Source organism: Spirabiliibacterium mucosae, from assembly GCF_014884965.1.
Lineage (GTDB): Bacteria > Pseudomonadota > Gammaproteobacteria > Enterobacterales > Pasteurellaceae > Spirabiliibacterium > Spirabiliibacterium mucosae.
The window spans coordinates 1-57,671 of the sequence record NZ_JABTBO010000009.1 but is presented as its reverse complement, the minus strand read 5'-3'; the positions used below and the strand labels follow the sequence as shown (position 1 = coordinate 57,671).

The 57,671-nt window shown below is 51.3% G+C and carries 39 protein-coding genes, 3 tRNA genes and 4 pseudogenes; 34 read left to right on the top strand and 12 right to left on the bottom strand.

Going from position 1 to position 57,671, the window contains the following annotated elements:
- Positions 1-190: 190 nt before the first annotated feature.
- The 4 genes and pseudogenes from HPC37_RS04885 to torD all read left to right on the top strand — a co-directional run bounded on the left by HPC37_RS04885 (position 191) and on the right by torD (position 4,583).
- Positions 191-328 (top strand): nitrate/trimethylamine N-oxide reductase NapE/TorE, encoded by a 138-nt coding sequence (locus tag HPC37_RS04885; RefSeq protein WP_345790010.1) that lies wholly within the window; start codon positions 191-193, stop codon positions 326-328.
- 9 nt (positions 329-337) lie between these two features.
- Entirely contained in the window at positions 338-1,513 is a 1,176-nt protein-coding gene (gene torC, locus HPC37_RS04880) for a pentaheme c-type cytochrome TorC (RefSeq protein ID WP_208122069.1), read from the top strand.
- Between the two features lie 9 nt (positions 1,514-1,522).
- Positions 1,523-3,990: pseudogene (gene torA, locus HPC37_RS04875) on the top strand (trimethylamine-N-oxide reductase TorA).
- Entirely contained in the window at positions 3,990-4,583 is a 594-nt protein-coding gene (gene torD / locus HPC37_RS04870; RefSeq protein WP_208122068.1) for a molecular chaperone TorD, read from the top strand. The pseudogene torA and the gene torD overlap by 1 nt, the downstream one beginning before the upstream one ends.
- 380 nt (positions 4,584-4,963) lie before the next feature.
- Here torD and argA read toward each other — a convergent pair whose 3' ends face one another.
- Complete coding sequence (argA, locus tag HPC37_RS04865) at positions 4,964-6,283, bottom strand: amino-acid N-acetyltransferase (protein ID WP_208122067.1); 1,320 nt, start codon at positions 6,281-6,283, stop codon at positions 4,964-4,966.
- A gap of 44 nt (positions 6,284-6,327) precedes the next feature.
- Entirely contained in the window at positions 6,328-9,249 is a 2,922-nt protein-coding gene (glnE, locus tag HPC37_RS04860; RefSeq protein WP_208122066.1) for a bifunctional [glutamate--ammonia ligase]-adenylyl-L-tyrosine phosphorylase/[glutamate--ammonia-ligase] adenylyltransferase, read from the bottom strand.
- A gap of 147 nt (positions 9,250-9,396) precedes the next feature.
- Between glnE and HPC37_RS04855 the strand changes: the two genes are divergently transcribed.
- The 8 genes and pseudogenes from HPC37_RS04855 to recD all read left to right on the top strand — a co-directional run bounded on the left by HPC37_RS04855 (position 9,397) and on the right by recD (position 19,232).
- The gene (locus tag HPC37_RS04855) at positions 9,397-9,723 is read left to right on the top strand and encodes a cupin domain-containing protein (protein ID WP_208122065.1); all 327 of its coding nucleotides are present in this window, start codon (positions 9,397-9,399) and stop codon (positions 9,721-9,723) included.
- A 193-nt stretch (positions 9,724-9,916) separates the two neighbouring features.
- Positions 9,917-10,906 (top strand): TRAP transporter substrate-binding protein, encoded by a 990-nt coding sequence (locus HPC37_RS04850; protein ID WP_208122064.1) that lies wholly within the window; start codon positions 9,917-9,919, stop codon positions 10,904-10,906.
- Between the two features lie 91 nt (positions 10,907-10,997).
- A complete protein-coding gene (locus tag HPC37_RS04845) occupies positions 10,998-11,420 on the top strand; it encodes a TRAP transporter small permease (protein WP_345790007.1) in 423 nt (140 codons plus the stop codon).
- Positions 11,421-11,422: 2 nt separating this feature from the next.
- Positions 11,423-12,741, top strand: a pseudogene (locus HPC37_RS04840) (TRAP transporter large permease).
- 63 nt (positions 12,742-12,804) lie between these two features.
- Positions 12,805-13,341, top strand: a complete 537-nt coding sequence (locus HPC37_RS04835) for a YgjV family protein (RefSeq protein ID WP_208122063.1) — start codon at positions 12,805-12,807, stop codon at positions 13,339-13,341.
- Between the two features lie 51 nt (positions 13,342-13,392).
- Positions 13,393-13,749, top strand: a complete 357-nt coding sequence (locus tag HPC37_RS04830; RefSeq protein WP_208122062.1) for a DsrE/DsrF/TusD sulfur relay family protein — start codon at positions 13,393-13,395, stop codon at positions 13,747-13,749.
- Between the two features lie 3 nt (positions 13,750-13,752).
- The gene (recB, locus tag HPC37_RS04825) at positions 13,753-17,334 is read left to right on the top strand and encodes an exodeoxyribonuclease V subunit beta (RefSeq protein ID WP_208122061.1); all 3,582 of its coding nucleotides are present in this window, start codon (positions 13,753-13,755) and stop codon (positions 17,332-17,334) included.
- A complete protein-coding gene (gene recD / locus HPC37_RS04820; protein WP_208122060.1) occupies positions 17,334-19,232 on the top strand; it encodes an exodeoxyribonuclease V subunit alpha in 1,899 nt (632 codons plus the stop codon). The genes recB and recD overlap by 1 nt, the downstream gene beginning before the upstream one ends.
- Here recD and rluC read toward each other — a convergent pair.
- Positions 19,229-20,184, bottom strand: a pseudogene (gene rluC / locus HPC37_RS04815) (23S rRNA pseudouridine(955/2504/2580) synthase RluC). The gene recD and the pseudogene rluC sit on opposite strands and share 4 nt — an antisense overlap.
- Positions 20,185-20,586: 402 nt before the next feature.
- On the opposite strand from rluC, the gene rne reads away from it, so the two are divergent.
- The 4 genes from rne to pgi all read left to right on the top strand — a co-directional run bounded on the left by rne (position 20,587) and on the right by pgi (position 27,866).
- Positions 20,587-23,598: a ribonuclease E gene (gene rne, locus HPC37_RS04810; RefSeq protein ID WP_208122059.1), complete on the top strand. Its 3,012-nt coding sequence runs from the start codon at positions 20,587-20,589 to the stop codon at positions 23,596-23,598.
- Positions 23,599-23,703: 105 nt separating this feature from the next.
- Positions 23,704-25,119: a replicative DNA helicase gene (locus HPC37_RS04805; RefSeq protein ID WP_208122058.1), complete on the top strand. Its 1,416-nt coding sequence runs from the start codon at positions 23,704-23,706 to the stop codon at positions 25,117-25,119.
- Between the two features lie 2 nt (positions 25,120-25,121).
- On the top strand, positions 25,122-26,204 hold the full coding sequence (alr, locus tag HPC37_RS04800) for an alanine racemase (RefSeq protein WP_208122057.1): 1,083 nt from the start codon (positions 25,122-25,124) through the stop codon (positions 26,202-26,204).
- 15 nt (positions 26,205-26,219) lie between these two features.
- A complete protein-coding gene (gene pgi / locus HPC37_RS04795) occupies positions 26,220-27,866 on the top strand; it encodes a glucose-6-phosphate isomerase (protein WP_208122056.1) in 1,647 nt (548 codons plus the stop codon).
- 64 nt (positions 27,867-27,930) lie between these two features.
- Here the strand turns inward: pgi and HPC37_RS04790 are convergent, their stop codons facing one another.
- Positions 27,931-28,458 (bottom strand): hypothetical protein, encoded by a 528-nt coding sequence (locus HPC37_RS04790; RefSeq protein WP_208122055.1) that lies wholly within the window; start codon positions 28,456-28,458, stop codon positions 27,931-27,933.
- Positions 28,459-28,547: 89 nt separating this feature from the next.
- Positions 28,548-29,552, bottom strand: a complete 1,005-nt coding sequence (gene fbp / locus HPC37_RS04785) for a class 1 fructose-bisphosphatase (RefSeq protein ID WP_208122054.1) — start codon at positions 29,550-29,552, stop codon at positions 28,548-28,550.
- 145 nt (positions 29,553-29,697) lie between these two features.
- Here fbp and mpl point away from each other — a divergent pair, with 145 nt between their 5' ends.
- On the top strand, positions 29,698-31,062 hold the full coding sequence (mpl, locus tag HPC37_RS04780; RefSeq protein ID WP_208122053.1) for a UDP-N-acetylmuramate:L-alanyl-gamma-D-glutamyl-meso-diaminopimelate ligase: 1,365 nt from the start codon (positions 29,698-29,700) through the stop codon (positions 31,060-31,062).
- Positions 31,063-31,264: 202 nt separating this feature from the next.
- Positions 31,265-31,471 carry a cold-shock protein gene (locus HPC37_RS04775; RefSeq protein WP_208119120.1) on the top strand — a complete coding sequence of 69 codons (207 nt, stop codon included), beginning with the start codon at positions 31,265-31,267 and terminating at the stop codon, positions 31,469-31,471.
- A gap of 137 nt (positions 31,472-31,608) precedes the next feature.
- Here HPC37_RS04775 and HPC37_RS04770 read toward each other — a convergent pair.
- Positions 31,609-31,685, bottom strand: a tRNA-Met gene (locus tag HPC37_RS04770).
- A gap of 244 nt (positions 31,686-31,929) precedes the next feature.
- Between HPC37_RS04770 and mltA the strand changes: the two genes are divergently transcribed.
- The 10 genes from mltA (at position 31,930) to HPC37_RS04720 (ending at position 40,892) form a co-directional block, all read left to right on the top strand.
- A complete protein-coding gene (gene mltA / locus HPC37_RS04765) occupies positions 31,930-33,024 on the top strand; it encodes a murein transglycosylase A (RefSeq protein ID WP_208122052.1) in 1,095 nt (364 codons plus the stop codon).
- Entirely contained in the window at positions 33,024-33,809 is a 786-nt protein-coding gene (gene tcdA, locus HPC37_RS04760) for a tRNA cyclic N6-threonylcarbamoyladenosine(37) synthase TcdA (RefSeq protein WP_208122051.1), read from the top strand. Before mltA ends, tcdA begins: the two co-directional genes overlap by 1 nt.
- The gene (gene znuA, locus HPC37_RS04755; RefSeq protein ID WP_208122050.1) at positions 33,796-34,875 is read left to right on the top strand and encodes a zinc ABC transporter substrate-binding protein ZnuA; all 1,080 of its coding nucleotides are present in this window, start codon (positions 33,796-33,798) and stop codon (positions 34,873-34,875) included. Before tcdA ends, znuA begins: the two co-directional genes overlap by 14 nt.
- Positions 34,876-34,943: 68 nt before the next feature.
- A complete protein-coding gene (locus HPC37_RS04750) occupies positions 34,944-36,941 on the top strand; it encodes a transglycosylase SLT domain-containing protein (protein ID WP_208122049.1) in 1,998 nt (665 codons plus the stop codon).
- A gap of 28 nt (positions 36,942-36,969) precedes the next feature.
- Entirely contained in the window at positions 36,970-37,257 is a 288-nt protein-coding gene (gene trpR / locus HPC37_RS04745; protein WP_208122048.1) for a trp operon repressor, read from the top strand.
- Entirely contained in the window at positions 37,247-37,975 is a 729-nt protein-coding gene (gene mtgA / locus HPC37_RS04740) for a monofunctional biosynthetic peptidoglycan transglycosylase (protein WP_208122047.1), read from the top strand. Before trpR ends, mtgA begins: the two co-directional genes overlap by 11 nt.
- Position 37,976: 1 nt before the next feature.
- Complete coding sequence (locus HPC37_RS04735; protein WP_208122046.1) at positions 37,977-39,896, top strand: DNA topoisomerase III; 1,920 nt, start codon at positions 37,977-37,979, stop codon at positions 39,894-39,896.
- Positions 39,897-39,992: 96 nt separating this feature from the next.
- Positions 39,993-40,337: a preprotein translocase subunit SecG gene (secG, locus tag HPC37_RS04730; protein ID WP_208121041.1), complete on the top strand. Its 345-nt coding sequence runs from the start codon at positions 39,993-39,995 to the stop codon at positions 40,335-40,337.
- A 5-nt stretch (positions 40,338-40,342) separates the two neighbouring features.
- Positions 40,343-40,428, top strand: a tRNA-Leu gene (locus tag HPC37_RS04725).
- A gap of 230 nt (positions 40,429-40,658) precedes the next feature.
- Positions 40,659-40,892 carry a helix-turn-helix transcriptional regulator gene (locus tag HPC37_RS04720; RefSeq protein WP_235961416.1) on the top strand — a complete coding sequence of 78 codons (234 nt, stop codon included), beginning with the start codon at positions 40,659-40,661 and terminating at the stop codon, positions 40,890-40,892.
- Between the two features lie 70 nt (positions 40,893-40,962).
- Here the strand turns inward: HPC37_RS04720 and hemH are convergent, their stop codons facing one another.
- From hemH to ydiJ, 3 genes are read right to left on the bottom strand one after another with little or no spacing between them, the layout of a single operon-like run.
- Positions 40,963-41,922, bottom strand: a complete 960-nt coding sequence (gene hemH / locus HPC37_RS04715) for a ferrochelatase (RefSeq protein WP_208122045.1) — start codon at positions 41,920-41,922, stop codon at positions 40,963-40,965.
- Between the two features lie 9 nt (positions 41,923-41,931).
- The gene (locus HPC37_RS04710) at positions 41,932-42,357 is read right to left on the bottom strand and encodes a PaaI family thioesterase (protein ID WP_208122044.1); all 426 of its coding nucleotides are present in this window, start codon (positions 42,355-42,357) and stop codon (positions 41,932-41,934) included.
- The gene (gene ydiJ, locus HPC37_RS04705; RefSeq protein WP_208122043.1) at positions 42,357-45,413 is read right to left on the bottom strand and encodes a D-2-hydroxyglutarate dehydrogenase YdiJ; all 3,057 of its coding nucleotides are present in this window, start codon (positions 45,411-45,413) and stop codon (positions 42,357-42,359) included. Before ydiJ ends, HPC37_RS04710 begins: the two co-directional genes overlap by 1 nt.
- Before the next feature lie 377 nt (positions 45,414-45,790).
- On the opposite strand from ydiJ, the gene ompA reads away from it, so the two are divergent.
- The 4 genes from ompA (at position 45,791) to HPC37_RS04685 (ending at position 49,880) form a co-directional block, all read left to right on the top strand.
- Positions 45,791-46,855: a porin OmpA gene (ompA, locus tag HPC37_RS04700; protein ID WP_208122042.1), complete on the top strand. Its 1,065-nt coding sequence runs from the start codon at positions 45,791-45,793 to the stop codon at positions 46,853-46,855.
- A 121-nt stretch (positions 46,856-46,976) separates the two neighbouring features.
- Positions 46,977-48,059 (top strand): AI-2E family transporter, encoded by a 1,083-nt coding sequence (locus HPC37_RS04695; protein WP_208122041.1) that lies wholly within the window; start codon positions 46,977-46,979, stop codon positions 48,057-48,059.
- Between the two features lie 111 nt (positions 48,060-48,170).
- Positions 48,171-49,058: a methylenetetrahydrofolate reductase gene (metF, locus tag HPC37_RS04690; RefSeq protein WP_208122040.1), complete on the top strand. Its 888-nt coding sequence runs from the start codon at positions 48,171-48,173 to the stop codon at positions 49,056-49,058.
- Between the two features lie 57 nt (positions 49,059-49,115).
- Positions 49,116-49,880, top strand: coding sequence for a YdcF family protein (locus HPC37_RS04685; RefSeq protein ID WP_208122039.1), 765 nt, complete (start codon positions 49,116-49,118; stop codon positions 49,878-49,880).
- Between the two features lie 31 nt (positions 49,881-49,911).
- On the opposite strand, the pseudogene ettA reads toward HPC37_RS04685, so the two are convergent.
- The 3 genes and pseudogenes from ettA to HPC37_RS04670 form a co-directional block, all read right to left on the bottom strand.
- A pseudogene (ettA, locus tag HPC37_RS04680) lies at positions 49,912-51,580 on the bottom strand (energy-dependent translational throttle protein EttA).
- A gap of 68 nt (positions 51,581-51,648) precedes the next feature.
- Complete coding sequence (locus HPC37_RS04675; RefSeq protein ID WP_208122038.1) at positions 51,649-52,614, bottom strand: calcium/sodium antiporter; 966 nt, start codon at positions 52,612-52,614, stop codon at positions 51,649-51,651.
- Between the two features lie 136 nt (positions 52,615-52,750).
- A tRNA-Asn gene (locus tag HPC37_RS04670) sits at positions 52,751-52,826 on the bottom strand.
- 465 nt (positions 52,827-53,291) lie between these two features.
- Here HPC37_RS04670 and uvrB point away from each other — a divergent pair.
- Both uvrB and hrpA read left to right on the top strand, forming a co-directional pair.
- On the top strand, positions 53,292-55,334 hold the full coding sequence (uvrB, locus tag HPC37_RS04665; protein ID WP_208122037.1) for an excinuclease ABC subunit UvrB: 2,043 nt from the start codon (positions 53,292-53,294) through the stop codon (positions 55,332-55,334).
- A gap of 9 nt (positions 55,335-55,343) precedes the next feature.
- Positions 55,344-57,671: ATP-dependent RNA helicase HrpA (gene hrpA, locus HPC37_RS04660; protein ID WP_208122036.1), on the top strand; the 2,328-nt coding region annotated here is incomplete at its 3' end.

The window sequence follows — 57,671 nt, the reverse complement described above, 5'->3', positions numbered from 1 at the left end:
CGATTAATATTTCGTCAGCAATTGTCATCTTTTTTATTCGAGTGATTAAAATAAAGCATAATTTGGTGATTAAGTAACTATATGCTTTTTGTATTTGATTTGCGTCAATGGTCTGAGAATTGCCTTTGCTGTACACTCATGCCTCTTTATTTAACGATTCAAGAAAATACGATGAGTGATATAACAATAAATTTTTAAAAATGAAGTAGTAACTATGTTGCTACTCGCATTTGTGATTTTTCCTTTCATGATGGCGATATGTGTTGGGGCATTTGGTCTTGTTGTGTGGCTGCTACAACTGTTTGTGATTGGTTTGCCAAGCGCATAAGGTGATGAGATGAAAAAGCTTTTTATAATTATAAAACAGGTATTCTCTCGGCCGCCTGCCAAAATTGGCTTAGGCGTTTTGGTGCTAGTTGGTTTTATTGCTGGTGCGATAAGCTGGCAGCTTTTCAACGACGTGATGGATAAAACAAGTACTGAAGAGTTTTGCGTGAGCTGTCACTCCATGCAGAAACCACTTGCTGAGTTGAAAGAAACTGCGCACTGGTCTAATGCCAAGGGGGTAACTGCTACGTGTTCAAGCTGCCATTTGCCGCATGATAAAACCGCAAAATATGCAAGAAAAGTGCAAGCAAGCCGTGAAGTGTTTGCCGAGTTAACAGGGAAATTTGATGACCCTGAAGCCTTTGAAAAACACCGCCTAGAGATGGCTGAACGTGAATGGGCTCGTTTTAAAGCCAATGGTTCAAAAGAGTGTAAAGCGTGTCATCAATATGCGCGAATGGATTTCGATAAAATGTCGCCAGCTGCGCAAAAAGCGATGAAAGGAGCTGCTGAGCGTGATCAAAGTTGTGTTGATTGCCACAAAGGTGTTGCTCACCACTTACCGCAAAAAACAACCGCACAGGTGGATAATAGCAGTAAATTTGATGATTTGGTTGTTCATTCACTGAGTGAAGGTAATGTTTACTACACCAAATCTTCATTACCACTTTTTGCTTCATCTGCTTTAGAGCAACGCATTGGTGATATTGAAAGTGCGGTGCCAGTCAAATTAGTGAAAATTGAAAAGAACGCTTATCTCATTGAGTTAGATATGTGGCGTAAAAATAAAGGGTTTGGACGAGTTTGGTACCATCAATTTGGGGTAAATATCACTGACGCTGTGCTTGATAAAGACTTCATGCAAAGCAAACCGCACTTTGATGTAGTGTCTAGCAAAGGCGACCCCTTAACAGGGCTTGATTGGCAGCAAGTTCAAATGCAGGTATGGATTAAAGAAAATAGCCTTATCTCTGATATTGATGCGATCTGGAAGGATGCGGAATCTGTGTATAAAACACAATGTAGTACTTGCCACCGTCAGCCAGATATCGCGCATTTTGATGCCAATAGCTGGATCGGCTTATTCAACGGTATGGTTGGCTTCACCAATATGGATGAGCAAACCAGTAAGGAAGTGTTACGCTATTTACAACTTCATTCATCTGATTTTCAAGAACATAAATAAGGATAAAGAATGAATCAGACTAGACGTCAATTTATCACTCAAACCTCAGCGATGCTGGCAGCACTTTCATTACCGCAATTTGTTGTGGCAAGTCAACATGGCTTGAGCGCTGATCCACTCGAAACATGGAAAATGACAGGATCACACTGGGGAGCGGTGCGTGCTAAGGTAAAAAATGGTCGAGTAGTTGAAATTAAGCCTTTTGAATATGATAAACATCCAACAGAGATGATCAATGGTATCATCGATCTCATCTATAGTGAAAGTCGTATTCGTTATCCAATGGTGCGTTTGGCATGGTTGAAAGATAAAAAAAATCATGGCGCTGAATCACGTGGTGATAATCGTTTTGTTCGTGTGACTTGGGATCAAGCGCTAGATCTTTTCTATGCCGAACTAGAACGAATTCAGCAACACTATGGCCCTTGGGCACTGCACACAGGTAACGTTGGGTGGCGTGCAACAGGACAATTTCACAGTTGTGGTAATCACATGATTCGTGCAATCAGTATGCATGGTAATAGTGTGACCACCGCTGGAGATTATTCCACAGGGGCTGGGCAGGTGATTTTGCCTTATGTGCTAGGGTCAACGGAGGTCTACTCTCAAGGTACATCTTGGGAGGTGATTCTTAAAGAGAGTGAAAATATTATTTTTGGGCGAGTGACCCTGTGAAAAACTTACAAGTGGGTTGGAACTGTGAAACTCATGAAAGCTATGTGTACTTGGAAAAGCTCAAGCAAAAAATTAATGATAAGCAAGTTAATGTGATTTGTGTTGATCCTGTCAAGAGTAAAACACAGCAATATTTAGATTGTGAACAGTGGTACGTTAATCCTCAATCTGACGTTGCATTTATGCTCGCCATTGCGCATACACTCTACACAGAGAACCTTTATGATAAAAATTTTATCGACATTTATACTGTTGGATTTGAAAAATTTGTCCCTTATTTATTGGGGGAAACAGAAGATAAAGTGGCCAAAACGCCTGAATGGGCAACTTCGATTTGTGGCATAACGCCTGAGAAAATTCGTGAATTTGCTCATCTTCTAGCTGGCAAACGAACTCAGCTAATCTTTGGCTGGGCAATTCAGCGCCAACAGCATGGTGAACAACCATACTGGATGGGTGCTATTTTAGCGGCTATGCTTGGGCAGATTGGCCTGCCTGGTGGGGGTATTAGTTATGCGCATCACTATAGCTCTATTGGTATTCCAAGCTCAGGCGCAGCTATGCCAGGGGCTTTTCCTTTGAATTTAGATGAAGGTCAAAAACCGAAGTATGATAACCAAGATTATCAAGGCTACAGTGCGGTGATTCCATGTGCAAGAGTCACAGATTCTTTGCTTTATCCTGGTGAAAAAATTCAATATAACGGCAAGGAGGTGACTTACGCACCTTATAAAATGGCTATTTTTTCTGGTTGCAATCAATGGCATAGACAATCTGAACGCAATAAGATGAAAAAAGCGTTTAAGCAGTTAGAAACAGTTGTGTCTATCAATTATAGCTGGACAGCAACTTGTCGGTTTTCTGATATAGTTTTGCCTGCATGCACCCCATTTGAGCGTAATGATATTGACGCTTATGGGTCATACAGCAACCGTGGTGTGATAGCAATGCATAAACTCATAGATCCGCTTTATGATTCTCGTTCTGATTTTGAGATTTTTAAAGGTCTATGTCGTCGCTTTGGCCAAGAGAAAGCCTATTCTCGTGGGATGGATGAAATGGAATGGGTTAAGTCACTTTATGAGGCATGTCGAAAAGAAAACCAAGGTAAATTTGATATGCCTGAATTTGAACAGTTTTGGGCGCAGGGGTATGTCTTATTCCCTGAAGGTAAACCTTGGGTTCGTCATGCTGATTTTCGTGATGATCCGGAATTAAATGCCTTAGGTACACCGTCAGGTTTTATTGAAATTTTTAGTAATAAAATTGCAAGTTTTCAATATGATGATTGTAAAGGCCACCCAATGTGGTTTGAAAAGGCAGAGCGTTCGCATGGTGGGCCTAAATCAGAGCAATATCGTTTTTGGATGCAATCAGTTCACCCAGATAAACGCCTTCACTCTCAACTTTGTGAGGCAAAAAACTTGCGTGAAAGCTATCAAATACAGGGGCGTGAGCCATTATTTATGAACCCTGAGGATGCGAAAAAATTAGGGATTGCTCACGGTGATCTCGTACGGGTTTATAATGATCGTGGGCAAGCTATTGTTGGGGCGCATATCTCCGATCTTTTTCCAACTGGCGTGGTGCGTTTGCAAGAGGGAGCATGGTATTCACCGCTGAATGAAACTGTTGGCGCAATTGATACTTATGGTGATCCCAACACCATGACGCTGGATATTGGCGCCTCAAAATTATCTCAAGCTGTGAGTGCGAATACGTGTTTGGTTAATGTTGAAAAATATCAAGGCAATGCACCAAAAGCCACAGGTTTTTCAGGCCCAATAGAAGTGAATGGATAATGACTAAACTTAATGATGCTATTCGCCTATGTCTTTATAGCTGGCTAGCCAACGTTTTAACAGTTGAATTGACTGAAACACAAATCAAGGCTTTTAGAAGTGAGACTTTCTCACCTATGTGGCAAGCGTGCGATGAAATAGGTTTATCAGAGATAAGTGAGATAATTAAACATTCATTAGCAACCCTTGAGGGTACTCAAGATGCTGATCTCGAGTTGGCAGCAGACTTCGCACAGCTTTTCTTGCTTGACGGTGACGTGAGTGCGCTACCTTATGCAAGTGCTTACTTACCGAAAAAACAACATCATGATCATTTTGGGCAACTTGAGAGTTTGTTTTGTGACAACCAACTTACGCTTGCCTCAGATATACGAGAGCCAAGTGATCATATTGCAGTGTATTTGCAGCTAATGACATACGCTATTAAAACACAGCGCCAGGATATGCAAAAGAGGGTTGTTGATCTACTTTTAGCTTGGATACCTGATTGGGTATCTAAAAGTGAGAAAATTTCAGTTAAATATGCGTTTTATCCAGCTGTTCTTGGCTTATTGAAGAGAGTGATTATCATAGATCGAGACATTATCAGCTGAGATATTAAAAAGTGCGGTCGCCGCACTTTTAACTGACTTTGAAACCGCACTTTTGATTTACAAAATACAGAGCGTTGTAGTTCGATCCGCCATTTTTCGCGCGGAAATGGAGCGGTTGGGTAAATTTCAAGGAAGCATGCAAACGCCTGTATTGCATGCGACGTAGAAATTCCCAACAAGCGAGATTTCCTTAAAAATGGCAACGCCCTTTCTTTCCCCGATTTCTTTGGGCGAGCAAAGAAATCGGGTCGCCAACGGCGAAACCGTAGCGCTATGACGGAGTGATGAAAGAAAACAAAGCGCCCGCCGCAGGCGGAAATAAGAGCGATGACGGAGTGATTAACGCTCGCGCCGAGCGACAGCTTGAAAAGCAAACACCATCACAACGAATACACCAGCACCTTCGACTTACGTTGATGATCATAGCGTGCGCGTTTGTCAGCGGGCAGGGCAGAGATATCGGCGGGTTGGAAACCGCGCTCTTGAAACCAATGCACTGTGCGGGTGGTGAGCACAAAAATTTGGCGCAGACCGCACTTTTTCGCGCGCTTTTTCAATGCATCAAACAACACATCGCCGCGTGATGAATTGCGATAATCCGGGTGCACGGCCACGCAGGCCATCTCCGCCATCGCCTCTTGTGCATAAATATTCAATGCTGCGCAGGCGATAATCACCCCATCGCGGTCGATAATCGTATAATTATCAATCTCCATCTCCAGCTGCTCGCGCGAGCGTTTGACCAAAATCCCTTGCTGCTCAAGTGGGTAAATCAACGCCAAGAGGCCAGCGATATCGTCCACAGTGGCGGTGCGGATGGTTTCTGACTGCTGCATTGAAATCTGTGTGCCGACGCCGTCGCGCGAGAAAAGCTCATGCAAAAGCGTGCCGTCTTTGTCAAAGTTGAGCAAATGAGCCCGGTTGACGCCCGCCTGGCTCACGGCAATGGCAGCAGAGAGAAAGCGCGCTTGCGGGCTGTTGTATTCTCCGCTTTGATTGAGGTGGTCAAGGTGCTGTTGCGCTACCTCGGGGAAAAGATCGGCGATCAACTCGCCATTTTCATCAAAAATGCCGTCTTGCGCGCAAAAGCCGATGAGTTTGTCGGCGTTGAGCTTGATGGCCACCTGTGTGGCAATTTCTTCAAACGGCAGGTTGAAATTTTCGCCCGTGACCGACACGCCGATCGGGTTGAGCAGCACAATGGCGTTGTTGGCCAGCTGCTGCTCGATGGCGGTGATGTCGATGTGGCGCACTTTGCCGCTGAGTTGGTAGTCCACCCCGTCGAGCACGCCGATGGGCTGGGCGGTGACAAAATTGCCGCTGACCACGTTGATGTGGCGCGAGCTGTGGCCGAGGTTGACGGCGCGCAGTGAGAGATAGCCGCTGATGTCAAACTGGATTTTGCCTACCACCTGCTTGGCGATATCCAAAGTGCGGTTGTCGGTGATACGAATGTGGCGGTGGAATTCGCTTTTCAAGCCGTGATTACTCAGTGCGGCGTTGATTTGTTGATGGGCGCCAAACACCACCACCAGCTTGATGCCGAGGCTGTGGAGCAGGCTGATGTCTTGCAAAATATTGCGAAAATGAAAGGCGCTGATGGTGGCGCTGTCAAGCATAATCACAAATGTTTTGCCGCGGTGGAGGTTGACATACGGGGTGGATTCGCGAAACCACTCAACCAGTTGTGTTTCTTTCATGGCGTTCTCTCTTTTGTATTTATGCTTTCATTTTGCATAAATATTCAATCTTTGCAAGCGCTAACCGCACTTTTGCTTTTAAAACACTGCGCCCATAGCCGCTGCACAATGGCGCGCTCGGCGGTGAATTCTTGCGCGTCCACGCTTGGCGGGCAGCCTTGCAGATTAAGCGCGTGGATTTTATCTCGCAGCGTGGTGTAGCAGCTTTTGAGGGATTCGGCATCCATTTGGCTGAGCACGCCGTGGGTGGCCATGTCGTCAAAAATACGCACGTTGTCAGACCATTTCGCCAACTCAGGGCAGTGCGGTGCGTGGGCGAGGACTAAAAATTGCGCTAAAAATTCAATGTCGGTGATGCCGCCGGGGTCATTTTTCAAATGGAATGTGTGGGCGCTGGGGTGGCTTAAATGGGTGTACATCTTCTCGCGCATTTCCACCACCTCATGCTCAAGCGTGGCCACATCGCGGGCTTGGCACAGCACGTTGGCGCGGATTTCAGCAAACCGCACTTTGAGGTTTTCATCACCAAACACCGCGCGGGCGCGCACCAGCGCTTGCTTTTCCCACGTCCAGGCGTCTTGTTGTTGATAGGCCTCATAAGCGCTGATGGCACTGACGAGCAGCCCAGCCTCCCCCGATGGGCGCAGGCGCATATCCACATCATAAAGCACGCCAGCTTGGGTGTTGAGGCTAAAAATGCTGATGATTTTTTGCGCAAGGCGGAGATAAAATTGCTCGCTGTCGATGCTGCGTTTGCCGCCCGTGGTGGCGCTGGAATGGCTGTTGTCAAACAAAAAGACCAAATCGAGATCGGAATTATAGCCCAGCTCAATGCCGCCGAGTTTGCCATAGCCAATCACTAAAAAGCCTTTGTCTTCGCCTTCAAGATGCGCTGGCACGCCATAGCGCGCGCGGGTTTTCTCCCACGCCAGCGCCACCACCGCGCCAATGATCGCTTGGGCGAGATAGGTGAGGTGGTCGCTGACTTTCATCACCGGCAGCTCGCCTAAAATATCGGCGGCGGCAATGTGCAGCAGGCTGGCTTGCTTGAATTGGCGCAAGGCGTCAATTTGCTGCTCTTCGTCATCGTGCGGAATGCGCAGCAAAAAGCGCTGCAGCAAGGTGGTGTATTCACTCACATGGGGCGGGTTGAACAGCGTTTGCGTGTCCAGCAGCTCGTCGAGCAAAATCGGGTATTTTGCCACTTGCTCGGCGATCATCGGCGAGGCGGCACTGAGGCGTATCACCATGTTGAGCGCGTTGGGGTATTCCAGCAACAGCTCCAAATAGGTGGTGCGGGTGGCAATATTCGAGATGATTTTCAGCACGCTTTCGAGCACGGCGGCGCGGGTGCTCAGGGCAAACACGCCATCAAGCAGGGCAGGAATGAGTTTGTTAAGCACCTCTCGCCCACGCTGGCCAATCGGGCGGCGGAGAATGTCGTGCTGAAAGCGCTCCAAACTTGGCGCGAGGTCAAACGAGTCAAGCGCGTTGTCGGCCAGCACCTGCTCGATATCCGCTAGGTTGAAGCTTAAAAAATCCTGCCATGGGCTGAGCTTTTGCCCTTGAGGTTGGGGGCTTTCTTCCTCGCCGATCAACTCGTCAAAAATGGTGCGCACGGCGCGCTGGTGGTGTTGCAAATGGGCTTGAAAGCTCGCCCAATCGTCAATCTCGGTGGTGATCAAAGTGCGGTTGGCATTGGCATCTTGAATGACGTATTCACGGCAGGCGGCCACCAGACGAGCGCGGTTGGTGTCATCGTCGGGCAAGGTTTGGGTTTGCTTATCATCAATGGCTTGTAGCACATTTTCCACCCGCCGCAAAAAAAGATAGGCTTGGCGCAGTGTTTCGGCCTCTTCTTCGCTGAGCACGTGCAGCTGCACCAAATGGGGCAGCACATCAAGCAGCGAGCGGTGCTGCAAGTGGGTATCGCGCCCGCCACGGATGAGCTGGAACACCTGCACGATAAATTCAATTTCGCGAATGCCGCCAGCGCCGAGCTTGATGTTGTTGACCAGCGCGCGGCGGCGCACTTCGCGCTCGATCATCGCCTTCATGTTGCGCAGGGATTGGATCACGCTGAAATCAATGTAGCGGCGATAAACAAACGGGCGGAGCATATTCTTCAGCATTTGGTGATAACGGTTGTGATCGTTCTCGCCCATGATGCGCGCTTTGATGAGGGCGTAGCGCTCCCAATCGCGCCCTTGCTCTTGGTAGTAATCCTCGAGTGCAGCAAAGTTGAGCACCAGCGCGCCTGCCTCGCCAAAAGGACGCAGGCGCATATCGGTGCGGTAGACAAAGCCGTCGGCGGTGTGGCTGTCGAGGGCGTGAATCAGTCGCTGGCCAAGGCGGGTGAAAAACTGCGCGTTGTCTAGGCTGCGTCGCGCGCCTTGGGTTTCGCCGTTTTCAGGGTAGGTGAAAATCAAATCAATGTCGGATGAAAAATTCAGTTCCCGCCCGCCGAGTTTGCCCATGCCGAGGATTAACAGCGGCTGCGCTTCGCCTGCGGCGTTCATCGGTGTGCCGTAGCGGTGGCTTAAAAAGTGATAGAGCCACGCGCAGGTTTGCGTGATGATGCACTCAGCCAATGCGGAAAGCGCGTGCAGCGTTTGCTCGACGGTCATCAGGTTATTGCTTTGGCAAAAGCTCAAATGCGCCATTTCGGCATGGCGGAAAATGCGCAAAGTGCGGTGCAGCGCGGTTTCGTCTTGCACCTCAGAGAGCTTTGCGGCCAATTTTTGTGGGAAGTTGACATCCGTCGTGCGGCAGCCACGCCAGCGCATAATTAGCTCAGGCTGCTTTTGCAGCACGCTGGCGACAAACGGCGAGAGCATCAAGGCGCGCTCAAGCTGGTCGGCAAAGGCGTGTTGGCTAAGTGCGGTTTGGATGTCACCCAATGTGGCCGCGTTTTGTGTGGCATTGAGCTTGGCGAGCAGTGCGCTTAAGGCTGTTGATGATGTCATGCGTCCCCCTGATGTTTGGCTTAGTGTACCGCACTTTGCATTTTTTGTGCCAGCGCCTTGCGCAAAATCAATTGTTGATTATAAAATGTTGTTTCAAAATTCGATTTAGATTATGATGACGCAAGTTTACGCACGAAAGGAGTGATTATGTTTGTTTATGGTAACGATGTAAAAGTTGAAGATTTAGGCGCTGGCGTGAAACGCAAAATCATGGCCTACAGCCCGAATATCATGGCGGTGGAAGTCTATTTTGAAGAAGGCGCCGTGGGCACCATGCACAGCCACCCACATGAGCAATTGACCTATGTGCTCGACGGCGAATTTGAGTTCACCATTGGCGATGAAACCAAAGTGGTGAAAGCCGGCGACGTGTTGTATAAAAAGCCTGACATCGTGCACGGCTGCCGTTGTTTGAAAAAAGGCGTGTTGCTCGATTGCTTCACCCCAATGCGTGAAGATTTTGTTAAAAAATAACATAAATTTAACAATATAAGGCTATGATTTCATAGCCTTTTTTTATGCTGATTTTGAGCTGTGCAATGATCGCGCAATCGACGAAAAATTTTTGTGATTAGGGTCACATTAACTAAAATTTACGATTACGTTTAAAAAAATAAAATGCTATTTTACTTTCTGCCAAAATTAACCCCAACTCAAAGGAGATGTTATGAAATTTAAACCATTACTCACCAGCTTGTGTGTGGCTTTACCGATGTTGGCAGCCTCTGCCGGCGCTATGGCCGACAAAGTGACCATCAAATTGGCGCATAACCTCGAGCAAACCCACGTGGTACACAAAGCGATCGACAAAATGGCGAAAGATTTGAAAGCCAAATCTAACGGCGAAATCATCCTCCGTGTTTACCCAAGTCGCCAAATGGGCGATGCGCGTGAAACATTGGAAATGGTGCAAAACGACGCATTGGATATGACTAAAGTCAACTCCAGTGAGCTTGAGCCATTCATCGGTGAATTTGCGATCTTCAACTTGCCATACCTGTTCAAAGATGAAGACCATTTCAAACGTATGCTCTACGGCGATATCGGTAAAAAATTAGCCGACAAAACCCAAGCAAACGGCTATCGCATCGTGGCCTCTTATGTGGGCGGCACCCGTAGCTTCTACACCAAAAAACCGGTTCACTCACCAGATGACCTCAAAGGCATGAAAATCCGCGTGATTTCAACCCCAACCACAAACAAATCAATCGAATTGTTGGGTGCTTCTCCAGTGTCATTGCCATTGGGTGATGTGTATACTTCATTGCAACAAGGCGTTATCGATGGTGCGGAAAATAACATCCCATCTTATGCTTCAACCCGTCATGATGAAGTGGCCAAATTCTACTCAGCTGACCAACACACGTCTATCCCAGATTACTTGGTGATCTCTGAAAAAGCGTGGAACAAAATGAACCCAGAACAACAAAAATTGTTCATGGAAGCGGCTCACGACAGCGAAGTGTATCAACAAAAATTGTGGGACGAAGAAACCATTCGCTCTAAAAAAGAAGCTGAAAAATTGGGCGTAACCTTCATTGAAGTGGACAAAGCCCCATTCCGTGAAGCGTTGAAACCATTGTTTGATGACTTCCGTAAAGATCCGAAATTGGTCGGCTTTGTGGACGAAATCCAATCAATTCAAGACGCAAAATAATCGACTTAGGGTAGCGATATGCTGTTAGAAAAATTAAAATAGTGTTGATAAGGTCATCGCCACATTCGCGATTATCGTGATGGTGATGTTGGTGGTGTGCGTAACCTGGCAGGTGTTCAGCCGCTATGTGCTGGAAATGCCAAGCACCATAACCGATGAAATTGCACGCTTTAGTATGATTTGGGTGGGACTATTAGGGGCGGCCTACACCACAGGGCAACAACGCCACTTGTCGATTGACTTGTTCACCCACAATTTGACGGCGCGCAAAAAACAAATTAGTGCTATTTTTATCAATGTGGTGATTTTTCTATTTGCTATCAGCACCATGGTCTACGGCGGGTCTGTCTTGGTGAGCAAAGTGTTTGCCATGGGGCAGATTTCGCCTTCAATGCAAATGCCAATGGCATACGTCTACATGGCGGTGCCATTGAGCGGCTTGCTGATTATGTTCTACAACATCATTTTTATCATCGAAAATGCTGGCAAATTGTCACGCGGTGAGGAGGTATAGCAATGGACTGGTTACTTTCTTGGGAATGGTTCGCACCGCTGGTGATGCTGGTGTCGTTTGTGGTGTTGGTGTTTGTTGGGGTGCCTATTTCGTTCTCCATCGGTATTTCAACCATCGTCACAGGGTTTTTTATTCTGCCATGGGATATTGTGCTGCTCACCGCAGGGCAAAAAATGGCAACAGGGCTTGATAGCTTCTCATTACTGGCGATTCCGTTTTTATCTTAGCCGGTTCCTTGATGAACAGTGGCGGGATTGCTATTCGACTCATTAACTTTTCACAAGTGCTGGTAGGCCGCATCCCAGGCTCGCTGGGCCATGTGAACGTGTTGGCGAACATGATGTTCGGCTCCATCTCAGGCTCTGCGGTGGCAGCCGCGGCGGCGGTGGGCGGCACCATGGCGCCGATTCAGAAAAAGGCCGGTTATGACCCTGCCTATTCTGCTGCGATTAACGTCACCTCTTGTATCTCAGGGCTTTTGATTCCACCGTCAAACGTGATGATCGTCTATGCCTTGACCGCCGGCGGCATGTCTGTTGCCACCCTCTTTATGGCCGGTTACTTGCCAGGCGCGTTGATGGGCTTGTCTATCATGGTGGTGAACTTTATCCTCGCGAAAAAACGCGGTTATCCAGTATCGGATAAAATTACCTTCAATATTTTCATGAAATACACCCTCGATGCCATTCCAAGTATCTTGATGGTAATTGTGGTGATCGGCGGGATTTTGGGCGGTATCTTCACCGCAACAGAAGCCTCCGCCATCGCAGTGGTGTACACCTTTGTGTTATCGGTGATTATTTATCGCGAAATCAAATTGCGTGATTTACCAAAAATTATTCTCGATGCGGTGGTCACCACCTCAATTGTGTTGTTCTTGGTCAGTGTTTCTGTGGCGATGTCGTGGATTATGACCAGCGCGGATATTCCGTTTATGATCAACGAATTGCTCACCAGCATTTCAGACAACTTGTATGTTATCTTGTTTATCATCAACGTGATTTTGCTGATGATTGGGGTCTTTATGGATATGACACCAGCGGTGTTGATCTTCACCCCAATCTTCTTGCCAATCGTGACTGATCTCGGCATGGACCCAATCCACTTTGGTATCATGATGATCTTCAACTTGTGTATCGGCTTGTGTACCCCACCGGTGGGCAGCGCCTTGTTTGTCGGCTGTTCAGTGGCTGGTGTGCGGCTGCAAGATATCATTAAACCGATGCTGCCGTTCTTTATCGTGTTGTTGATTACGCTTTTAGCGGTCACCTACATTCCGCAAATTTCCTTATTCTTGCCAAACTTGCTCGGCATTGTGTAAGGGCATTTTATTTAGCTTTTTACGCGCCATTTCCGAATGGCGCTTTTTTATATGTGAGGCGTTGTGAGCGACTATCTCGACTACATTATTCATCTCTCGTTTGCACAATGGCTGGGGATTGCGGTGTTCTTCCTCGGCATTTTGGTGTTTTATCAGCGCAACGACAAGCGCTTTAAAATCATCATGGTGATTTTAAACCTCACCTACATGCTCCATTTTTACTTACTCGGCTCGCCCATTTCGGCCCTGAGCTCGTTTATCGCCGCTTGCCGCACGGCCACTTCGATTTTCATCAACTCGGCCTATGTGGCTTTTGCCTTTGTGGCGGTGGCAGTCGGCTTTGGCTTGTATATCTCCGAGCATTGGTGGAGTATGTTTCCGATCATCGGCACCGCCACAGGTACCATCGCGCTGTTTTTGCTCACGGGCATTAAAATGCGCTTGGTGATGCTCTTTGGCTCCATTTGCTGGATGACCAATAACATCATCGTGGGGTCGATTGGGGGTGTGCTGCTTGAAAGCACCGTGATGACCATGAATTTAATCACAATTTATCGCCTGCTCAAAGCCCGCGCGGTGGAGCGCAGCGTGACGCATTAGGCATTGATTTTCGCGCCAAAGGCGTTTATTGTGAGCAAAAAGGAGCACGCCATGCAAAAATTACTTTTTATCATCAATAGCGCGCCTTATGGCAGCGAAAACCTCTTCAACGCACTGCGCCTTGCCATTATGCTGCAAGAAGAACATCAAAGTGCGGTCGAACTCAAACTGTTTTTACTCTCCGATGCGGTGGTCGCAGGGCTTGATAAACAAAACCCAGCGGAAGGTTACAACGTGCAGCAAGCGCTGGAAATCATCACCGGCTTTGGCGCTGAGGTGAAACTGTGCAAAACCTGCACCAACGCCCGCGGCATCACCGATTTGCCACTGGCTGAAGGGGTGAGTGTTGGCACGCTGGGCGATCTCAGCCGCTGGACACTGTGGGCGGACAAAGTGCTATCGTTCTAACCCATGCAGCCACTCAACGCCATCACCCATCCGCTGTCTGGCACCTCGCTGATTGAGGCCTCCGCCGGCACAGGCAAAACCTACACCATGGCCGCGCTCTATTTGCGGCTGTTGCTCAACGCGGGGGAAAACGCCTTTGGCCGCGCCCTTGGGGTGGAGCAAATTTTGGTGATGACGTTCACCGAAGCCGCCACTCAAGAGCTGAAAGACCGCATCCGCGCGCGGGTGGTGGAACTTTTAGATCTTCTGAAAAGCTGGCAGCAAACGGGCGAGTTTGCAAGCGCTGATCCGTTTTTGTGTGCGCTGTTTGACGCCATCAGCGGTGATGTGGATGAGGCAATTTTGCGCTTGGATATGGCGCAGCAAAATATGGACGCCGCGGCGATTTTCACCATTCATGGCTTTTGTCGGCGAATGCTCAGCCGCTATGCTTTTGACGCCAACCTCCATTTTGACCCCGTGCTGCTAGATGAACGCGCCCAACAAGAGCGTTACCTCAAGCACTGCCGCCAGGCGTGGCGCGCGCGGTTTTATCCGCAAAGTGCGGTTGTCTGCGCCTTTGCGCGGCAATTTCTTACAAGCCCTGATGCGGTGCTCGATCACATCAAGCATTTTCTTGAAGGGTCGCTGCCGGCAAAATCCGTATCCACCTTTGCGGAGATCACCGCTGAGCTTGAGGCCTATGCTGCCTCCCGTGAGGGATTGAAGAGCCTATGGCAGGCCAGCCAAGGTGCGGTGCGCGAGCTGCTTGCCAATGCCATTGCAGCCAAGCAGCTTAATGGCAAAACATACTCTGCTAGCAGCCTTGAAACAAAATGCACCGCGCTCAATGCGTGGCTTGAGGGCACGCTGAGCTTCACCCTGCCCAAAGAATTAGATTACTTTTCGCAAAATCAACTGATCGACAAAACCAATAAAAATAAAACCACGCCAACCCATGCGTTTTTCACTGCGGTGGATGCGTTTATCGCGCAAGTCAACACCACGCGTTTTGAGCAGCTGCACAAAGCGCTGTTGTGGCACATGGCGCTTGACGTGCGCCAGCGCGTGAATGAAGAGAGCGCGCACAACAATGAAATGAGCTTTGGCGATTTGCTCAGCCGCCTAAGTGATGCGCTGCAGGGCAGCCAAGGCGTGCATTTGGCGCAGCTGATTCGCATGCAATTCCCGTTTGCGATGGTCGATGAATTTCAAGACACCGACAGCCAGCAGTTTCATATTCTGCAAAAAATTTACCTCGAGGCGAGTGAGCATAGCGTGGGTCTAATTATGATTGGCGACCCAAAACAGTCGATCTACCGCTTTCGCAGCGCTGATATTTACACCTACCTTGCAGCCAAGCAGCAAACCGCGCGCGAGTTCACCTTGGGCAAAAACTGGCGCTCGAGTGAAAGTGCGGTCGCGCTGGTCAATCAGCTGTTCTCACAACTTGATGATGCCTTTTTGGTGCCGGAGATTCACTTCTCGCTCGTGCAAGCCGGCGGCGGCAAAACCGCACTTTACCTAAACGGCGATGCGCAAACCGCACTTTGCGTTTGCCTAGCCCAGGCGGAGAATAAAACTGCCTTCCGACAAAGCCAAGCGAGGGCTTGTGCCATCAGTGTGCAGCGCTATTTGCAGGCGATTGAAGCGGGCAAATTGTGGGGCGAGAATCAACGCGGCGAGCAACTGCCGTTGGCGGCGAGCGATTTGGCCATTTTGGTGCGCAAGGGCGATGAGGCGATGGAGGTCAAAGCGGCGCTGCAAGCGTTGGGGATCAAAAGCGTTTATCTCTCCAACAAAGACAATGTGTTCCAAAGCCCGTGGGCGCAGGTGCTGTTGCAGGTCTTGCAAGGCTGCTTGATGCCTTATGAGCGCACAAAGGTCATCAACGCGCTGGCCAGCCAGCTGTTTTATTTCGACAGCCAAACGCTTAATCATCTGCTTTATGACGAGCAGCGCTGGGACAGCTGGGTTGAGCAGCTTTTAAACTGGCAGCAAATGTGGTTTAACCAAGGCGTGCTGCCGATGATTCACGCCATTTTGCAACATGGGCAGGTGGCGCAAACCATTTTGGCGCACGCCGATGGTGAGCGGGCGATGACGGATATTTTGCACCTAAGCGAGTTGCTGCAAGCGCAAATGAACCAGCAACCCAACGCGTATGCGCTGCTCACCTGGTTTGAGCAGCAAATCGCCCTCAAAGGCGCGGGCGGCGAGGCCTTGAGCTTGCGCCTTGAAAGTGAGCAGGATTTGGTCAAAATCGTCACCATTCACGGCTCAAAGGGCTTGGAATACGGCGTGGTGTGGCTGCCGTTTGTGGGCGCGGGCGCCAATCTTACGCCCAAAACGCTGGAAAAATTCAACAATTGTGGTCAAAGTGACGTTGATTTTGACAACAGCGCCCTGGAGCGCATCATTCGAGAGCAAGCGGCGGAGGAGATGCGCTTACTTTATGTGGCGCTGACCCGCGCGGTGTATCAAGTCCATCTTGGCCTTTATGCTGAATTTTATCAAGGCTACATGATAAGAGATAAAAGTTGGGGCTGGAACCCGCTGGTCTACCTGCTCACCCAAGGCGAGCTGGGGCTGGATTTGGCACAAAGGCCCACCTTCAACACCCAAGCACTGCTCGCCAAGCACTTCACGCCCGAGCAATATACCTTGACCCACTGCGATGCCCTCACGCCAAGCGACTGGCGCGCGCAGCCCGATGCAGTGGACGGTGAGGCGGCACATTTTTATGGCCAAATTGAAAAAGATTGGGTGATCAACTCCTTCACCTCACTGAGCCAGCAAAGTGCGGTCAACCCGCTGCATGAGGCATTGCAAGAGCCTGAAAGCGGGCAAGGCGACGTTGAAATGATGCCAGTGCAAAGTGCGGTCAGCGTTGATGACATCGCCTTCACCTTCCCCGCTGGCGCGCGGGTGGGCGAGGTGCTCCACCACTTGTTGCAACGCATGGATATGCGCATTGATGCGGACAATCACACGCTGATTGAAAACGCCCTCAGCGCCCTTGGGCTGGAGGCGAGCAGCTTTGACGCGCTGCAAGCGTGGCTAACGCGCATTGTGCAAACCCCGCTGCGTGAGGACAATGCCTTTTGCTTGCAAGCCATTGATCTGCGTGACAGCGTGCGCGAGATGGAGTTTTTGCTGGCGATCAACAGCAAAGTACACGCCAACGTGTTCAATCAGCTGCTCGCGCGCTACCCGCTGAAAACCGCGCGGGAACGGTTTGCCTTGAGTGATTTCAAAGGCATGCTGCGCGGCTTTATCGACTTAGTCTGCCGCCACGCGGGGCAGTATTACATTGTTGATTACAAAAGCAATTTTTTAGGCGCGAATGCGGCCAGCTACACGCCTGATCGCCTAACGCAGGCTGTGTTGGCGCACAATTATGATTTGCAATATTTACTCTACACGCTGGCACTGCACCGCTATTTGAAAACGCGCGTGCCGAATTACGACTACGCGCGCGATTTTGGCGGCGTGTATTACCTCTTTTTACGGGGGATGACAGGGCAGAGCAACGCCACTGGGGTGTATTTCGACAAACCGCACTTTGCCTTGATTGAGGCTTTGGATAAGGTGTTTGCACAGTGATGATGTTAGCGATTTTAGAAAAACTCAAACAAGCCGAGCTGATTTTGCCGATTGACTACCACATCGCCAAATTGCTCACCGCCACACCCAGCGGCAATGAGGCGGCCGACAACCTGGTGGCGTTGCTCGGCGCGCAGCTGAGCTTTGATCTACGCTTAGGCAGCGTGTGCCTAAATCCGCAAGATTTTGAACAACGCGCCTTTTTTGACATCACTGATCCGCAATTCACGCCATTGCTTGGCGAGATGCAACGCGCCATCGGCTTTGCACCGCCCCACACGTGGCAGCAGCTGTTGGCCCACCACCCTGCGGTGGCCAACCATGCGCGCGCGCCGCTGGTGTTCGCCCACGGCTTGCTCTATTTTTACCGCACTTTTTGTGATGAGCAGCAGCTCGCCACACAAATTCACGCCCGCATTCAAACCCCGCTGAGCATCAGCGACACCGCCGCCATGCGCGCGCTACTCGCACGATTGTTTGAACCCAGCGAGGGTGTGGACTGGCAAAAAGTGGCGGTGGCAATGGCGCTGCGCAGTGCTTTTTGTTTAATCACCGGCGGGCCGGGCACGGGCAAAACCACCACCGTGTGCAAGCTGCTGCTGGCGTTGCAATACCAACAACGTGAGCGCGGGTTGCCGGCGCTTAAAGTGGCGATGGCGGCACCGACGGGCAAAGCGGCGGCGCGGTTGAGTGAATCGGTGCGGCAAAGTTTGCATAGCAATGCCGAGCGTTGCCAGGTGGGCGAGTTGGCCGAGGCGATTGAATGCCAAGCGCAAACGCTCCATCGTATGCTGGCGATTTCACTGCATGATGACAAAGTGCGGTTTCACCAAGGCAATCCGCTGCTGGCCGATGTGGTGGTGGTCGATGAAGTCTCGATGGTCGATCTCAACTGGTTTGCCCGCCTGCTCAACGCCGTGCGCCCTGACGCGCGGGTGATTTTGCTTGGCGACGCGCACCAGCTTGCCTCGGTCGAATCAGGTGCGGTGCTGGCACAACTGAGCCTTGGGCGAGATGATTTTAGCCCCGCTTTTGCCGAGTATCTTCAGGCTATCACAGGCGAAACGTTGCCGGCGCGCGCGCAAGGGCGGGTGCTGCGCGACAACGTTTGTCACCTGCAAAAAAGCCACCGCTTTCACGCTGACTCGGGCATCAAAGTGCTGTCTGATGCCGTAAACCAAGGCGCGCGGCAGAGCTGGGCGCTGTTTGAGCGGTTTGACGACTTGCATTGTGTGGATTACGCCACGCTGTCAGGCAGCGCACTTTCCGCCGTGGTGCATCACGCAGGGCGTGATTACAGTGCTTATCTTGAGGCCATCAACCAATATGGCAAAGTGCGGTTGGCCGAGGTGGGTGAGATTTTTGCGGCGTTTTATCGTGTGCGCTATTGCTGCGCGCTGCGCAGTGGTGAGTTTGGGGTGGATTATCTCAACCGTGCGCTGAGCGAGCAGCTCAAGCGTGAGGGCAAATTGCATTTTGCTCACCGCGATGAGTGGTATCACGGCAAGCCTGTGATGATCACCGAAAACGACAGCGCCATTGGTCTTTATAACGGCGATGTGGGGCTGTGTTTGCGCAACGAGCAAGGGGCGCTGAAAGTGTGGTTTGAAAAGGGTAAAGACGAATTCGTCGCCTTTTCACCAAGCCGCATCCCTGCCGTTGAGCCGACTTTTATGATGACGGTGCACAAATCCCAAGGCTCTGAGTTTGACAAAACCGTGCTGGTGCTGCCGCCGACGATTGCGCCGCTAGTGACCCGTGAGCTGCTTTACACCGCCATCACCCGCGCCAAGCGCGAATTTGTGCTGTTTGGCAACAAAGCGGTGTGGGAGGCCGGTGTCCGCACCCCAACCCAGCGCCAAAGTGGGCTTTATCGCGCATTAACGGCCCTGGGTTAACCGCACTTGGCATTTTGTTGTGCGCGCAATTGAGCCAGCACAGCTTTGAGTGCGTCATCAAGTGGCGCGGTGATTGACAGTGGCTCTTCAGTTTTCGGGTGGGTGAGGCGGATGGCGTAGGCGTGCAAAAACAGCCGAGAAAGCCCCAGCGCACGCAGGCGGGCGTCAAACTCCGCATCGCCGTATTTGCTGTCTAACGCGATTGGGTGCTGGGCGTATTGCGTATGCACGCGGATTTGATGAGTGCGGCCGGTGACCGGCATTGCTTTAATCAGCGTGGCGACATCGCCAAAGCGCTCTTCAATACTAAAGCGCGTTTGTGAGGCTTTGCCGTCGGCGTTGACCCGCACAATCCGCTCGCCGCTGGCTAATTCGTTTTATTGAGCGGGGCATCAATCGTTTTCACGCTCGATTGCCAGCGCCCGCGCACGAGGGCTAAATAGTCTTTGTGCACGGTTTTTTCACGCAATTGTTGGTGCAAATGGCGCAGGGCAGAGCGCTTTTTCGCCACCAGTAATACGCCAGAGGTGTCGCGGTCAAGCCGGTGGACAAGCTCCAAAAAGCGCGCCTCGGGGCGCAGTGCGCGCAGCGCTTCAATCACGCCAAAACTCAAACCACTGCCGCCATGCACCGCCATGCCAGAGGGCTTGTTGAGCACCAACAGCACGTCGTCTTCAAAAATAATGGCGCTTTCCAGCGCGCTGACTTGGCTGAGCTTGTTGGAAATGGGCGCTTGGGCCTTTTCGCTGACTTTCACGGGCGGAATGCGCACAACGTCGTCGGCTTGCAGTTTGTATTCTGGCTTCACGCGGCCTTTGTTGACCCGCACTTCCCCTTTGCGAATAATGCGATAAATCAAACTTTTCGGCACGCCTTTGAGTTGTGCGAGCAGGTAGTTGTCGAGCCGTTGGCCCGCTTCGTCGCTTGCAATGGTGGAAAATCGAACAGCCATAAAACGCCTTTTAGTCTTTGTGGTTTCAAAATCGCTATTATACATAAAAAGCGATAAAAAAATGTGATTGATTTTCAAATTTTAACAAAGGTTGCTTGCCAAGAGGCGCTATAAAATGAAATAATACAACGCTTTTATTATAATTAATGTAATAGGCAAAACCGCACTTTTAAGGACCAAAACCTTAAGTGAGAGCAATTTTCAAGGCGATGCAGTCAAGCGTAAGACATCAGCCCTTGAGATGTGGGATAAATCGCCGCGCAGTGGACGAATGCATTGACCAAGCGTTGAGCCTTTAATGCGCCTGCAAAAGACAATCGGGAGATTGGCAAGGTATGGACATCAGGCCTAAGGTGGCGCGGTTTATCTAGTGATTAAAACAAAAACGAGTTAAAAATTTAAATGAAAAGAATGTTAATCAATGCAACTCAAAAAGAAGAGTTGCGTGTTGCGTTGGTCGATGGCCAACGCCTCTATGACCTTGATATCGAAAACCCAGGCCACGAGCAGAAAAAAGCCAACATCTACAAAGGCAAAATCACCCGCGTAGAGCCAAGTTTGGAGGCCGCGTTTGTGGACTACGGCACCGAGCGCCACGGCTTTTTACCACTCAAAGAAATCTCCCGCGAATACTTCCCTGAAGGCTACACCTTCCAAGGCCGACCAAACATCCGTGATGTGATCAAAGAAGGCCAAGAAGTGATTGTGCAAATCAGCAAAGAAGAGCGCGGCAACAAAGGCGCGGCCTTGACCACCTTCATCTCGCTGGCGGGCAGCTATTTGGTGATTATGCCAAACAACCCGCGCGCCGGTGGCATTTCACGCCGCATCGAGGGCGAAGAGCGCCAAGAGCTCAAAGAAGCCCTCAGCTCACTTGAGGTGCCTGAGGGCGTGGGCTTGATTGTGCGCACCGCTGGTGTGGGCAAATCACCTGAAGAATTGCAGTGGGATTTGAAAGTGCTGCTGCACCACTGGGAGGCGATTGTGCAAGCCTCGCAATCGCGCCCTGCGCCGTTTTTGATCCACCAAGAAAGTGATGTGATCGTGCGCGCCATTCGTGACCACTTGCGCCGCGATATCGGCGAGATCTTGATCGATAACGCCAAAGTCTACGAAAAGGCCAAAGCGCACATCAAACTGATTCGCCCTGATTTTGCCAACCGCATCAAGCTCTACCAAGGCGAAGTGCCGCTTTTCAGCCATTATCAAATCGAATCGCAAATTGAGTCGGCCTTCCAGCGTGAAGTGCGCTTGCCATCAGGCGGCTCGATTGTAATTGATGTGACCGAGGCGCTGACCGCCATCGACATCAACTCCGCGCGTTCAACCCGCGGTGGCGACATTGAAGAAACCGCATTGAACACCAACTTAGAAGCCGCCGATGAAATCGCGCGCCAATTGCGCCTGCGTGACTTGGGTGGCTTGATCGTGATCGACTTTATCGACATGACCCCTGTGCGCCACCAGCGCGAGGTGGAAAATCGCGTGCGCGACGCCGTGCGCCAAGACCGTGCGCGCATTCAAATCAGCCGAATTTCTCGCTTTGGTTTGCTGGAAATGTCGCGCCAACGCTTGAGCCCATCACTAGGTGAATCCTCTCACCACATCTGCCCGCGCTGCCAAGGCACCGGCAAAGTGCGCGACAACGAGTCACTGTCGCTGTCGATTTTGCGCCTGTTAGAAGAAGAAGCCATCAAAGAAAACACCTCGCAAGTGCACACCATTGTGCCGGTGGAGATCGCCTCTTACTTGCTTAACGAAAAACGCAAAGCGATTTACAGCATTGAAAAACGTCACGATGTGGAAATTGTGGTGGTGCCAAACGAACAAATGGAAACACCGCACTTTTCAGTCTTCCGCCTGCGCGAAGGCGAAGTGGCGAATATGCTCAGCTACAATTTGACTCAATACCACGCGCAACACGACGACAGTAGCTCTGCGGCCAGCCAAGACAACACCCCTGACATCGCCACGCCTGATACAGCAGCGGTGACGGTGGAAGCCGTGCTTGAAAAAGCAGCCGCCGGCGAGCTGAATATGCCAAGCGCTTCACCATGCCCAGCACCAAGCAAAAAAGATGACAAGCCGTCGCTGCTGGCGCGCTTGTGGGCGAAATTAAAAGCGCTGTTCGCCAAAGAGGAAGAGCCTGAGAAAAAAGAACCAAAACGCCAGCCGAACCAACGCCGTCGTAACAACGAGCGCCGCAACAGCCGCCGTCGTAACGACAACCGTGAGCGCACGCAAGAAAGTAGTGCGGAAAAAGCGCCAAGCAAACGCGAAGAGAGCAGTGAAGAGCGCAAACCGCGCAACAACACACGCCGCTCGCGCCGTCGTAACGACAATAACCAAAACACCAACAGCCCAGCCGTTGAGCGCAACAATGAGGTTGAAAAAGACGACAGCGACAACAAGCCAGCGGTAGCCGTGCGCCGTGAACGCCGCAACTTGCGCCAAAAAGTGCGGTTAAACGACGACGCAGCAGCCGCACCTGTGGCGCAACTCGCCAGTGAAACTACCAGCGACAAGCCAAGTGAAAGTGCGGTGCGTGACAGCGCGCCAAACACCCCAGCACGCAGTGTAGAAACCCCGCGTGAGGCAGTAATTAGCAACGTTGAAAACGCAGAAAGCACGGACAACAATTCAGGCAACGACGAAGGCCGCAATCGCAATTCACGTCGCCGTCGTACCCCGCGCCATTTGCGCACTGGCAACCAACGCCGCCGTCGCAGCAGCAATGAGCAAGCAAGCCCAATGCCGTTGACTTTGGCCGTGATGTCGCCTGAGCTGGCCAGCGGCAAAGTCTGGATTGACCGCCGTGAAGCCATAGAAGATGAGGAAATGCCGTTTGTGCCAGTTGAGCAATTGCTCGAGCAGCAAGAAAGCCAAGAGGAAACCGCTCAAGCAACGCAAACCCAAAGTGCGGTTGACCAAAGTGCGGTTGAAACCCAAAGTGCGGTCGATAGCGACGCGGAAAAAGCCAAACGCAACGCCGAAAAATACGGCTCTGGCATCAGCGTGCCGGCGGTGTCTTGCGTGGTGAAAGACCAAAGCGCCGCGCCACTGGGCTTTATCACCCAGCCGGCCAATGAGTCTGTGGAGAAAAAACTGCAAGCGGCCAACAGCGTGCTGAAAAGCGATGAGCAACCTTCTCGCAGTGTGGCAGAAGAGCTCAACGTGGATGAAGTGATCGCCAAAGTCGAAGATCAAAGTGCGGTTTCAGGCCAGCGTTTTGGCACTTATTCCCGCGTGCAGCACGTGCAAGTGGCGATGGCGCAAGCCGCCAGCCAGCCAAGTGGCGCGCCGTTTGCCATTGTTGAGTGGCAGGGCTCGCGCTATCGCTTCAAAGGCGATGGCGCTGCGGGTATCAATGCCGCCAGCAGCCATGTCAGTGCCGCACCAAGTCAGGCAAACTAACGCAAAACCCCCAATCATGATTGGGGGTTTTATTTTGCAAGAATGCCCCTCGCTTTTGGCAAAATTTTGCTATAATAGAACTCTTTTAGCGTGTAGGACTTTTTCATGGCAAGGCAACCATCCCCGTCAACATTGAGCGAAACCGATCGTAAAACCCAGGCGTTGAAAACCACGCCCCACTCCTTGGAAGCCGAGCAGGCGGTGCTCGGTGGCATTTTGTTGAGCAACGACAAATTTGAAGAGGTGATTGAGCACGTTTACGCCGATGATTTCTACACCTTTGCTCACCGCGTGATCTTCCAAGAAATGGAAGCCCTTGCCCGTGCCAACAAACCTGTTGACATCATCACCTTAGACGAGCATTTGAAAAACAAAGGCGTGAGTGAAGAAGTGGGTGGTTTTGCCTACCTCGCGGAGCTTTCGCGCAACACGCCAAGTGCCGCCAATGTGTTGACTTATGCCAGCGTGGTGCGGGAGAAGGCCATCCAGCGTGAGCTGATTGGCGCGGCGCTCAACATTGTCGAGCAAAACTACGAGCCAAAGGGGCAGGATATCAAAGCCTTGCTTGATAATGCCGAAAAGCAAATTTTCGACATCGCCGAAAAGCGCACCAACAATGCCAAAGAGGGCCCGAAACCGATTGTTGAAATCCTCGATGACACGCTGCAAAAAATCGAAATTTTATCTCAAGCGAAAAACAACAACGGCGTGACAGGCGTGTCAACTGGCTACACCAGTTTGGATCTCAAAACCACGGGCTTGCAAAAATCTGACCTCATCATTGTGGCGGCGCGCCCGTCGATGGGGAAAACCACCTTTGCGATGAACTTGTGTGAAAACGCGATGATGAGCCAAACCAAGCCCGTGCTGGTGTTCAGCCTTGAGATGCCTGCCGATTCGATCGCGATGCGGATGCTCGCCTCCTTGGCGCGGGTTGACCAAACCAAAGTGCGCACAGGGCGCATCACTGATGACGACGAATGGTCACGCATCACAGGCGTGGTGCAAATGATGTCGGAGCGTGGCAACTTGTACATTGATGATTCCTCCGGCCTCACGCCAACGGAGCTGCGCTCCCGCGCACGGCGGGTGTATCGCGAAAACGGCGGCTTGAGCTTGATTATGGTTGACTACTTGCAGCTGATGCGCGCGCCAGGCTACAGCGAAAACCGCACTTTGGAAATCGCGGAGATTTCCCGCTCACTCAAAGCGCTCGCCAAAGAGCTGGAAGTGCCGGTGATTGCCCTTTCTCAGCTCAACCGTAGCTTGGAAAACCGAGCTGATAAACGCCCTGTGAACTCGGATTTGCGGGAATCGGGCTCCATTGAGCAGGATGCGGATTTGATTATGTTTATCTACCGCGATGAGGTTTATAACGAGCACAGCGAATTTAAAAATATTGCGGAGATTATCATCGGCAAGCAGCGTAACGGGCCAATTGGCAAAGTGCGGTTGACCTTCAACGGGCGCTTTTCCCGCTTTGATAATTACGATGGGCCGGCCTATAACGAAGACGAATAACCATGAATACAATACACGGCGCCAAAGCCACAGTGAGTTTGGCTGCGTTGCGCGACAATTTCAGCAAAATCAAACAACTCGCCCCAAATAGCCGCTGCTTAGCGATTGTGAAAGCCAATGGCTATGGCCACGGCATGCTGGCGGTGGCGCAGGCGTTGCGCGAGCAGGCCGACGGCTTTGGCGTGGCGCACCTCAAAGAGGCCGCCGCGCTGCGTCGGCATGGCATCGACAACCCGATAGTGCTGCTTGAAGGCTTTTTCAACACAAATGATGTGCCTTATTTGCAAGAATACAACCTTGAGCCGGTGCTGCACAGCGACTATCAACTGCGCGCCATTGAGCAAACCGCACTTTGTGGCCGCTTGAAGGTGTGGATCAAAATCGACACCGGCATGCACCGCTTAGGCTTTGCCTGCGATGAGGTGCAAGCTGTGTACGCGCGCCTGCAAGCCAGCGGCAAGGTGGAATCCATTGGCTTTGTCAGCCATTTCAGCCGCGCTGACGAGCGTGAGTGTGATTACAGCCAAACGCAAATCGACCGCTTCGAGCAGGCCATTGGTGATTTGCCAGGCCCGCGTAGCCTATCGGCCTCAAACGGCATTTTGTTCTGGCCACAAGCCCATTATGACGCCGTGCGCCCAGGCATTATTCTTTACGGCATCGCGCCCGATGACGACATCCGCACCACGCAATCACGCGGGTTGCGCTGCGCGATGACACTCAAATCCAACATCATTGCCTTGCGTCGCCATAAAGCAGGCGAACCGGTGGGCTACGGCGGGCGCTGGGTGAGCCCGCGTGAGAGCAATATTGCGGTGGTGGCGATGGGCTATGGCGACGGCTTCCCGCGCGATGTGCCAGAGAATACGCCAGTGCTCATTAACGGCAAGCGTTACCCGATTGTCGGCAAAGTGTCGATGGATATGCTTACGGTGGATTTGGGCGATGATAGCGCCGCGATTGGCGATGACGTGACATTTTGGGGGCCTGATCTGCCAGTTGAGGAAATTGCGCAACATCTGGGCGTGATCAGCTATGAATTGGTGACACAGCTTAGCAGCCGTGTTAGCCGCGAATACATTTAATCATTTGGAGAACTTATGCAAAATATTAATCCTGTCAAAACCTCTGCCTGGCAAGCGCTAGAGCAGCACAAACAAGCACAACAAAACGTCACCATCAAAGCGTTGTTTGAGCAAGACGCTCAGCGTTTTGAGCGTTTTCACCTCGCGTTTCAAGATCAACTACTGGTGGATTTTTCCAAAAATGCGGTTACTGAAGAGACCTTAAAATTGCTGCGCCAATTGGCCAACGAATGTGCTCTGAATGAGGCGATTGAATCGATGTTCAGTGGTGAGAAAATTAACCGCACTGAAGATCGCGCCGTGCTGCACACTGCACTTCGCAACCGCGCTAACACGCCAGTGATGGTGGATGACAAAGACGTGATGCCAGAGGTCAACGCCGTATTAGACAAAATGAAAGGCTTTTGTGAACGTGTGATTTCAGGCCAATGGAAAGGCTACACCGGCAAAGCGATCACCGATGTGGTGAACATCGGCATCGGCGGCTCAGATTTAGGGCCGTATATGGTGACTGAGGCGCTGCGCCCGTACAAAAATCACTTAACCATGCATTTTGTTTCCAACGTGGACGGCACCCACATTGCCGAAACGGTGAAAAAACTCAACCCTGAAACCACGTTGTTTTTGGTGGCGTCGAAAACCTTCACCACCCAAGAAACCATGACCAACGCCCACAGCGCGCGTGATTGGCTGTTGGCTGCGGCAAAAGAGGAAAGTGCGGTCGCTAAACACTTTGTAGCGCTGTCCACCAACGCGAAAGCGGTGAAAGAGTTTGGGATTGACACAGACAATATGTTCGAATTTTGGGATTGGGTGGGCGGCCGTTATTCCCTGTGGTCAGCCATTGGCTTGTCTATTGCGCTTTCAATCGGCTTTGATAACTTTGCGCAATTGCTCAGCGGTGCCCATGAAATGGATAAACATTTCCGCACCACCGCACTTGAGCAAAACATCCCAGCTACATTGGCGTTGATTGGCATTTGGAACAGCAATTTCCTCGGTGCCGAATCCGAGGCGATTTTGCCGTATGACAAATATATGCACCGCTTTGCGGCCTATTTCCAACAAGGGAATATGGAATCCAACGGTAAATACGTTGACCGCAATGGCGAGAAAGTCAGCTATCAAACCGGCCCAATCATTTGGGGTGAGCCTGGCACTAACGGCCAACACGCGTTTTATCAACTCATTCACCAAGGCACTCAGCGCATTCCGTGTGATTTCATTGCGCCGGCGCAAAGCCACAACACATTGGGCGATCACCACCTGAAATTGCTCTCTAACTTCTTTGCCCAAACAGAGGCCTTGGCATTCGGCAAAACCGAGCAAGAGGTGATTGATGAGTTTGTCAAAAACGGCAAAACCCTTGAGCAAGTTAAAGCCGTGGTGCCGTTTAAAGTGTTTGAAGGCAACCGCCCAACCAACTCGATTTTGTTGCAAAAAATCACGCCGTTTAGCTTAGGCGCGCTGATTGCGATGTATGAACACAAAATCTTTGTGCAAGGGGTGATCTTCAACATTTTCACCTTTGACCAATGGGGCGTGGAGCTTGGCAAACAGCTGGCCAACCGCATTTTGCCAGAGTTGGAAAGCGCCGATGAAATCCGCTCCCATGACAGCTCAACCAACGGTTTGATCAATCAATTCAAAGCGTGGCGATAAACAAAACCGCACTTTGCAAAGTGCGGTGTGCATGATTCAAGGCTGCCAGTAGGCGGCCTTTTTGTTAATTGTAAGAAAGCTCCAATCGTGAGCCGTCAGCATACTGAATGGTTTGCGGTAGTGTGACAGCACGGATATTGCTGTCTTTGCGCAAAAACAGCTCACGCACATTGCTTGAGATGGATTCAATCGGGAAGACGAGGTCAATATTACGCTCGTTGAGGTTGCCCGAGTCGGATTTAAACGCCACTTGAATCTCTTTGTTGAAAATAATATGCCCTTGGTAGAGGTAGAGCGCCAGCCACTCAATGGAGTGAATCGGCTTGCTCGAATGGGTGGTGAGTGTATAGCGCAACACAATATTGCTTTCACCGGCTTGCGGTAGCACCATAAAGCTCGGCGTGCTGAGGTTGACGCGGCGGTTAAACTCCTCAAGCAGCGTGCGGTTGGTGAGCTTGTCGGCGGTGATGTGATATTCCGTCAAGGCGGTATCCACCGTTTGTGGCTGATTTTTTGAATCAAACCACAACATCGAGATAATCAATGCCGCAAGGCTAAAAAACGCAACGATATATTTCACCGCAGTTGGCATGCTTGGCTCCTTTTGTTTGCCTCAGGATAAGCAATAAGCGTGCGTGAGTCAATTGCAATACAAAAGTGCGGTCAAACCGCACTTTTAATTTAGTCATGCTCAGCGGCCATAAATGCTTGGGCTTTTTCCACCATGTTTTTTGAGCCCACAAACAGCGGCACACGTTGGTGCAGCTCGGTCGGTTGGATGTCTAGAATGCGGTTGAAGCCGTCGCTGGCCAAGCCGCCTGCTTGCTCCGCCAAAAACGCCATTGGGTTTCCTTCATACAACAAGCGCAATTTGCCTTTTGGATATTGGGTGGAGGTTGGGTAGATGTAAATCCCGCCTTTGAGCATATTGCGGTGGAAGTCAGACACCAATGAGCCGATATAACGCGAGGTGTAAGGGCGATTGGTGGCTTTGTCTTCTTCTTGGCAGTATTTGAGGTATTTTTTCACGCCCATCGGGAATTTGAGGTAGTTGCCCTCGTTGATGGAGTAGCATTTGCCATCTTGTGGGATTTTAATGTTCTCGTGGGACAAAATAAACACGCCCAATGATGGGTCGTAAGTGAAGCCGTTCACGCCGTGACCGGTGGTGTAGACCAACATGGTGGATGAACCGTAGACAATGTAGCCGGCGGCGACTTGTTTATTGCCCGGTTGCAAGAAATCTTCCATCGTGACTGGCTGGCCGATAGGGGAGATGCGGCGATAAATCGAGAAAATGGTGCCCACGGCCACATTCACATCAATGTTTGACGAGCCGTCGAGCGGGTCGGTGAGGATGATGTATTTGGCGTTGCGGCCACGTTCGGTGTCAAACGCGACAAAATTTTCTTCTTCTTCCGAGCCGAAGCCTGCGACTTCATCACGCGCGATAAGCGCAGCTTTCATTTTTTCATGGGCGAAGGCATCAAGCTTCATTTGCGCCTCGCCTTGCACGTTTTCCACGCCAGAGTTGCCGATGATGTCGTTATTCAGCCCTGCTTTGTTAATATCCCGATGGATAATCTTGGCGACCAAGCGAATGGAGGACAAAATGCCACTGAGCTCGCCTTTTGCGTTGGGATAATCGTGTTGTTTTTCGACAATAAATTCGCCTAATGTTTTCATAACCTGCCTCGGGATAATTTGAAAGAAATATTTTCATTTTTACTGTATAATCAAGCATTATCATTATAGCAGCGAAAAGCGGAAATGGTTGTCAGTTGTCTTTAGTTTGTGATCATTTCCACACTTTTATTTTAGAGCGACCAACATGAAACAACAGCACATTCATATTCTCGGCATTTGCGGCACCTTTATGGGCGGCGTTGCCATCATCGCCCGTCAAATGGGCTTTAAAGTCACTGGCAGTGATGTCAATGTTTACCCGCCGATGAGCACCTTTTTGCAAAACAGCGGCATTGAGATTATCCCCAATTACGACGTGTCACAACTTGAGCCGCGCCCGGATATGGTGATTGTCGGCAACGCGATGAAACGCGGCAACCCGTGCGTGGAATATGTGCTCGACAACCAGCTGCCATACACCTCAGGCCCACAGTGGTTGCATGATAATCTATTGCGTGAGCGCCATGTGCTGGCGGTGTCTGGCACCCATGGCAAAACCACCACCAGCAGCATTTTGGCATGGATTTTGGCCGACAATGGCCTTGAACCTGGCTTTTTAATTGGTGGCGTGACCGGCAACTTCGCCACCTCTGCGCAGCTGGGCATCGCGCCGTATTTTGTGATCGAAGCCGATGAATACGACACCGCATTTTTTGATAAGCGCTCAAAATTTGTGCATTACAACCCAAGTACGCTGATTATCAACAACATTGGCTTTGATCATGGCGATATTTTTGACGATCTCGCCGCCATTCAGCGCCAATTTCATCACTTGATTCGCCTGATGCCAAGCAAGGGGTTGATTCTCTCCAACAAGGCAGATGCCACCGTTAAGCAAACGTTAGAGATGGGCTGTTGGAGCGAGCAGCAGTTCACAGGCGAGGGGCAAGATTGGTTTGCCAAAAAGCTCACCGCCGACAGCACCGAGTTTGCCGTTTTCCACCACGGGGAAGAAAAAGCCAAAGTGCGGTGGGAGATTTTTGGCGAGCACAATATGCACAATGCCTTGATGGCGATTGCCGCCGCGCACCGCGTGGGCGTGCCGATTGACAAGGCCTGCGACTCACTCAGCCGCTTTGTGAACACCAACCGCCGCTTGGAGGTGAAAGGCTGCGTGAACGACATCACAGTCTATGATGATTTTGCTCATCACCCAGCGGAAATCAACGCCACCATCAACGCACTGCGTGACAAAGTCGGTGGTGCCAAGCGCATTCTCGCGGTGCTCGAGCCGCGTTCCAACACCATGAAAATGGGGCTGCATAAAAATGACTTGGTCGCCGCTTGGGTGAAATCCGACGTGGCCTTTTTGCTCCAGCCGGATAACATCCCGTGGGAGGTGGCCGAGCTGGCGGAAAAATCCACGGTGCCGGCGAAATGGAGCGGCAACATTGATTTGCTGATTGAACTCATCGCCAACGAAGCGCAAGCAGGCGATCATATTTTGATTATGAGTAACGGCAGTTTTGGCGGCATTCACCAAAAATTGCTCGAGCGGCTGGCAAATTAGGCCAAAAAGTGTGAGGCGTTTCACAGTTTAGCTGAAAAACGCCTTTTTTTTGCTTATTTTTTAAATAAAACGTGTCTTTTCTAGGCGATGTGTTACTATGAATGCGCTCTTAGAGCAGAATAGATTTACCAGGTTATGAACATCAATTGCGTTGTCCGTATTTTAGGTAAAAATTGTTAAATTAGTTATTTTAGGATTTATTATGTCTCAAGTTAAAGGAACCGTTAAGTGGTTTAACGAAACTAAAGGTTTTGGTTTTTTACAAGTTGATGGCGGCGAAGATGTATTCGTACATTTCTCTGCAATCAAAAGTGACGGTTTCCGTACCTTAAAAGAAGGCCAATCAGTCGTCTTTGACATTGTTGATGATCAACGTGGTAAAAAAGCAGAAAACGTAGTTGTTGCCTAATTAGCCAACACGTTTGAAGAAGTCGCCTTAGGGCGGCTTTTTTTATGCCTGAAACAGTCTGAAAAGGGCAAGAAAATGTAAAGTGCGGTTGAACTAAAATTGCAGAGATAAAAAAACCACCTCATGGCGGTGGTGATTGGTTGCGGGGGCTGGATTTGAACCAACGACCTTCGGGTTATGAGCCCGACGAGCTACCAAGCTGCTCCACCCCGCGTCCGTTTGAGGTGCTTATAATACGCAGTTTAAAAATTTTTGCAAGGTAGATCACAAAAATTTTTCACAACTGGCGATTATTTAATCTAACTGTGCGATATTTGCGCAATAAGTTTACACAAATTAGGCAAGTGATAATCGTAATTATTGCATATTTGCACTGTATTTTTGCGCCCATTTTTGATAACGTAAGCCACTATTCTAATAACAAGCATAAAATTTAAACAGTTAAGGTAAACGTGTTCATGAGTGTGTTGAAAAAAGCCCTTTCCATCGGATTAATTATGTTGCTCGCCGCCTGTGGCAGTGGGCCTAGCAAACGCGGTGTCGACAACGATCGCCAAATGCGCGAAAAAATGGGTGCCATTTATAACGGGCGGGATTACATCAACCTAGGCCAGGCGCTCACGCCAGTGTCTTATGTTGCCAACCAAGGCAGTGTGGTCAACCAAGGGGACTTTTTAACCCAAATGTCGATTGTGCAAGGCACTTCACCGCGGCTGGCGAACAAATTTGGCAACACTTATGCCAAAGTGCTCAACTGGGTGCTCAGCGGGGCGGATGTCAGCCAGCTCAATGCGGCAGGTTTAACGCCACTTTTGATGCGCGGTGAAGACGGCTTTCAAAATGTGTTGATGACAGGCTATTACTCGCCGGTGATCCACGCCAGATACAGCCCACAAGGGCGCTTTCAACACCCAATTTACGCCATGCCGCGGCAAAAACGCTTTTCACGCGCACAAATTTATGCCGGCGCGTTAAAAGGCCAAGGGCTGGAGCTGGCTTATACCGACTCCATGCTGGATAACTTTTTGCTTGGCGTGCAGGGCAGTGGCTATGTCGATTTTGGCAACGGCACATTGAACTATTTTGCCTACGCAGGCCAAAACGGCTACAAATACGCCAGCATCGGCCGCTTGTTAGTGGAAGACGGCGAAATCCCGAAAGAGAAAATGTCGGTGCAAGCGATCAAAGATTGGGCGGCGCGCAACCCAGCGCGGCTGCAAGGCTTGCTTGAGCGCAACCCGTCTTACGTGTTTTTTAAAAACGTGCCTAACGGCAAAGTGAAAGGCTCGGCGGGCATCCCGCTTATTCCTCTAGCCGCGGTGGCCTCTGACCGCCGCGTGGTGCCATCGGGCAGCATTTTGCTGGTTGAAGAGCCATTAATTGACCCGCAAGGCAACTGGACAGGCCAGCATCAGCTGCGTTTGATGATTGCCCTTGATGTGGGTGGCGCGGTGAAAGGCCACCATTTTGACCTCTACCAAGGCATTGGTGATGAGGCCGGCCACCAAGCAGGGCTTTTGAAACACTACGGCCGCGCGTGGGTGCTGCGCTGATGAGCAACGCGCTTGAAAGCCGCTTTGGTGGCATCGCTCGCCTTTATGGCGCTGAGGCGCTGACGTTGCTCAGCCAAGCGCACATTTGCGTGGTCGGCATTGGCGGTGTTGGCTCATGGGCGGTGGAGGCCTTGGCGAGAAGTGGGGTTGGGCACATCACCTTGATTGATATGGATGATATTTGCCTGACCAACACCAACCGCCAAATTCATGCTCTCGATGGCAATTTTGGCAAGCTTAAAGGTGAGGTGATGGCCGCGCGGGTGCAGGCGATCAACCCCGAGTGTGAGGTTAATTACATTGATGATTTCCTTACGATCGAGAACATCGCCGAGCACATCAAACCGCACTTTGATTATGTGATTGACGCCATCGACAGCGTCAAAGTCAAAGCGGCATTGATGGCCTATTGCAAGCGCAATAAAATCCGCGTGATCACAACCGGCGGCGCGGGCGGGCAGACAGATCCAGCGCAGATTCAAATTGCCGATCTTTCACGCACGATTCAAGACCCGCTGGCAGCCAAAGTGCGGTCAACGCTGCGCAAACAGTATCATTTTAGCCAAAACCCTAAGCGGAAATTTGGCATTGATTGTGTCTTTTCAACTCAGCCTTTGATTTTCCCGAAAATGGAAGGCGAATGTAATGTGTCGGCCACGATGAACTGTGCAAACGGCTTCGGGGCGGCAACAATGGTCACTGCAACGTTTGGCTTTTTTGCAGTATCCCGTGTGATTGAAAAATTACTACAACATCAAAAAAGGAAGATTTATGAAACAGTTTAAAAAACAACTTCTCGCCGCCGCGGTGCTGTCAACCGCAGCCCTCGGTGCGCAAGCCGACATCCTCACCACCGTGAAGCCAATTGGCTTTATCGCCGCCGCGATTGCCGAAGGCGTGACCCCAACCGAAGTGCTGCTGCCAGCCGGCGCCTCACCGCATGATTACAGCATGCGTCCGTCTGACCTTGAGCGTTTGAAAAAAGCGCAATTGGTCATCTGGGTGGGTGATGAAATGGAAACCTTCCTTGAAAGCAGCGTGGAAAAACTCGACGAGAAAAAAGTGCTCGAAATTGAAGACATTGACGGCATCAAACCGTTGTTAGGCAAAGCGATGCACGTTCACTTCCACGGTGACCATGATCACGACCATGACCACGATCATGACCATGACCACGACCATAAACATGGCGATCACGACCACGATCACAAACACGCCGATCATGACCACGATCACGACCATGATCACGGCCACAAACATGAACACGACGACCATGATCACGACCACGGTCACGAGCATCACCACCACGAAGGCCTGCAAACAGACTGGCATGTGTGGTATTCACCAAAAATCAGTGAATTGGTGGCAGAGAATATCGCCGAACGTTTAAGCGAAATCTACCCAGACAAAGCCGAGCTTATCAAAACTAACTTGGCCGATTTCAAAAAGAACATTGCTGATAAATTAGACAGCTTAAGCAAACAACTTTCACCAGTGAAAGGCGAAGGCTACTACGTGTTCCACGATGCGTACGGCTACTTTGAGCGTCAATTTGGTCTCAACCACCTCGGTGCGTTCACCATCAACCCAGCAGTGGCACCAGGTGCGAAAACCTTAAGCGAAATCAAAGCCAGCATTAAAGATCACAAAGCCAAATGCTTGTTTACCGAGCCGCAATTCACCCCGCGCGTGGTGGAAACCTTGCAGAAAAACTCAGGCGTTGGCGTGGGCCAACTCGACCCATTGGGTGAAAAAATCAGCTTAGGCAAAACAGCGTATACTGACTTCTTGCAAGCCACCGCTGACAGCCTAACAGAGTGCTTAGGCAAAAATAACCGCACTTTAGCGTGAATTTTTTGCTAAAACTTAAGTCTAACACCTTGCTAAGCAAGGTGTTTTTTTATCGTTAAGGAGTGGTTGTGAGACGAATCCCAAAAGCCGTTATCTTCAGTTTATTGATTGCAAGCCCACTGGCGCAGGCACAAACCAACGCGCCGAGCGCGCAAGAGAGTGGAGCGCAAAGTGCGGTTTTGGACCTGCCAACCCAGCGTGCGCTCTATCAAAAAACGGCGCAGTTGCTGCCACTGGCGGCCAAGCAGCAAAATTTTGCGCTGATCGACACCATGCTGGCCAAGCTTGAGGGCTATGTGCTCACGCCTTTTTTGCAATACCAACGCCTGCTGCTTGAGCCTGCCGCGCTCAACGAGCAGCGCATTGATGAGTTTGCCCAAGCGCACCCCGAGATTGCCGATCGCGATGCGCTCAACCGCACTTTGCTTGAGGCCTATTTCAAGCAGCAGCGCTGGCAGGCTGTCAGCGATTTTTTAAGCCGCCACCCGTTAGACGACCAAGCCAGCCAGTGCATTGGGTTAAGTGCGCAATTGCGCCTGGCTGAGGGTAACACAAACGTGTGGCAGGCGGTGAGTGTGCTGTGGCAAACGGGCCAATCCTTGCCCAATCAGTGCGATGATGTGCTCAACGCCTGGCAGGCGCAAGCGATGACGCCACAGCTGCTGCGTAAGCGAGGTCATCTGGCATTTTTGGCGGGCAGTGACGGCCTGCTGCGGCATTTGCGCAACCTTGCCACGGGCGATGACATGGTGTCGCAAAATTATTTGGAATCCTTGGTGCAATTGCGCGAGCACCCTGAGCAACTGCCCGTGTTTGTGCAAACCGCGGCCATCACGCCGGAAACGCGTGCGGTGGTTGACCGCACTTTTCCGCGCTTTTTGAAAAAGCTCGACGTCGCCTTGCTCAATGCTGATGATCCTTTTGCTGAATTTGCCCCGTGGGTGGCGCGCTTTGATCTCAATGAGGAACAAATCGCCAGCTGGAAGGCTGCGCTGGTGAGCAAAATTTTTGATCAAGACAACGCCCAATTGCAAGCCTGGCGCGATGCCCAAGTGCAAGCCTTGCGTGATGATGCGCTCACTGAGCGGCGATTGCGGACCGCACTCTTAAACCAAGCGGACCTCAGCCCATGGCTGGCGTTGCTTTCAGCCGACGCCCTTGATAAACAAGAGTGGCGCTATTGGCAGGCCATCAATGATGAAAAGCACGGCAAATCGCCGCGCAGCGCACTGTCTGCACTGGCGCAAGAGCGCGGCTTTTACCCAATGCTCGCCGCCCAAACGCTGGGGCAAACCTATCAACCGCACTTTGCAAAATTAAGTGATGACCAACGTGAGCCGCTGCTCGCGCCACTAAAAGTGCGGTTAGCCCAATTGCAAGAGCTGATCACTCTTGAGCAAACCACCACCGCTAATCGCCTGTGGCAGCAATTGCTAGCACAAGGTGAAAAGCGCCAACAAATCGCACTGGCGGATTACGCCAACGCTCAAGGTTGGTACGCCTATGGCGTGCAGGCAACGATTGCCGCCAAAGCGTGGGATTATATCCCCGCACGGCTGCCGCAGGCGTTTGACACTTGGTTTGACATCAATTTGGCCGGCAAGCAGGTGACACAAAGCTTTGCGCAAGCGATCGCGCGCCAAGAAAGCGCTTGGAACCCCGCTGTCACCTCCAGCGCTGACGCCCGCGGGTTGATGCAGCTGCTGCCAAGCACCGCCAAGCAAACCGCGCAGGTGCTCAAGCTGCCGTACAGCAACGCACAAGCGCTGTTTTCGCCGTTTGACAACATTATGCTGGGCACCGCGCACTTGCAGCAGCTGGCGGAGCGCTTTGGCGGCAACCGCATTTTGATGGCCAGCGCCTACAACGCTGGCAGCCGCCGCGCCGAGCAGTGGCTTGCGCGCGCGGGTGGGCGGCTTTCGATGGCGGAGTTCATCGCCACCATTCCGTATTTCGAGACTCGCGGCTACGTGCAAAATGTGCTCACTTATGACTACTACTACCAGCTATTGCGCAAAGGCACAGGAATTTCATTCGCCAAAAGCGAGGTTGATCGCGTATACTAGTACAACAGTAAATGCGAAAGGAGAGAGTATGACGGCAGATAAAAGCGAGCAGTGGCGCGTGTTTGTGGACTTGTTGCGTGATGCTTTTCGTGAAGGGCGCGAGCACGAGGTGCTTGGCATGCTGCTGACCGCTGATGAGCGTGATTCCATCGGCTTGCGGGTGCAGATCATCAAAGCCTTGCTGGCCAAATCCCACGCCCAGCGCGAAATTCAACAGCAACTCAACACCAGTGCTGCCACCATCACGCGCGGCTCGAATATGCTCAAAACGATGCCTGAAGAGCTGCTCAACTGGCTACAAGGCCATGGCAACTAAAGCCAAAAAGCGCCAAAAGCGCTCCCCGCGTTGGCTGACTCGCGCGCTGCGGATTGTTGGCCTTTTCCTGCTCTTTGTGGTGGCGCTGACCGCACTTTTACGTTTTGTGCCAGTGCCGTTTTCCGCCTACATGGCGCAGCAGCAACTTGGCCACTGGCTGACGGGGGATTTTGCTTTCAAAACCCGTTATGACTGGGTCAGCCTTGATCGCATCAGCAAACCGATGCAGCTGGCGGTGATCGCCGCAGAAGATCAGCAATTCCCCAGCCACTTTGGCATTGATTGGCAGGCGGTGGAAAAGGCCTACCAGCACAATCAAGCCAGTGCTCGCGTGCGCGGTGGCTCGACCATTTCACAACAAACGGCGAAAAACCTCTACCTCTGGCATGGCCAAAGCTGGCTGCGCAAAGGCCTTGAAGTGCCCACCACCTGGCTTTTGGAAACCTTGTGGGATAAAAATCGCATTTTGGAAGTGTACCTCAACATTGCTGAATTTGGCGACGGCATCTATGGCGTGGAGGCTGCCGCACAGCACTTTTTCAACACCTCAGCAGCCAAATTGACCAATGCGCAAGCGGCACTGCTGGCCAGCAGTTTGCCCAATCCGCATATTTATCGCGTTGATGCACCCTCACAGGCGATGTTGCGCAAGCAGCAGTGGATCTTGCGCCAAATGCAAGCCCTCGGCGGCAAGCCTTTTTTGCAAAGGTTAGAGTAAGATGCGCTTGTTCATCGCCGAAAAACCCAGCCTTGCCCGCGCCATTGCCGATGTGCTGCCCAAGCCGCACAAACGTGGCGATGGCTTTATTCAATGCGGCGAGCACGACTGCGTGACCTGGTGCATCGGCCATTTGCTCGAGCAAGCCGAGCCCGATTGCTATAACGTGGAGTTTAAACGCTGGCGGCTGGAGCACTTGCCGATTGTGCCCGAGCGCTGGCAGCTACTGCCGAAAAAGTCGAGCCAAAAGCAGCTCAACGTGGTGCTCAAACTGATTAAACAAGCCGATGTGTTAGTCCACGCCGGTGACCCCGACCGTGAAGGGCAGCTGCTGGTTGATGAAGTGCTCAATTTCGCGCAACTGCCCAGCGCGCAGCTCGCGCAAGTCAAACGCTGCTTGGTCAATGACCTCAATCCAAGTGCGGTCTGCCAAGCCGTTGCCAACATGGCGGATAACCGCACTTTTGTACCCCTTTCAACCTCGGCCTTGGCCAGAGCGCGCGCCGATTGGCTCTATGGCATAAATATGACGCGCGCGTTCACGCTTTATGGCCAGCGCGCGGGCTACCAAGGCGTGCTCTCTGTTGGGCGGGTGCAAACGCCGGTGCTGGGGCTGATTGTCCGCCGTGATTTGGAAATTGAGCATTTTCAACCCAAAGCGTTTTATCAGGTGCTGGCGCACATTGCCTTGAGTGATAACGAAAGCGCCACCTTCACCACCCAATGGCAGCCCAGCGCCGCCTGTGAGGATTATCAAGATGAACAAGGCCGCGTGCTCTCCAAAGGCTTGGCTGAAAACGTGGCGCGGCGCATCAGCCATCAAAGTGCGACAGTGCAGCGCTACCACGCCACGCAAGAGCGTGAAATTGCACCTTTGCCGTATTCCCTCTCGGCGCTGCAAATCGACGCGGGCAAACGCTATGGCTATTCGGCACAAGCGGTGCTGGACGCTTGTCAGCGGTTGTATGAAATGCACAAACTGATCACCTACCCGCGCTCGGATTGCCGTTATTTGCCAGAGGATCATTACGCTCAACGAAGTGCGGTCTGCCAAGCCATCACGCAAAACAGCCAAGCGTTCAACACACTGCCTGAGGCGGTGGATTTGGCGCGCAAAAACCGCGCGTGGAACACCGCCAAAGTGGAGGCGCATCACGGCATCATCCCCACCGCCAAGGCCAATAAAACCGCACTTTCAACCGTTGAACAGCAGATTTATGACCTGATCGCGCGACAATATTTGATGCAATTTTGTGATGACGCCCTATTCAACAAAACCAAAATTGAGCTTGAGATTGCCGGCGGCGCTTTTGTGGCGCAAACCCGCGGCATTGCACAGGTGGGCTGGAAGGCGTTGTTGGGAAAAGACGACGATGAGGCCAAAGCCGAGCGCGCCTTGCCGAAGGTGAAAAAGAGCCAAGTGCTGCACTGCACCCAAGGTGAGGTGGTGGAAAAGCAAACTCAGCCACCTAAACCCTTCACCGATGCCACACTGCTGGCGGCCATGACGGGCATTGCGCGCTTTGTGCAAGACAAAGCGCTGAAAAAAATCCTGCGAGAAACCGACGGCCTTGGTACCGAAGCCACCCGCGCGGGGATTATTCAGCTGCTGTTTAAACGTGGGTTTATCGAGAAAAAGGGCCGCAGCATTGTCAGCACGCCCGCCGGGCGCATTTTTGTGCAGGCGCTGCCTGAGCAAGTCACCCTGCCAGATATGACCGCGCAGTGGGAGGCGCAGCTCAACGCCATGAGCCAAAAAAAGGCAAATTATCATGAATTTATGCAAACATTACTGAGCGAGTTGGCCGGCTTGTTGCAACAACACGACATCGCCACCTTGCGCGCCTTGCGGCAAATCACGCCCCAACGGGGCAATAAACGCACCAGCGCTCGGCGCGTTGCACGAAAAAAAAGCAACTAAACCGCACTTTTTAAAAAAGGGCTTGCTAAGCGCGTCGAGTTTCATTATTATGCCACAGTTAAATCAATAGAGAGCTAGGCAACGCCTTAGAGAATTATGTACGAGATTTTAATTATTGCTTACATCTTAGTGTCCGTCGTGTTGATCGGCTTTATCTTGTTGCAACAAGGTAAAGGAGCTGACATGGGCGCGTCATTCGGGTCAGGCGCATCAGGTACCATTTTTGGTGCCGCAGGCTCAGCCAACTTTTTATCTCGTACCACCGCGATTTTAGCGATTTTCTTCTTTGCGATTGCGCTGGTGATTGGTAATTTGAATACACATCGTCAAGCGCCGCAAGGCAAGTTTGACGACTTAAGCAGCGAAGCGCAACAAATTCAACAAAGCGCGCCTGCTGTTGATGTCCCTGCTGAAAAACACAACAGCGACATCCCACAATAATTTCTGCTCTGATGGTGGAATTGGTAGACACGCTATCTTGAGGGGGTAGTGTCCATAGGACGTGCGAGTTCAAGTCTCGCTCAGAGCACCAAGTACAAAAAGCAGCCAATTGGGCTGCTTTTTTGTTGCCTGATATTTCCCAAAAAATGCTTCTTAAATTCAACCTGTTATGCTCATGTAACCTATTGCGGTGAAAAAATCCTTTGTACTTTAAAGCAAAATAGAGGATGATAGCGCGCTTTTTTGCGGTGAGATTTAGGCTAAATTTCACTGCAAAAAGTCTCGTTTACAATCATTCTCTCTAAAATAAAAGGATTTAACATGAAAGAGATGGAAAATTCAGACAAACTCATCCGCATTGCCGATGTGGCTGAAAAATTTGGCGTGTGTTTAGCGAGCATCCGCAACTGGAGCAATGCAAAAAGCCGCTATTATCGCCCAGATTTCCCGAAAAGAATTACATTAGGGCGCAATAGCACGCGTTTTTCCCTAAAAGAAATCAATGCGTATTTCGATCAATTAATCGCAAAAGCCGCTAATAACAGCCATAAATAGAATAGAAAAAGTTATCCTGATGCTAGGCGAGCAGGCGCTGAGTGTCACGTGTGCTCGCCGATAATATAAATTAGCTTTTGATGAAATCTTCAACTAACGCCGCCATCATGGCGATGTGGTCGTCGCAGGCGTTGAGGGCGGGGATGTAGCGGTAGTGCTCGCCGCCGTTAGAGAGAAAAATTTCACGGTTTTCTTCCGCTATTTCTTCGAGAGTTTCGAGGCAGTCGACTGAAAAGCCAGGGCAGGCGATGGCGATGCGTTTGTGTTTGCCCGCTTTGGCCAGTTCCTCAAGGGTGACGTCGGTGTAAGGCTGCAGCCACGGCTCTTTGCCAAAGCGGGATTGGAATGTCATGCGCCAGCGCGAATCGCTCAGGCCAAGTGCGGTTGCAACCGCTTTTGCCGTTTGTTGGCAGTGTTGTGGGTAAACATCGCCCTCGTCGGCATAGCGCTGCGGAATGCCGTGGAAGGAAAAAATCAGCAGTTCGTCCTCATCGAGCGTGCCGATGCGGTTGGCTAGCGCTTGAATATAAAGCGGGTGGGTGTGGTAGTGGTGAATAAACTCAATCTCCGGCACAAAACGGTGGCGTTTCAAGCTTGCGGCGAAGGCGTCAAACACACTGGCGGTGGTGGTGGAGGAATATTGCGGATAGAGCGGCAGCACAATGATTTTGCCCACACGCTGGGCAATGAGGCTGTCGACCGCACTTTGCATTGATGGCTCGCCGTAGGTCATCGCCAGCTCAATAATGATATTTGGGTTGGCGGCAAAATGGTGTTGCAGTTTGTGCTGTTGGCTGCGGCTTATCGCCAACAACGGCGAGCCGTGCTCTGTCCAAATCGATTGATAGAGCTTGGCCACGCGCGGGGCGCGAAACGGCAAAATGGCGCCGTTTAAAATCAGCGCCCATAGCCAGCGCGGCACGTCGATCACACGCCGGTCGGATAAAAATTGCCGTAAATAACGGCGCACCGCACTTGCTGTGGGTGCTGCTGGCGTGCCGAGGTTGACCAATAAAATCCCTGTTTTCATCTGATATCCTTATTTTGGTTGCGCTTTCACCACTTGCAGTGTCAGCCGGCTTTGGCAAACCAGCCGCCCATGGGCGTCACGAATGGCAATTTGCCACACCTGCTGGGTGCGCCCAAGGCGCAATGGCGTGGCGCGGGCACAAACGCGCTGGCCGATTTTCACCGCGCGCAAGTGGCTGGCGTTGATTTCACTGCCCACCACCACCAGCCCTGGCGCCACGCAGCACAGGCCCGCGAGTGAGCCGACGGTTTCCGCCAGCAGCACCGACACGCCGCCGTGCAAAAAGCCCATCGGCTGGCAGGATTTCTCGCACACCTCTAGGCTGGCTTCTAAATAATCCTCGCCTTTGTCTGAAAAGGTGATGCCGAGATGGCTGACCGCACTTTGTGCACACAAAGCATTGAGCTCATCAAGGCTGAGATCACGCGTCCACATTAGCCCTCCCAGAGTGATAACAACGCTTGCACAGGGTGCTTGGCGGTGAAGTGTGCCATGCGTTTAACCTGCGAGCGGCAAGAATAGCCGGTGGCCAAGCAGCGCTCGGCAGGGCGCACTTTGAGTTTGTCCGCCCACGAGAGGTGGAAAATCGCTTTTGACATCGCAATATGCTGGCTCTCGTGCCCAAAGGTGCCCGCCATGCCGCAGCATCCAACACTTTCGCATTCAAGTTGCTGGCCGAAATGACTAAAAATCTGCCGCCACAGCTGATTGCTGTTCGCCACCGCCGTCACCTCGGTGCAGTGCGGGTAGAGGTACCACGTTTGCGCAGGTGTTTGCGCCGGCGTTGGCAGGCTCGCAAGCTCGCGACTGAGCCATTCGTTGGTCATCAGCACATCAAACGGCAGGCTGTCGCCTAAAATTTCACGGTATTCATCGCGATATGACAGCACAATCGCGGGGTCGACGCCTACCATCGGGATGCCAAGTTGGCTCATCTGGTTGAGAAATTCGCCCTGGTTGCGCGCCGTTTTAGCAAAGCGGGTTAAAAAGCCCTTGATATGCTGCGCCTTGCCGTTAGGTTTAAACGGCAGCACATAGGCGGTGAACCCAAGCTTTTGCACTAAGCGGACAAAATCCGCCACCACGGTGGCGTCATAAAACGAGGTGAACGGGTCTTGCACCACCAGCACCGATTTCGCTTTTTGTCCGGGGCTAAGTTGTTCAAGGCTGTCAAGGGAAAAGCCAGGGCAACCGCACTTTTGCAATTGCTCGGCCAGCGTTGGCGTGCTCAGTGTAGGCAAATCCACCATACCGAGGGTTTTTTGCGCCAGTGTGGCGGTGAGTTTGTTGTTGGTCAGCGCATTGGCCAGTTTCGGCGCCTTCGCCATCAGCGGGGCATAAAGCTCCACATTGGCCACCACGTGGTCTTTGATCGGGCGCAGGTAACGCTGGTGATAAAAATGGTTAAATTTAGCACGAAAGCGCGGCACGTCGATTTTGATCGGGCACTGGCTGGCGCAGGCTTTGCACGCCAGGCAGGTGTCCATGGTGGCTTTCACTTCGTGGGAGAAGTCATACTCGCCGCGCCATTTGTGGTAGCTTGAGCGCAGCTTTTGCGCCAAATCCCGCAGGCTGACCGCACTTTTGGTGTTGAAATCGAGATCTTGCGGCGTGACACCTTGCTCACTTAGCAGCCGCAACCATTCGCGCACCATCGCCGCACGCCCTTTAGGTGAAAAAGTGCGGTCGCGGCTGACTTTATACGACGGGCACATTGGGCTGTGTACGTCATAATTAAAACACAAGCCGTTGCCGTTGCAGTTCATCGCGCCAGAAAACGCATCGCGTGTTTGCAGTGGGATTTGGCGGTCAAAATCGGCGCGCATTGGCGAGAGCACGGGCAAAAGTGCGGTATCATCCTCCAGCGGGGTGCAGATTTTGCCAGGGTTGAGGCGATTGTGCGGGTCAAACCAGGTTTTGATTTGCCGCAGCAGTTGCCAAAGGGTGTCACCAAAAAAGCGTGGCGCGTAGCTTGAGCGCAGCCCCTTGCCGTGCTCGCCCCAAATCAGCCCGCCGTATTTAGCGGTCAGCTCCACCACGCGGTCTGAAAGGGTTTTCAGCAACCGCACTTGGGCTTCATCACACAAATCCAGCGCGGGGCGCACGTGCAGGACGCCGGCGTCAACATGGCCGAACATGCCGTATTGCAGCTGGTGGCTGTCGAGCAAGGCGCGGAACTCGGTGATGTAATCAGCCAAATGCTCCGGCGGCACGCAGGTGTCTTCCATAAACGGGATCGGCTTGGCGCGGCCTTTGGCGTTGCCCAGCAGGCCCACGGCTTTTTTGCGCATGGCGTAGATTTTCAAAATCGAATCCAGATCGTCGCAGCGTTGGTAGCCAATCAGCCCGCCGCGTTTGGCGGCCATCGCTTCATCTAGCTGGGCGCACAAGGCACTCACGCGCTTTTCAATCAGTTGCTGATTGTTGCCGGCAAATTCGACAATGTTAATCCCCACAATCGGCTGCTCAGGAGATTCGGTGAGGAGATCTTTCACCGAGTGCCAAATAATGTCTTGCTTGGCGAGATTCAGCACCTTGGCATCGACCGTTTCCACCGACAATGCATTGGCTTTGACCAGCATTGGCGCGGCGCGCAGAGCAGAGTCAAAGGCGTCGTATTTAATGTTGAGCAAAGTGCGGTATTTCGGGATTGGCAGTAAATTGAGTTTGGCTTCGCAGACAAACGCCAGCGAGCCCTCAGAGCCTGTGATAATGCGGCTGAGGTTGAATGCGCTCATGTCGTCATTAAACACATTTTTGAGATCATAGCCGGTTAAAAAGCGGTTGAGCTGCGGCAAGTCGTTGATGATGGCGTTGCGATGATCACGGCACAGTTGCGAGACATTACGCTCTAATTGCGCGGCAAAAGGCGAAAGTGCGGTTGGCTCGGCCATTTCGGTTGACGAGCGCACCTCTGTGGTGAGGATTTCGCCATTGATCAGCACTGATTTCAAGCCTAATACATGGTCGGAGGTTTTGCCGTATTGCAGTGAGCCTTGGCCGGAGGCATCGGTGTTGATCATCCCGCCGATGGTGGCGCGGTTGCTGGTGGACAGCTCAGGGGCGAAAAACAGCCCGTGGGGTTTTAAAAAGGCGTTGAGCTGATCTTTCACCACGCCGGCTTGCACCCGCACCCAGCGCTCTTGCACGTTGAGCTCTAAAATAGCAGTCATGTGGCGCGAGAGATCGACAATAATATTGTTGTTCAGCGCCTGGCCGTTGGTGCCTGTGCCACCACCACGCGGGGTGAAGGTCAGCGATTGAAAGTGCGCTTGCTGCGCCAATTTGGTCAGCCGCACCACATCCGCCACGGTTTTCGGGAACAAAATCGCCTGCGGCAGTTGTTGATAAACGCTGTTATCCGTTGCCATACTCAGCCGCGCGGCAAAGCTGGTGACAATGTCGCCTTCAAATTGTTGCTGAGCAAGTGCGGTGAGGTAATCCTGAGCCTGTTGGCTGATAGCTGGGGTGGAGCTTAGGCGTGGCAACATAACAAATTCCAAATAGCGTGCAGTGCAAAAATGGGTAAAATGATGGCAAATTTTAGCATATTTGGCGGGAGATTAAAGCCACTTGCGTGCTTAAATCGTTAAATAGATTAGATAATCGCACGCGCAAAAAGTTCATTTTTTAGGCTGAAAAAGGGTTAAAAGCCGTCTTTTTGATTAAATTTCGACCAAAAAGGCGAAAATATCAGTCAATTCGGTTGATTTTCGCCGTTGAGTCGCTGATAATAAACGCACACTCAGAAGAGCGATCTTCAGAGCTTGTTAGTCTGTATAGAGTTGCTCTATAAACGGATTAGCCGATTCACTTTATTACATCTATAAATCGGCGAATACTTAACTCAATTAAAGAGGACATTGAAATGAAAAAAACAGCAATTGCATTAGCTATTTCTGGTTTCGCTTTGGCTTCAGTAGCTCAAGCAGCTCCACAACCAAACACTTTCTATGCTGGCTTAAAAGCTGGTTGGTCACAATTCCACGACGGCGTTAAAGTTGGCAGCAGCGAATTCTATAACTATGTTGCAGATGTAAACGGTAAAAACGTTGGTAAAACTCGTCGTAACTCTGTAGCTTACGGTGCATTCGGTGGCTACCAAATCACTCCTAACTTGGCTGTAGAATTAGGCTATGACTACTACGGCAGCTACGAGTTGAAAAACGACGTTAATGCTAACAAATTCAAACACACTGCACACGGTGCAAACTTGAGCTTGAAAGCAAGCTACCCAATCGTTACTGATTTGGATTTCTATGCTAAAGCAGGTGCTGCATTAGTTCACTCTAACTACAAATTGACTGGCGCTGTAGCTGACAAAAAACACTCTAACCGTGTTTCAGCCCTCTTCGCTGGTGGTTTAGAATATGCAATCACTCCAAGCTTGGCTGCAAGCGTTGAATACCAATGGTTGAACAACGTTGGCAAATTCAAATACAACAACACAACTGTTGACTACCGTCCAGACATCGGTACTGTATACGCTGGCTTGACTTACCGTTTCGGCCAAACTGCACAAGCACCTGAAATCGTAACTAAAAAATTCGCATTCAGCTCTGACGTATTGTTCGCGTTCAACAAAGCAGACTTAAAACCAGCTGCTGCGCAAGCAATCGACACTATGACTGCTGAAGTAGCTCAATCAGGTCTTGCTAACCCTAACTTCAACGTTGCAGGTTACACTGACCGTTTAGGTTCAGACGCTTACAACTTGAAACTGTCTCAAAAACGTGCTGAAACTGTAGCTAACTACTTAGTTTCTAAAGGTGTTCCACAAACTAACGTTTCTGCAGTAGGTTACGGTGAAGCTAACCCTGTAACTGGCAGCAACTGTGACGCTGTTAAAGGCCGTAAAGCGCTTATCGCTTGTTTAGCCCCAGACCGTCGTGTTGAAGTTGCCGTACAAGGTGCTAAAACTTTCAAAATGTAATCATTGATTACATCGCGTTTTAAACCCAGCTTCGGCTGGGTTTTTTCATGTGTAATTAAAAGTGCGGTGTGAATGAAAAGCGGGTATAATACGCTCGCTCATTTTTATTGGAAGTCAGATTATGGAAAAAAAGCAGGATCCGAATATTCAACTTCACCCTGAACATTACCACACCCATTTTGTCCCGGTGGTGGTGACTCTCGCTTGTGCCATTGTGATTTTGGCCGGCGTGAAAGCAGCAGCTGATTTGCTCACGCCATTGTTGTTGGCATTGTTTATCGCCATTGTGTGCTCACCGTTGATTAAAAAAATGATGCGCTACAAAATCCCACAATGGTTGGCGATTGGCATTTTGCTGCTGGTGATTTTTATCGGCTTTAGCATTTTCGCTTCAATGATTGGTGCGTCAATTAACGAATTTACCGCCTCATTGCCGCAATACAAAACACTGCTGACCGAAAAAATGCACTGGCTGCTCAATTGGGCGCAGCATTACAACTTGGATGCCTTGATTCCACGGCAAAAAGTGGCTGAAAGTTTTGACCCTAACACGGTGATGAATTTTGTCAGCAACGCACTGGGCCAAGTGTCTGGCATGGTCAGTGATGTGTTTGTGCTGTTTTTGATTGTGGTGTTTATGCTCTCTGAAATCCCACTGGCCAAGCGCAAGCTTAACTACCTTGTCAGTGGTCAAACTGTGGGCGAGCAGCGCCAGGTGAAAAGTGATGTTTATCGCGTGGTGGACGGCGTGATTCAATATTTGTCGATCAAAACCATCACCAGCATCATGACGGGGATTGTCATCTATGTTGTGCTCAAGCTGCTCGGCGTGCAATATGCCATTTTGTGGGGAACATTGGCCTTTTTACTCAACTATGTGCCGAATATCGGGTCAATCATCGCCGCGATTCCAGCTGTGACTCAAGCCTTTATTCTCAATGGCGTGCTCGAAGGCGTGGTGCTGATTGCCACCTACACCGCAATTAATATTGTGGTGGGCAGCGTGGTGGAGCCAAAAATGATGGGCTCACGGTTGGGGCTTTCGACCTTGATTGTATTTATCTCATTGATTTTCTGGGGCTGGCTGCTCGGGATTGTGGGGATGTTCCTCTCGGTGCCGCTGACCATGGCAACCAAAATCGCCCTTGAGGCCAACCCAGCGACCGAAAAATTAGCCTATATTCTCGGTAATGGTGAAAAATAGCAATTATGAAATTTATTCACGTTTAATGTGAAAATATCCACGTTGACTTACACCCCAATGCTGTTTATTTTAGACGTCTAAACATCTAAAAATAACAGATTGGGGTTTTTTATGAGTTATGCAAGAGAGATTAATGCGCTCAACCAAAGCGTGGCCGATTTAGACGGCAAAATTAACGTGTCCTTTGAGTTCTTCCCGCCGAAAAATGAAAAAATGGAAACCCTGCTGTGGGAGTCTATCGACCGTTTAAAAACCCTGAAACCGAAATTTGTGTCTGTGACCTATGGCGCCAACTCAGGTGAGCGTGAGCGCACCCACAGCATCGTTAAAGCCATCAACCAAAAAACAGGCATCGAGGCCGCACCGCACTTGACAGGCATTGACGCTACGCCAGATGAGCTGCGCCAAATTGCCAAAGACTACTGGCAAAGCGGCATTCGTCACATTGTTGCCCTGCGTGGTGATGAGCCAGCAGGCTATGACAAAAAGCCATTTTATGCCAATGATTTAGTCGAACTTCTGCGCAGCGTGGCGGATTTTGATATTTCCGTTGCCGCCTACCCTGAAGTGCACCCTGAGGCCAAATCGGCTCAAGCGGATTTGCTCAATCTCAAGCGTAAAATTGACGCGGGTGCAACACGTGCGATTACGCAATTTTTCTTTGATATCGACAGCTACCTGCGCTTTCGTGACCGCTGCGCCACCGTAGGCATTGATGTGGAGATTGTGCCAGGCATTTTGCCGGTGTCAAACTTCAAGCAGCTCCAGCGCATGGCGAAAATCACCAACGTCAACATCCCAAGTTGGATGAGCAAAATGTACCAAGGCTTGGAAGACGACCAAACCACGCGCAATTTGGTGGGCGCGAGCATTGCGATGGACATGGTGAAAATTCTCTCCCGTGAAGGGGTGAAAGATTTCCACTTCTACACCCTCAACCGCTCTGAGCTGACCTACGCCATTTGCCACACCTTAGGCGTGCGGCCAGATATTGCTTAAGCGGTGATAAAATTTTGTTATACTAAGGGCCATTGAGCCCTTTTTCGTGGAGTGTTGATGGATATTGTTTTACGCAAAGTGCTGCTGAATGCCTTATTGCCGCCGTTTAATATTATTTTGCTGTTGCTTTTTGCACTGCTGTGTTATTACCTTGAGTGGAAATGGCTAGCGCGCGTGAGTTCGATGCTCGGCATCGGTTTGCTGTTTTTGCTCAGCACGCCGTTTGTCGCGCACCATTTGCAAAAATCGCTGACCGCGCATTTAACCTTGCCAACGCTTGAGCAATTCAAGCAAGGGGATTTAATCGTGGTGCTCGGTGGCGGCGTGCGTGAAAGCGATCTGGGCATTCATGAATGTACTATCGGCGGCATGCCCCTTGAGCGCATGCGCTTTGGCGCGCAACTGCACAAAAAAACGGGCCTGCCATTGCTGGTTACTGGTGGCAGCTTGTTTGACTGCGAGGCTGAAGCCGATGCCATGGCGCGTGAATACCACTATTATTTCAACATTCAACCAAAATGGATTGAAAACAAATCCCACACCACCACTGAAAACGCACGGCTCAGCCGTGAGGTGCTGGAAAAAGACGGCATCAAAAACCCAACCATCGTGCTGGTCACTAATGATTGGCACATGCAGCGCGCCAAGTTTTTGTTTGAGCGCCAAGGGTTCACCGTGCTGCCTGGCATGGTCAACACCCAAATGGAGCTCGACAGTGGCGTGATCAACTACATCCCGCAGGCATCGGCACTCACCAGCAGCCAACAGGCGCTGAAAGAGTGGCTGGGCTATTGGGTGTTGAAACTCAACATCATGAAATAAAAAAGTGCGGTCAACTTGACCGCACTTTACCTTATTTCGCAATGCGTTTGTATTTCATCCGCTTCGGCTCTAGGGCTTCGGCACCGTAAGTTTTCTTCTTCCACTCTTCATAGTCAGAGAAGTTGCCTTCATAGAAGGTGACGTTGCCTTCATCGCCGTAGTCGAGAATGTGGGTCGCGATGCGGTCTAAGAACCAACGGTCATGGGAAATCACCAAGGCACAGCCTGGGAATTCCAAAATCGCATTTTCCAACGCGCGCAGGGTTTCCACGTCGAGGTCGTTGGTTGGTTCATCGAGTAACAGCACGTTGCCACCGGCTTGCAGCAATTTAGCCAAATGCAACCGCCCGCGTTCACCGCCAGAGAGCTCGCCGACGCGTTTTTGCTGGTCAACCCCTTTGAAGTTAAACCGCCCCACATAAGCGCGGCTTGGGATCTCGAAATTGCCGATCTTCATGATGTCTAACCCGCCAGAGACTTCCTCCCACACGGTTTTTTTGTCGTCCATCGCATCACGGAATTGATCCACACAGGCGAGTTTCACCGTTTCACCGAGGGTGATTTCACCACTGTCGGGCTGCTCTTGGCCGCTGAGCATTCTAAACAGTGTCGATTTACCTGCGCCGTTAGCCCCGATGATGCCGACAATCGCGCCTTTTGGAATCGTAAAGGAGAGATCGTCAATCAAAGTGCGGTTGCCGTAGCTTTTGGATAAGTTTTTCACTTCAATGACTTTGTCACCCAAGCGCTCACCAGGCGGGATAAACAACTCGTTGGTTTCGTTGCGTTTTTGGTATTCGCTGGAATTAAGCTCTTCAAAGCGCGCCATGCGAGCCTTGCTTTTGGCTTGGCGGCCTTTTGGATTTTGGCGCACCCATTCAAGCTCTTTCTCAATGGATTTTTGGCGTGCGCTTTCGCTCGCCGCTTCTTGGGCTAGGCGTTTTCTTTTGTTCCAGCCAAGAAGAGTAGTTGCCCTCCCACGGGATGCCTTCACCGCGGTCAAGCTCGAGGATCCAGCCGGCCACGTTGTCAAGGAAGTAGCGGTCGTGGGTGATGGCCACCACGGTGCCTTCGTAGTCGTGCAGAAAGCGCTCAAGCCAGGCAACGGATTCCGCGTCTAAGTGGTTGGTTGGCTCATCGAGCAGCAGCATATCGGGCTTTTCAAGCAGCAAGCGGCACAATGCCACGCGGCGACGTTCACCCCCTGAGAGATTTTCAATTTTGGCATCCCAATCCGGCAGGCGTAGGGCATCGGCGGCGCGCTCGAGCTGATTGTCGAGATTATGCCCATCGTGGGCTTGAATAATCGCCTCAAGCTCAGCTTGCTCGGCGGCGAGGGCGTCAAAGTCTGCATCTGGCTCGGCGTAGGCGGCATAAACTTGGTCAAGGCGTGAAAGTGCGGTTTTCACCTCACTCACGGCCTCTTCAACCGCTTCTTTCACCGTTTGTTGCGGCTCGAGTTTTGGCTCTTGCGGCAGGTAGCCAATTTTAATGCCAGGTTGCGGGCGCGCTTCACCTTCAATGTCGGTGTCGATGCCGGCCATAATGCGCAGCAAGGTGGATTTCCCTGCGCCGTTAAGGCCGAGCACGCCAATTTTCGCGCCAGGGAAAAAGCTTAAAGAGATATTTTTCAGAATGTGTCGCTTCGGTGGGACAACTTTGCCCACGCGGTGCATGGTATAAACAAATTGGGTAGACATAAAGGTTCCATTTTGTGGTGTAAATCAAAGGCTATTTTAGCCTAAAAGTGCGGTTTAAGCCACCGCCACTAGCCACGCAGGCTGAGGAAAATATAGGCGTTGTAGGCAATATAGCACAACAGCAGCAGCGCCCCCGCCCAGCGGTAAATGTGCCCGCTTGGCGCGCGGTAGCGATAACCAATTACAAACAGCAGCAATGTCAACGTCAGCATCACGGGCATGTCGCGATAGACAACATCAAAGCCCGCGTTCATTGGCTTGATGGCGCCTGCCAGCCCCACCACGGCGAGGGTGTTGAACATATTCGAGCCAATCACATTGCCAAGGGCAAGATCGTGTTGATGCTGGCGCGCAGCAGAAATGGAAGAGGCCAGCTCTGGCAGCGAGGTGCCGATGGCAATCACGGTTAAGCCAATCACCAAATCACTCACGCCAAAAGCCTGTGCGATGAACACCGCACCTGCCACCAGCAGCTGAGAGCTGGCCACCAGCAGCACCAGGCCGATAACGAGCAATGCAGCGGCTTTGCCCAAGCTGATGCTGGTGTCGATTTCAATGGCTTCATGCGGGCGGTATTTGGCGCGCAGGGCTTGATAAACACTCCAGCTCATAAAGGCAGCAAAAAGGAGCAGTAAGATCGCGCCATCAAGGCGGGAGACTTCGCCATCGAAGAGCAGGGCGATGGAAATCAGCGTGGCGAGCAGCAATTGCGGCAGCTCTTTGCGTAGCGTGCTGGGCGCGACCAAAATGGGGCTGATAACCGCGGTCACGCCTAAAATCAAAGCGAGGTTGGCAATGTTCGAGCCATAAGCATTGCCCAACGCGATGCCAGGGTTGCCTTCAAGGGCCGAGGTGGCGGAGACTACAATCTCGGGCGCGGAGGTGCCAAAGCCGACGATCAACATGCCGATCAAAATTTTCGGCATGCCAAAGTGGTTGGCCAACGCACTTGCCCCTTCAACAAAACGATCGGCACTCCACACCAGCACGGCAAGACCAATGATGATGGCTAAAATGGCATACGTTAGTGTCATGGCGCCCCCAATGCAAAGTGCGGTTTCAGATAAAAATAAAGCCCATAATTGTACAACAATTAAGGGCTAAGCTCTATTGGCTATCAAAAGCGTTTTACAAAAGGAGACAAATAAAAAGCCAACCAATAGAGAAAAGTGGCTCCTCCTGCTGGACTTGAACCAGCGACATACGGATTAACAGTCCGCCGTTCTACCGACTGAACTAAGGAGGAATAAACTTGTTGATTGCCGTGGCAAATCAAGGGTGCTTATCTTAGTGAGTTCGTTTTGCCTTGTCAAGCACTGTTGTGTAAATTTTGCGCAGATGACAACGCGCGATTTTATATCCACATCAGCTGTGGATAACTTTGTGGACTAGTTTTGGGTCAATGCCATAAATTATAGGAATAATGCGGTTTATCAGGCCTGACGTCAAATTTGACTATAAAATAACTTTTATCGAAATATCAACACGTTAAAAAAATCTAGTCTTTTTTTGAGAATTTTTTTCAAAAATTTGAAGCCCGCCACTTGACATCTTTTTGTCTGTGTAAAAAGCCCAAAATCGCTTTCTTTTTTTAATCGTTTCAGCGCCTTTTATACCGCACTTTAGGTAGAGATTTGGCCGATAACTGCGATAAGAATTTTCAAAAAATTTATGCTAAAATCAGCGCAACTTTGTCACAACCGAGAAACGCATGTCGAAATCGCACCTAAAAGCCAAGCCCTTTAAATTGCACAGCGAGTTTGCCCCCTCAGGCGATCAACCGCAGGCGATCGAAAAGATCATCGACGGGTTGGAAAGTGGCCTGGCGCACCAAACTTTGCTGGGTGTCACCGGCTCGGGCAAAACCTTCACCATGGCCAATGTCATCGCCCGCCTCAACCGGCCTGCGATGGTGTTTGCGCCGAATAAAACGCTGGCTGCGCAGCTTTATGCCGAGATGAAGGCGTTTTTCCCAGAAAATGCGGTGGAGTATTTTGTTTCTTACTACGATTATTACCAACCTGAGGCCTATGTGCCCGCCAGCGACACGTTTATTGAAAAAGATGCCTCGGTGAATGACCAAATCGAGCAAATGCGCCTGTCGGCGACTAAATCCTTTCTTGAGCGGCGCGACACCATCGTGGTGGCCTCCGTTTCCGCCATTTACGGCCTTGGCGACCCTGATTCTTATTTGAAAATGATGCTGCACCTGCAAGCCGGTGAAATCATCAACCAGCGCGATATTTTAACGCGCTTGGCCGAGCTGCAATACACCCGCAATGATCAAGCCTTCCAGCGCGGGACATTCCGCGTGCGCGGCGAGGTGATCGACATCTTTCCCGCCGAGTCAGAAGACGAAGCGCTGCGGGTGGAGTTGTTTGATGATGAAATTGAGCGTTTAAGCCTATTCGACCCGCTCACCGGCCATAATTTTGGCGCCATTCCGCGTTACACCATTTACCCGAAAACTCACTACGTCACCCCGCGTGAGCGCATTTTACAGGCCATTGAGCAAATCAAGCTGGAGCTTGCCGAGCGGCGTGAATTTTTGCTGAAAGAAAACAAATTGCTAGAAGAGCAGCGCATCACTCAACGCACTCAGTTTGACATTGAAATGATGAACGAGCTCGGCTACTGCTCGGGGATTGAAAACTACTCGCGCTACCTTTCAGGGCGCAAAGCCGGTGAGCCGCCGCCAACGCTGTTTGACTACCTGCCAGCCGACGGCTTGCTGTTTATTGATGAATCCCACGTGACCATTCCGCAAATCGGCGGGATGTATCGCGGCGACCGCTCACGCAAAGAAACGCTGGTGGAATACGGCTTCCGCCTGCCGTCGGCGCTGGATAATCGCCCGCTGAAATTTGAAGAGTTTGAGCGCCTGGCGCCGCAAACGATTTATATTTCCGCCACACCGGGCCCTTACGAGCTGGAAAAATCGGGTGGCGAGGTGATCGACCAAGTGGTGCGCCCAACAGGGCTGCTTGACCCTGTGCTGGAGGTGCGCCCTGTGGCTACGCAAGTCGATGATTTGCTGTCAGAAATCAAAGTGCGGTCAGACAATAACGAGCGGGTGCTGGTGACCACGCTGACCAAACGCATGGCTGAAGATCTCACTGATTACCTCGAAGAGCACGGCGTGCGCGTGCGCTATTTGCACTCCGATATCGACACCGTCGAGCGGGTGGAAATCATCCGCGATTTGCGCCTTGGCGAGTTTGATGTGCTGGTGGGCATCAACTTGCTGCGTGAGGGGTTGGATATTCCAGAGGTGTCGTTGGTGGCGATTTTGGATGCCGACAAAGAGGGCTTTTTGCGCTCCGAGCGCTCGCTGATTCAAACCATCGGCCGGGCGGCGCGGAACCTCAACGGTAAGGCGATTTTGTATGCCGACACCATCACCAACTCGATGCGCAAAGCCATTGATGAAACCGAACGCCGGCGCGAAAAACAGATGGCGTTCAACGCCGAGCACGGCCTGAAACCGCAAGCGCTGAACAAAAAAGTGGGCGAGTTGCTCGACATCGGCCAAGGCGGCTCGCGCAAAACCAAACAAAAAGCCCAAAGCAAACAAAAACTCGCCGATTTGGTGGCCAACAGCATCGATATGCCGAAAAACGCCAAAGAATTTGAGCAACAAATCAAAAAACTCGAACAACAAATGTATCACCACGCTCAAAACTTGGAGTTTGAACAAGCCGCCGCCGTGCGCGACCAACTCCACCAACTGCGCGAACAGTTTGTGAAGATTTAACGGACAGATATGAAAGATAAGAATAAAAAAGAAAAAGTGCGGTCACCACTTTCACCTATGCAAAAAACGCTGCTCGCCCAGCTCGATGCCGTGATGCTTGCCGACAAGCAGCGCTTGAAGCGACGTGTAATGGGCATGAGCAAAGTGCCTGACGAGGGGCAAAGTGCGGTCGCGGCAGAAATTGCGCGAGATATTGAGCGCGCGCAATTGCGCCTAGCGCAGCGGCAAACCGCACTTTCCATCGAGTACCCTGATTTGCCGGTAAGCGCGCGGCGTGAGGAAATTTTAAACACCATTCGCGATAACCAAGTGGTGATTATCGCGGGCGAAACCGGCTCGGGCAAAACCACCCAGCTGCCGAAAATGTGCTTGGAACTTGGCCTTGGCACCAAGGGCATGATCGGCCACACCCAGCCGCGGCGGATAGCGGCGCGCTCGGTGGCCACGCGCATTGCCGAAGAGCTCAACTCGCCACTCGGTGAGCTGGTGGGCTACAAAGTGCGGTTTAGTGATCAGGTGGGTGAGGCCTCGCGCATCAAGCTGATGACCGACGGGATTTTGCTTGCCGAAATTCAGCAAGATCGCTTCTTGAATGGCTACGATACTTTGATCATCGACGAGGCCCACGAGCGCAGCTTGAATAACGATTTTATTTTGGGCTACCTCAAACAACTGCTGCCAAAACGCCCTGATCTCAAGGTGATCATCACCTCCGCCACCATTGATGTGGAGCGCTTTTCAAAGCATTTCAACAACGCGCCGATTATTGAAGTCTCTGGCCGCACGTATCCCGTGGAGGTGCGTTATCGCCCATTAGCCGAACAGGAAGAGAGTGATCAAATCCAAGGGATTTTAGATGCGGTGGACGAGCTCAAGCGCGAAGGGCGCGGCGATATTCTCATCTTTTTAAGCGGCGAGCGAGAAATCCGCGACACCGCCGATGCGCTGGCTAAGCACCAGCTGAAGCACACGGAAATTTTGCCGCTTTATGCCCGCCTTTCCGCACAAGAGCAAAACAAAATTTTCCACCCAACGGGCACTAGCCGCATTGTGTTGGCCACCAACGTGGCGGAAACCTCGCTCACGGTGCCGGGCATCAAATATGTGATTGACCCTGGCACCGCGCGCATTTCGCGTTACAGTTACCGCACCAAGGTGCAGCGGCTGCCGATTGAGGCAATTTCGCAAGCCAGTGCCAACCAGCGCAAAGGCCGCTGCGGGCGGGTGAGTGAGGGCATTTGTATTCGCCTTTATTCCGAAGAGGATTTTAACGCACGCCCTGAGTTCACCGACCCTGAAATTTTGCGCACCAATTTGGCGTCGGTCATTTTGCAAATGACCGCTCTTGGTCTCGATGACATTGAGCGTTTCCCTTTTGTGGACGCGCCTGACAGGCGTTACATCCAAGACGGCATCAAGCTGCTTGAAGAGCTGCAAGCGTTCAAAACCATCAAAACCCGCAGTGGTGAAAAACGCGTGCTGACCGAAGACGGCAAGCGCTTGGCGGCTTTGCCGGTTGACCCGAGACTGGGCAAAATGGTGTTAAGTGCACTCAGATTTGGCAGCCTGCGTGAGGTGATGATCATCGTCTCGGCACTATCGATTCAAGACGTGCGCGAGCGCCCGCAAGACAAGCAGCAAGCCAGCGATGAAAAACATCGCCGCTTTTTAGATGACAGCTCGGATTTCATTGCCTATCTCAACTTGTGGGATTATTTGCAAAGCCAGCAAAAGGCGCTCAGCGCCAATCAATTTCGCAAACTGTGCCGTGCGGAGTTTTTGAACTATTTACGCATTCGCGAATGGCAGGATATTTATCACCAGCTGCGCTTAAGCGTGCGGGAAATGGGGCTGCACATCAACAGTGTGGCCGCCGATTATGCCGCCATTCATCAAGCGCTGCTCACGGGGCTGTTGTCCCACATTGGCATGAAAGAGGCGGAAAAGCAGCAATACCTGGGCGCGCGCAACACGCACTTTGCCATCTTCCCAAGCTCAGCGCTGTTTAAGAAAAACCCGAAATGGGTGATGGTGGCAGAGCTGGTGGAAACCAGCAAGCTCTGGGGGCGGATTGCGGCGAAAATTGAGCCTGAATGGGTCGAGCCATTAGCACCACACTTGGTGAAGTCGAGCTTCAGCGAGCCGCATTGGGAGAAAAATAAAGGTGCGGTGATCGCCCAAGAAAAGGTGGTGCTGTATGGCCTGCCGATTGTTGCCAGCCGCCCCGTTAATTACGGGCGCATTGATCCTATCGCCAGCCGAGAGATTTTTATCCAAGCGGCGCTGGTGGAGGGCAATTGGCACACAAAACATCCATTTTTTGCCCAAAATTTAAAA

What these genes read in the sequence shown, in the direction of transcription:
- alr (WP_208122057.1), top strand. Translation starts at nt 25,122, where the DNA reads ATGAATACAATACACGGCGCCAAAGCCACAGTGAGTTTGGCTGCGTTG.
- secG (WP_208121041.1), top strand. Translation starts at nt 39,993, where the DNA reads ATGTACGAGATTTTAATTATTGCTTACATCTTAGTGTCCGTCGTGTTG.
- pgi (WP_208122056.1), top strand. Translation starts at nt 26,220, where the DNA reads ATGCAAAATATTAATCCTGTCAAAACCTCTGCCTGGCAAGCGCTAGAG.
- HPC37_RS04695 (WP_208122041.1), top strand. Translation starts at nt 46,977, where the DNA reads ATGGAAAAAAAGCAGGATCCGAATATTCAACTTCACCCTGAACATTAC.
- HPC37_RS04675 (WP_208122038.1), bottom strand. Translation starts at nt 52,614, where the DNA reads ATGACACTAACGTATGCCATTTTAGCCATCATCATTGGTCTTGCCGTG.
- torC (WP_208122069.1), top strand. Translation starts at nt 338, where the DNA reads ATGAAAAAGCTTTTTATAATTATAAAACAGGTATTCTCTCGGCCGCCT.
- rne (WP_208122059.1), top strand. Translation starts at nt 20,587, where the DNA reads ATGAAAAGAATGTTAATCAATGCAACTCAAAAAGAAGAGTTGCGTGTT.
- recD (WP_208122060.1), top strand. Translation starts at nt 17,334, where the DNA reads ATGATGTTAGCGATTTTAGAAAAACTCAAACAAGCCGAGCTGATTTTG.
- mltA (WP_208122052.1), top strand. Translation starts at nt 31,930, where the DNA reads ATGAGTGTGTTGAAAAAAGCCCTTTCCATCGGATTAATTATGTTGCTC.
- trpR (WP_208122048.1), top strand. Translation starts at nt 36,970, where the DNA reads ATGACGGCAGATAAAAGCGAGCAGTGGCGCGTGTTTGTGGACTTGTTG.
- tcdA (WP_208122051.1), top strand. Translation starts at nt 33,024, where the DNA reads ATGAGCAACGCGCTTGAAAGCCGCTTTGGTGGCATCGCTCGCCTTTAT.
- HPC37_RS04685 (WP_208122039.1), top strand. Translation starts at nt 49,116, where the DNA reads ATGGATATTGTTTTACGCAAAGTGCTGCTGAATGCCTTATTGCCGCCG.
- metF (WP_208122040.1), top strand. Translation starts at nt 48,171, where the DNA reads ATGAGTTATGCAAGAGAGATTAATGCGCTCAACCAAAGCGTGGCCGAT.
- glnE (WP_208122066.1), bottom strand. Translation starts at nt 9,249, where the DNA reads ATGACATCATCAACAGCCTTAAGCGCACTGCTCGCCAAGCTCAATGCC.
- mpl (WP_208122053.1), top strand. Translation starts at nt 29,698, where the DNA reads ATGAAACAACAGCACATTCATATTCTCGGCATTTGCGGCACCTTTATG.
- HPC37_RS04720 (WP_235961416.1), top strand. Translation starts at nt 40,659, where the DNA reads ATGAAAGAGATGGAAAATTCAGACAAACTCATCCGCATTGCCGATGTG.
- HPC37_RS04855 (WP_208122065.1), top strand. Translation starts at nt 9,397, where the DNA reads ATGTTTGTTTATGGTAACGATGTAAAAGTTGAAGATTTAGGCGCTGGC.
- HPC37_RS04710 (WP_208122044.1), bottom strand. Translation starts at nt 42,357, where the DNA reads ATGTGGACGCGTGATCTCAGCCTTGATGAGCTCAATGCTTTGTGTGCA.
- recB (WP_208122061.1), top strand. Translation starts at nt 13,753, where the DNA reads ATGCAGCCACTCAACGCCATCACCCATCCGCTGTCTGGCACCTCGCTG.
- mtgA (WP_208122047.1), top strand. Translation starts at nt 37,247, where the DNA reads ATGGCAACTAAAGCCAAAAAGCGCCAAAAGCGCTCCCCGCGTTGGCTG.
- HPC37_RS04775 (WP_208119120.1), top strand. Translation starts at nt 31,265, where the DNA reads ATGTCTCAAGTTAAAGGAACCGTTAAGTGGTTTAACGAAACTAAAGGT.
- hemH (WP_208122045.1), bottom strand. Translation starts at nt 41,922, where the DNA reads ATGAAAACAGGGATTTTATTGGTCAACCTCGGCACGCCAGCAGCACCC.
- HPC37_RS04805 (WP_208122058.1), top strand. Translation starts at nt 23,704, where the DNA reads ATGGCAAGGCAACCATCCCCGTCAACATTGAGCGAAACCGATCGTAAA.
- HPC37_RS04830 (WP_208122062.1), top strand. Translation starts at nt 13,393, where the DNA reads ATGCAAAAATTACTTTTTATCATCAATAGCGCGCCTTATGGCAGCGAA.
- HPC37_RS04790 (WP_208122055.1), bottom strand. Translation starts at nt 28,458, where the DNA reads ATGCCAACTGCGGTGAAATATATCGTTGCGTTTTTTAGCCTTGCGGCA.
- uvrB (WP_208122037.1), top strand. Translation starts at nt 53,292, where the DNA reads ATGTCGAAATCGCACCTAAAAGCCAAGCCCTTTAAATTGCACAGCGAG.
- argA (WP_208122067.1), bottom strand. Translation starts at nt 6,283, where the DNA reads ATGAAAGAAACACAACTGGTTGAGTGGTTTCGCGAATCCACCCCGTAT.
- znuA (WP_208122050.1), top strand. Translation starts at nt 33,796, where the DNA reads ATGAAACAGTTTAAAAAACAACTTCTCGCCGCCGCGGTGCTGTCAACC.
- ydiJ (WP_208122043.1), bottom strand. Translation starts at nt 45,413, where the DNA reads ATGTTGCCACGCCTAAGCTCCACCCCAGCTATCAGCCAACAGGCTCAG.
- HPC37_RS04735 (WP_208122046.1), top strand. Translation starts at nt 37,977, where the DNA reads ATGCGCTTGTTCATCGCCGAAAAACCCAGCCTTGCCCGCGCCATTGCC.
- ompA (WP_208122042.1), top strand. Translation starts at nt 45,791, where the DNA reads ATGAAAAAAACAGCAATTGCATTAGCTATTTCTGGTTTCGCTTTGGCT.
- torD (WP_208122068.1), top strand. Translation starts at nt 3,990, where the DNA reads ATGACTAAACTTAATGATGCTATTCGCCTATGTCTTTATAGCTGGCTA.
- HPC37_RS04850 (WP_208122064.1), top strand. Translation starts at nt 9,917, where the DNA reads ATGAAATTTAAACCATTACTCACCAGCTTGTGTGTGGCTTTACCGATG.
- fbp (WP_208122054.1), bottom strand. Translation starts at nt 29,552, where the DNA reads ATGAAAACATTAGGCGAATTTATTGTCGAAAAACAACACGATTATCCC.